The sequence below is a fragment of the Klebsiella sp. X1-16S-Nf21 genome (genome assembly GCF_002837615.1).
Taxonomy (GTDB): Bacteria; Pseudomonadota; Gammaproteobacteria; order Enterobacterales; family Enterobacteriaceae; genus Klebsiella; species Klebsiella variicola.
The window spans coordinates 1-57,671 of sequence record NZ_PJDK01000022.1; the positions used below are offsets into that span (position 1 = coordinate 1).

General features: G+C 56.8%; 51 protein-coding genes and 1 pseudogene (1 of these 52 running past the window's edge). 14 read left to right on the top strand and 38 right to left on the bottom strand.

Going from position 1 to position 57,671, the window contains the following annotated elements:
• The 7 genes and pseudogenes from CW267_RS12265 to CW267_RS12295 all read right to left on the bottom strand — a co-directional run.
• A pseudogene (locus CW267_RS12265) lies at positions 1-211 on the bottom strand (type 1 fimbrial protein); the annotation flags it as partial.
• 19 nt (positions 212-230) lie between these two features.
• Positions 231-782: a fimbrial protein gene (locus tag CW267_RS12270; protein ID WP_044613841.1), complete on the bottom strand. Its 552-nt coding sequence runs from the start codon at positions 780-782 to the stop codon at positions 231-233.
• 36 nt (positions 783-818) lie between these two features.
• Positions 819-3,398 carry a fimbria/pilus outer membrane usher protein gene (locus CW267_RS12275; RefSeq protein WP_100781429.1) on the bottom strand — a complete coding sequence of 860 codons (2,580 nt, stop codon included), beginning with the start codon at positions 3,396-3,398 and terminating at the stop codon, positions 819-821.
• Positions 3,352-4,041 (bottom strand): fimbrial assembly chaperone, encoded by a 690-nt coding sequence (locus CW267_RS12280; RefSeq protein ID WP_032691118.1) that lies wholly within the window; start codon positions 4,039-4,041, stop codon positions 3,352-3,354. The genes CW267_RS12275 and CW267_RS12280 overlap by 47 nt, the downstream gene beginning before the upstream one ends.
• Before the next feature lie 60 nt (positions 4,042-4,101).
• Positions 4,102-4,659 carry a fimbrial protein gene (locus tag CW267_RS12285; RefSeq protein WP_074442684.1) on the bottom strand — a complete coding sequence of 186 codons (558 nt, stop codon included), beginning with the start codon at positions 4,657-4,659 and terminating at the stop codon, positions 4,102-4,104.
• Between the two features lie 510 nt (positions 4,660-5,169).
• Entirely contained in the window at positions 5,170-5,859 is a 690-nt protein-coding gene (locus tag CW267_RS12290; protein ID WP_008807269.1) for an LrgB family protein, read from the bottom strand.
• A complete protein-coding gene (locus tag CW267_RS12295; protein ID WP_008807270.1) occupies positions 5,852-6,262 on the bottom strand; it encodes a CidA/LrgA family protein in 411 nt (136 codons plus the stop codon). Before CW267_RS12295 ends, CW267_RS12290 begins: the two co-directional genes overlap by 8 nt.
• 105 nt (positions 6,263-6,367) lie before the next feature.
• Between CW267_RS12295 and CW267_RS12300 the strand changes: the two genes are divergently transcribed.
• Positions 6,368-7,249 carry a LysR family transcriptional regulator gene (locus CW267_RS12300; RefSeq protein ID WP_012543171.1) on the top strand — a complete coding sequence of 294 codons (882 nt, stop codon included), beginning with the start codon at positions 6,368-6,370 and terminating at the stop codon, positions 7,247-7,249.
• A gap of 162 nt (positions 7,250-7,411) precedes the next feature.
• Here the strand turns inward: CW267_RS12300 and CW267_RS12305 are convergent, their stop codons facing one another.
• The 4 genes from CW267_RS12305 to soxR form a co-directional block, all read right to left on the bottom strand.
• A complete protein-coding gene (locus tag CW267_RS12305; RefSeq protein WP_012543172.1) occupies positions 7,412-9,058 on the bottom strand; it encodes a Na+/H+ antiporter in 1,647 nt (548 codons plus the stop codon).
• A gap of 147 nt (positions 9,059-9,205) precedes the next feature.
• Positions 9,206-10,555: an NCS2 family permease gene (locus CW267_RS12310; RefSeq protein ID WP_008807272.1), complete on the bottom strand. Its 1,350-nt coding sequence runs from the start codon at positions 10,553-10,555 to the stop codon at positions 9,206-9,208.
• A gap of 390 nt (positions 10,556-10,945) precedes the next feature.
• Entirely contained in the window at positions 10,946-11,614 is a 669-nt protein-coding gene (locus CW267_RS12315) for a glutathione S-transferase family protein (RefSeq protein ID WP_012543173.1), read from the bottom strand.
• 259 nt (positions 11,615-11,873) lie between these two features.
• The gene (gene soxR / locus CW267_RS12325) at positions 11,874-12,332 is read right to left on the bottom strand and encodes a redox-sensitive transcriptional activator SoxR (protein WP_004206331.1); all 459 of its coding nucleotides are present in this window, start codon (positions 12,330-12,332) and stop codon (positions 11,874-11,876) included.
• An 84-nt stretch (positions 12,333-12,416) separates the two neighbouring features.
• On the opposite strand from soxR, the gene soxS reads away from it, so the two are divergent.
• Positions 12,417-12,746 (top strand): superoxide response transcriptional regulator SoxS, encoded by a 330-nt coding sequence (soxS, locus tag CW267_RS12330; protein WP_004151738.1) that lies wholly within the window; start codon positions 12,417-12,419, stop codon positions 12,744-12,746.
• Here soxS and CW267_RS12335 read toward each other — a convergent pair.
• Positions 12,731-14,335 carry an EAL domain-containing protein gene (locus CW267_RS12335; protein WP_032731712.1) on the bottom strand — a complete coding sequence of 535 codons (1,605 nt, stop codon included), beginning with the start codon at positions 14,333-14,335 and terminating at the stop codon, positions 12,731-12,733. The genes soxS and CW267_RS12335 overlap by 16 nt on opposite strands.
• Before the next feature lie 508 nt (positions 14,336-14,843).
• Here CW267_RS12335 and CW267_RS12340 point away from each other — a divergent pair.
• Positions 14,844-15,125, top strand: coding sequence for a YjcB family protein (locus CW267_RS12340; RefSeq protein ID WP_008807275.1), 282 nt, complete (start codon positions 14,844-14,846; stop codon positions 15,123-15,125).
• Between the two features lie 46 nt (positions 15,126-15,171).
• Here the strand turns inward: CW267_RS12340 and CW267_RS12345 are convergent, their stop codons facing one another.
• From CW267_RS12345 to CW267_RS12360, 4 genes are read right to left on the bottom strand one after another with little or no spacing between them, the layout of a single operon-like run.
• Entirely contained in the window at positions 15,172-16,029 is an 858-nt protein-coding gene (locus tag CW267_RS12345) for an ABC transporter permease (RefSeq protein WP_032736694.1), read from the bottom strand.
• Entirely contained in the window at positions 16,026-16,859 is an 834-nt protein-coding gene (locus CW267_RS12350; protein ID WP_012969154.1) for an ABC transporter permease, read from the bottom strand. The genes CW267_RS12345 and CW267_RS12350 overlap by 4 nt, the downstream gene beginning before the upstream one ends.
• Before the next feature lie 60 nt (positions 16,860-16,919).
• The gene (locus CW267_RS12355) at positions 16,920-18,059 is read right to left on the bottom strand and encodes an extracellular solute-binding protein (protein WP_100781428.1); all 1,140 of its coding nucleotides are present in this window, start codon (positions 18,057-18,059) and stop codon (positions 16,920-16,922) included.
• A 29-nt stretch (positions 18,060-18,088) separates the two neighbouring features.
• Entirely contained in the window at positions 18,089-19,120 is a 1,032-nt protein-coding gene (locus CW267_RS12360; protein WP_032736755.1) for an ABC transporter ATP-binding protein, read from the bottom strand.
• A 162-nt stretch (positions 19,121-19,282) separates the two neighbouring features.
• Between CW267_RS12360 and CW267_RS12365 the strand changes: the two genes are divergently transcribed.
• Genes CW267_RS12365 through CW267_RS12375 form a run of 3 tightly spaced genes read left to right on the top strand, consistent with a single transcriptional unit; the run spans position 19,283 to position 21,835 of the window.
• On the top strand, positions 19,283-20,053 hold the full coding sequence (locus CW267_RS12365; RefSeq protein WP_032736693.1) for an MBL fold metallo-hydrolase: 771 nt from the start codon (positions 19,283-19,285) through the stop codon (positions 20,051-20,053).
• Entirely contained in the window at positions 20,050-21,063 is a 1,014-nt protein-coding gene (locus CW267_RS12370) for a LacI family DNA-binding transcriptional regulator (protein WP_100781427.1), read from the top strand. Before CW267_RS12365 ends, CW267_RS12370 begins: the two co-directional genes overlap by 4 nt.
• Positions 21,064-21,073: 10 nt before the next feature.
• A complete protein-coding gene (locus CW267_RS12375; RefSeq protein WP_012969157.1) occupies positions 21,074-21,835 on the top strand; it encodes an inositol monophosphatase family protein in 762 nt (253 codons plus the stop codon).
• A 38-nt stretch (positions 21,836-21,873) separates the two neighbouring features.
• Here CW267_RS12375 and CW267_RS12380 read toward each other — a convergent pair whose 3' ends face one another.
• Together CW267_RS12380 and CW267_RS12385 are read right to left on the bottom strand one after the other, a co-directional pair.
• Complete coding sequence (locus CW267_RS12380) at positions 21,874-22,227, bottom strand: anti-adapter protein IraM (RefSeq protein ID WP_008807283.1); 354 nt, start codon at positions 22,225-22,227, stop codon at positions 21,874-21,876.
• A gap of 270 nt (positions 22,228-22,497) precedes the next feature.
• On the bottom strand, positions 22,498-23,445 hold the full coding sequence (locus tag CW267_RS12385; RefSeq protein ID WP_012543179.1) for a LysR family transcriptional regulator: 948 nt from the start codon (positions 23,443-23,445) through the stop codon (positions 22,498-22,500).
• Between the two features lie 129 nt (positions 23,446-23,574).
• Between CW267_RS12385 and CW267_RS12390 the strand changes: the two genes are divergently transcribed.
• Entirely contained in the window at positions 23,575-24,741 is a 1,167-nt protein-coding gene (locus CW267_RS12390) for an SMP-30/gluconolactonase/LRE family protein (protein ID WP_012969158.1), read from the top strand.
• 39 nt (positions 24,742-24,780) lie between these two features.
• Here CW267_RS12390 and bamA read toward each other — a convergent pair whose 3' ends face one another.
• A complete protein-coding gene (gene bamA, locus CW267_RS12395) occupies positions 24,781-27,204 on the bottom strand; it encodes an outer membrane protein assembly factor BamA (RefSeq protein ID WP_032731696.1) in 2,424 nt (807 codons plus the stop codon).
• Positions 27,205-27,829: 625 nt separating this feature from the next.
• Between bamA and CW267_RS12405 the strand changes: the two genes are divergently transcribed.
• The gene (locus tag CW267_RS12405) at positions 27,830-29,590 is read left to right on the top strand and encodes a tannase/feruloyl esterase family alpha/beta hydrolase (RefSeq protein ID WP_043875938.1); all 1,761 of its coding nucleotides are present in this window, start codon (positions 27,830-27,832) and stop codon (positions 29,588-29,590) included.
• Between the two features lie 33 nt (positions 29,591-29,623).
• Complete coding sequence (locus CW267_RS12410) at positions 29,624-29,992, top strand: helix-turn-helix transcriptional regulator (RefSeq protein ID WP_008807288.1); 369 nt, start codon at positions 29,624-29,626, stop codon at positions 29,990-29,992.
• Between the two features lie 263 nt (positions 29,993-30,255).
• Here the strand turns inward: CW267_RS12410 and CW267_RS12415 are convergent, their stop codons facing one another.
• Complete coding sequence (locus CW267_RS12415; RefSeq protein ID WP_008807289.1) at positions 30,256-32,514, bottom strand: TonB-dependent siderophore receptor; 2,259 nt, start codon at positions 32,512-32,514, stop codon at positions 30,256-30,258.
• 588 nt (positions 32,515-33,102) lie between these two features.
• Between CW267_RS12415 and CW267_RS12420 the strand changes: the two genes are divergently transcribed.
• Complete coding sequence (locus tag CW267_RS12420) at positions 33,103-34,683, top strand: lytic transglycosylase F (RefSeq protein ID WP_100781426.1); 1,581 nt, start codon at positions 33,103-33,105, stop codon at positions 34,681-34,683.
• A gap of 136 nt (positions 34,684-34,819) precedes the next feature.
• Here CW267_RS12420 and ssb1 read toward each other — a convergent pair whose 3' ends face one another.
• Positions 34,820-35,347 carry a single-stranded DNA-binding protein SSB1 gene (gene ssb1, locus CW267_RS12425; RefSeq protein ID WP_008807292.1) on the bottom strand — a complete coding sequence of 176 codons (528 nt, stop codon included), beginning with the start codon at positions 35,345-35,347 and terminating at the stop codon, positions 34,820-34,822.
• Positions 35,348-35,598: 251 nt separating this feature from the next.
• Here ssb1 and uvrA point away from each other — a divergent pair, with 251 nt between their 5' ends.
• Positions 35,599-38,424, top strand: a complete 2,826-nt coding sequence (gene uvrA, locus CW267_RS12435) for an excinuclease ABC subunit UvrA (protein ID WP_008807293.1) — start codon at positions 35,599-35,601, stop codon at positions 38,422-38,424.
• Here uvrA and CW267_RS12440 read toward each other — a convergent pair whose 3' ends face one another.
• From CW267_RS12440 to dnaB, 6 genes are all read right to left on the bottom strand, one after another.
• The gene (locus CW267_RS12440) at positions 38,425-38,781 is read right to left on the bottom strand and encodes an MmcQ/YjbR family DNA-binding protein (protein ID WP_008807294.1); all 357 of its coding nucleotides are present in this window, start codon (positions 38,779-38,781) and stop codon (positions 38,425-38,427) included.
• A 3-nt stretch (positions 38,782-38,784) separates the two neighbouring features.
• Positions 38,785-39,201, bottom strand: coding sequence for a secondary thiamine-phosphate synthase enzyme YjbQ (locus tag CW267_RS12445; RefSeq protein ID WP_008807295.1), 417 nt, complete (start codon positions 39,199-39,201; stop codon positions 38,785-38,787).
• Positions 39,202-39,331: 130 nt separating this feature from the next.
• The gene (aphA, locus tag CW267_RS12450) at positions 39,332-40,045 is read right to left on the bottom strand and encodes an acid phosphatase AphA (RefSeq protein WP_008807296.1); all 714 of its coding nucleotides are present in this window, start codon (positions 40,043-40,045) and stop codon (positions 39,332-39,334) included.
• Between the two features lie 193 nt (positions 40,046-40,238).
• Entirely contained in the window at positions 40,239-41,432 is a 1,194-nt protein-coding gene (gene tyrB, locus CW267_RS12455; RefSeq protein ID WP_008807297.1) for an aromatic amino acid transaminase, read from the bottom strand.
• Positions 41,433-41,608: 176 nt separating this feature from the next.
• Positions 41,609-42,688 carry an alanine racemase gene (gene alr, locus CW267_RS12460; protein ID WP_008807298.1) on the bottom strand — a complete coding sequence of 360 codons (1,080 nt, stop codon included), beginning with the start codon at positions 42,686-42,688 and terminating at the stop codon, positions 41,609-41,611.
• 31 nt (positions 42,689-42,719) lie between these two features.
• Entirely contained in the window at positions 42,720-44,135 is a 1,416-nt protein-coding gene (gene dnaB, locus CW267_RS12465) for a replicative DNA helicase (RefSeq protein ID WP_008807299.1), read from the bottom strand.
• Positions 44,136-44,304: 169 nt separating this feature from the next.
• Between dnaB and CW267_RS12470 the strand changes: the two genes are divergently transcribed.
• Positions 44,305-45,288, top strand: coding sequence for a quinone oxidoreductase (locus CW267_RS12470; protein WP_046621913.1), 984 nt, complete (start codon positions 44,305-44,307; stop codon positions 45,286-45,288).
• A 181-nt stretch (positions 45,289-45,469) separates the two neighbouring features.
• Here CW267_RS12470 and pspG read toward each other — a convergent pair whose 3' ends face one another.
• From pspG to CW267_RS12485, 3 genes are all read right to left on the bottom strand, one after another.
• Positions 45,470-45,712, bottom strand: a complete 243-nt coding sequence (pspG, locus tag CW267_RS12475) for an envelope stress response protein PspG (RefSeq protein ID WP_012543188.1) — start codon at positions 45,710-45,712, stop codon at positions 45,470-45,472.
• A 139-nt stretch (positions 45,713-45,851) separates the two neighbouring features.
• The gene (dusA, locus tag CW267_RS12480; RefSeq protein WP_049138258.1) at positions 45,852-46,850 is read right to left on the bottom strand and encodes a tRNA dihydrouridine(20/20a) synthase DusA; all 999 of its coding nucleotides are present in this window, start codon (positions 46,848-46,850) and stop codon (positions 45,852-45,854) included.
• 100 nt (positions 46,851-46,950) lie between these two features.
• Positions 46,951-47,439 (bottom strand): cupin domain-containing protein, encoded by a 489-nt coding sequence (locus tag CW267_RS12485; protein WP_002884935.1) that lies wholly within the window; start codon positions 47,437-47,439, stop codon positions 46,951-46,953.
• Positions 47,440-47,688: 249 nt separating this feature from the next.
• Here CW267_RS12485 and zur point away from each other — a divergent pair, with 249 nt between their 5' ends.
• Positions 47,689-48,204, top strand: a complete 516-nt coding sequence (gene zur / locus CW267_RS12490; protein WP_012543190.1) for a zinc uptake transcriptional repressor Zur — start codon at positions 47,689-47,691, stop codon at positions 48,202-48,204.
• A gap of 95 nt (positions 48,205-48,299) precedes the next feature.
• Here zur and CW267_RS12495 read toward each other — a convergent pair whose 3' ends face one another.
• From CW267_RS12495 to CW267_RS12510, 4 genes are all read right to left on the bottom strand, one after another.
• Positions 48,300-48,509: a CsbD family protein gene (locus CW267_RS12495; RefSeq protein WP_004206293.1), complete on the bottom strand. Its 210-nt coding sequence runs from the start codon at positions 48,507-48,509 to the stop codon at positions 48,300-48,302.
• Between the two features lie 235 nt (positions 48,510-48,744).
• On the bottom strand, positions 48,745-50,061 hold the full coding sequence (gene dinF, locus CW267_RS12500) for an MATE family efflux transporter DinF (RefSeq protein WP_008807305.1): 1,317 nt from the start codon (positions 50,059-50,061) through the stop codon (positions 48,745-48,747).
• Positions 50,062-50,130: 69 nt separating this feature from the next.
• On the bottom strand, positions 50,131-50,739 hold the full coding sequence (gene lexA / locus CW267_RS12505) for a transcriptional repressor LexA (RefSeq protein ID WP_004206291.1): 609 nt from the start codon (positions 50,737-50,739) through the stop codon (positions 50,131-50,133).
• Between the two features lie 122 nt (positions 50,740-50,861).
• Positions 50,862-51,230, bottom strand: coding sequence for a diacylglycerol kinase (locus tag CW267_RS12510; RefSeq protein ID WP_008807306.1), 369 nt, complete (start codon positions 51,228-51,230; stop codon positions 50,862-50,864).
• 128 nt (positions 51,231-51,358) lie between these two features.
• Between CW267_RS12510 and plsB the strand changes: the two genes are divergently transcribed.
• Complete coding sequence (plsB, locus tag CW267_RS12515) at positions 51,359-53,782, top strand: glycerol-3-phosphate 1-O-acyltransferase PlsB (RefSeq protein WP_008807307.1); 2,424 nt, start codon at positions 51,359-51,361, stop codon at positions 53,780-53,782.
• Between the two features lie 57 nt (positions 53,783-53,839).
• Here the strand turns inward: plsB and ubiA are convergent, their stop codons facing one another.
• The 4 genes from ubiA to CW267_RS12535 form a co-directional block, all read right to left on the bottom strand.
• Positions 53,840-54,706 carry a 4-hydroxybenzoate octaprenyltransferase gene (ubiA, locus tag CW267_RS12520; RefSeq protein ID WP_008807308.1) on the bottom strand — a complete coding sequence of 289 codons (867 nt, stop codon included), beginning with the start codon at positions 54,704-54,706 and terminating at the stop codon, positions 53,840-53,842.
• A gap of 12 nt (positions 54,707-54,718) precedes the next feature.
• A complete protein-coding gene (gene ubiC / locus CW267_RS12525) occupies positions 54,719-55,216 on the bottom strand; it encodes a chorismate lyase (protein WP_008807309.1) in 498 nt (165 codons plus the stop codon).
• Positions 55,217-55,403: 187 nt separating this feature from the next.
• Complete coding sequence (malM, locus tag CW267_RS12530; protein WP_008807310.1) at positions 55,404-56,333, bottom strand: maltose operon protein MalM; 930 nt, start codon at positions 56,331-56,333, stop codon at positions 55,404-55,406.
• A gap of 114 nt (positions 56,334-56,447) precedes the next feature.
• Positions 56,448-57,671, bottom strand: partial view of a maltoporin gene (locus CW267_RS12535; protein ID WP_008807311.1) — the 3' portion only. The gene runs 66 nt beyond the window's last position; the window shows 1,224 of its 1,290 coding nt (coding positions 67-1,290); the start codon falls outside the window, past its right edge; it ends in the stop codon at positions 56,448-56,450.

Here is a 57,671-nt window from a genome sequence, read left to right on the forward strand (position 1 = left end):
TGCTTCCCTCGCAGTTAATCAGCTCCGTTTGCGCGCGGGTAATTTTCCCCGAGTCATACAGCACGGTGCCCGCGGTGTAGCTCCCGGCGTTGACCAGAATCTTTTCCGGCAAGTTAGTCATCGAGACATCGCCATAGTTGGTTCCCGTGCAGGCCGCCCAGCTATAGAGGGGACACAGTACCAGCATGAACAAGAAGATCAGTTTTTTCATACCCATCCCTGTCGAAACGTTATTTGTAAGCCACATCGAACGTGGCGGTAAAGCCGACAATCCCCGGCCTTACCTGGCCATAGGGCGAAAACATGCGTGCTACCATATTGAAGATATGGACGTCGGCACGGTCACCAAAGGTATAAAGATACTGGTCGCCAGGCCCGAGGGGCTGCTGATCGGCAAGAGTGAGAAGTTGCATACCGACGCCGCTGGCCCCGTCGCTGCCTGTGCGGAAGTTTTTATAAACCGAGGTGTAAGTGTTATCGAATTTTGCTCCGCTAAATGCGATGGTTACCGCCGACGCATCGGCGGAACAACTGGAAAAGACCAGCTTAACCGGCACGCTGGCGCCGCTCGACCCGGCATTTCCGGAGAACGTCTGCGAGGAGACGGTGCCTAAATCGATACTGTTCGACGGTTCCACGGCCACCTCGCAGGAAGGCGCTTCGATGGTGCCCGTGACGTTAAAATTGACCGTGCTGCTGCCTTCATAAGCCAGCGCCGGAAGGGAGAGCAGCAAAAGGCTGGCCACCAGGATGCCCCTTGTGCTGCCGTCTCGCATATTCATATCAGCCCCTTCTTCCATGTTGAAAACCTGCATCCATTACCGGCATTCGGCCTGATAGAACAGAATATCGTCGCCAAGAGCCATGCTGGAGAAGTCGTAATGAACGGTGCACTGCTCACTGCTTTTCTCCCCCCAGCGCGCTAACAGCTGGCCTTTTTTCTGCAGCCCCGTGAGATACACCTGCCCCTCATCGCCGACAATATTGCTGCGCGCCGCGCTGGCGCGATCATTATCAAGGGTCACCAGCGCGCCGAAAGGCACCACACCGTTGCGAGTACACAGGGTGAGCATCGCCTTATAGCCAATTCGGGTGTCATACTGCACTTTGACGATTGCATTGCGCGTTGGGACCACCGTTCTGGCGACGTTATCCACCTCGGCGCCAGCCATCTGCTGTTCATCCAGCGCCAGGCTGTTGCGATGGTAAGGGCGGACATACGGCACCACGGCATACCCGGCGGCATCCGTCGTCACGTTGGTCTGGCCCTGCACCCGCACATCGCTGACGCCGGGCGTTTCGACCAGCGCAGCACTCTCACCCAGAAAGCGCGACAGCGTGAGCCCGCCCGCGTGGGCAACCATGCCGCCGCGCAGCGAATAATTGTAGTGATTGCTGTAGTGGTCGTAGCCATAGCCGCCGGCGACATCGCCTTTTGAGCCCTGATAATTGACGCTGAGGTTGCCGGAGGTGCTCTTATCCTGGGTGTTGTAACCCTCCTGGAGGCTCCAGTTGAGAGAACGATCCTCGAACGCCGAGCCATTGAGCCCCACGCTGTGCGTGGTGTCGTTATGCCGACCATGGTTCAAGGTGTAATTCGCCGAGAGCTTCTCGCCAAGCGGGATGCTTAGCGTCAGGGAGACGATGGTATCGCTGGCCGGCCGGTTATTGCCGCTGTCATCGGTGCTTTGCACATTGCGGTTATAGGAATAGTTAATAAAGTAGGAGGCCCTGCCAATCGACCCGCTATAGCCCACGCCTACCGACTCCATGCGCGAGCTGTCCCAATAGGTTTCATTGACCAGCGAAAGCGAGAGCGAACCATAGCCGAACAGCGTCTGCGACAGCGAAGCGTCAAACCGGCCTTTCGTTCTGCCGCTCTGCGTACAGCAGTCGCGCTGCGTGGAGGCGTTATCGACAAAATCCTGAAACGAATAGTATCCCGCGGTGGAGTAGCGATAGCCGGCCACGGAAAAGCTGGTGCCCGTCTGCAGAAAGCTTTTGCTGAAGCGGACGCGATACGATTGCCCCTGTTCTTTGCGGGTTGACGAGGCCGTATCGCTGGTTTTCACGTCGGCCCACGACTGAGAGCCGTCAAACGACAGCGCGCCGATGGTGCCAAGGTTAAAGCCAGCGCCTAACAGCAGGTTGGTGTATTTATCTTCCGCCTGCTGAAAGCCGGTATAGAGAGTAAAGTTACTGGTGGCGCCATAGGCCAGGGAAGACTGAATAAAGTTGTATTCTTTATCGTCGGAGCTGCCTGAGCGCGTCCTGCCGCTGCTCAGCGCATAGTCCAGCTGGCCCTCACGCTGCAGGACCGCCAGCGAGGCAAAAGGCACCACAAAGTTTTGCTCGCTGCCGTCAGACTCTTTAACGGTGACGTACAGATCGCCGGCGCTGCCGGTGGCATACAGATCGTTAATCTCAAAGGCGCCGGGAGCGACGGTGGTTTTATAAATGCTGTAACCATTCTGATAAACCGAGACCTCCGCGGTGGTGCGCGCGATCCCTCGAATCGTCGGCGCAAAGCCATGCAGGCTATCCGGCAGCATCTCTTTGTCCGAACTGAGCTGCAGGCCGGTAAAGCTCACACTGTCGAAGATGCCGGAAGAGGTATAGGTATTACCGACCACCAGTTGACTGCGCAGGGTGTGAATATCGCGGGCAAGGTACGAGTAAACCGACTCCCAGCGGCTGCTGTTGTCGCTGTGGCTATAGGTGCTGTAGTTGCGCAGACGCCATGGCCCCAGATTCACCCCAGGCTGCAAGCTAACAAACTGGCTGTCTACGGTCGCGCCATTATGCCGCGGCGCATTGCGCTGCCCGGTGACACTATAGTTGAGAAGACCGGCGTTGATCCCCTGCTGCCACTGGCTCTCCGGTATATAGTCTCTTGGGCGATTCAGCATCGCGGCCTGCGGCACGGTAAAATCGATTCGCTGTTGGGCAAGAGACACCGAAAATGTCATCCCGGGGATCGCCGACAGCCGGGCGCAGGTTTCCCCTGCCGCGAACAGCTGGGGATAGGCGGTGGTATTAATCAACCACGAATTCAGATACTCCGCGGAAAGACAGGGAGAAGCGGTCGCGCCTGCGTCATGGCCAATTTCCTGAAAGGTCAGCGATTCTGAACTGACATACTTATCATTGATGTAAACATCCAGATGATAGGTGCCCGGCGGTACGCCATCTTGCGAAAAATAGGACAGATCCACCGAAGCCGCAGGATCCTCGGCGACTTCGAGTAAATTCGGGTTGAAATATTCACCGGCCTCAGCGCGAGAAGACAAGGTACTCAGGCACAAAACAATAGCGACGCAGATACTTTTGGTTGAAAACAGTAGCTCAACGCTACTGAATGATAGCGGTATATTTCTTCCCTGACATACCATAATCATTAATCACGCTCCATGTGATCTCTTTTTTCCCTGTCGCGGACAGGGTACTCTGCACGGGTATTTTTAAAGTAGAAAATGGGGCAGCAAACCATGCGCCAGAAATATTTTTTCCGTTAAGGCTAACCTGGGAAAAATTCATATACAGCGGTGAGTTATTTTTTACCGTCACCGAGTCCCCCGCTTTTCCCCACTGTAATTTTTCGGCATACGATTCCGGTGTATTGCCTTTTAACGCGGCAGGTCGATAAATCAATTTTATTTTCGAGTTGATGGCAAACTGCACCACATTTTTATCCGGGACATATTCCGTTGCCGGGATCCCTTTGATATTGAGCCAAAACATCGACTCGCGATCGTCGGGTAATTTTTTTCCTGAGCGGACAACGCGCACGAATCCTTTCTCTCCGGCTTTGAGACGGAACAGCGGCGGCGTAATAATAAACGCGTCTTTGGCTGGCGACGCGGCATCCACCACCGAGAGCCAGGACTGGACGATATTGCTGCTCTGATCTTTATTCTCAACCGTGATGACGGCGTTGTTTTTCGCACCATCAAACACCAGACGCGTGCCGCCCACGACCACGCTGGCTTGCGCAATAGAGGAAGACAGCAAAAAACCGACCACAAAAAAAGGATATCTCATACGTTTAATTAAAGGGGAATAGCAGACGATTCCCCTTTCTCCATTCAACAAAACGCCGAATTAATAATAAGTCACGTTATAAGTCACAGTTGTCTGAACGGTACCTTTCGTCGGATCGGTATCACCCGACTTCACCATTTTAACGGTGAATGGAATGGTTGCGGCACCGGAAGAAATATCGACATCCGAACCCTCTTCATTATTCTTCATTACCTTACCCGCTTCGTCGAAAAGCGCCACAGCAACACCGGTTGCCGGCTCATCAGTCGCCTGGTTTTTAAAATAATCGCTGTTCGCGGTATCGGAAACACCGCCAAAAGTGACGCGAGCGATGCTGTTGCCACCGTCTTCCGCGGTCGGGCAATCGGCTAAGCTAAAGGAGAAGTTCTTGGCAGCGCCGAAGGTATACGCTTTCAGATCTGCCACTGAGGTGGTGCCCATATCAATAGCCGTTACGCCGCCGTCAATGGTCGCCGTACAGGTCGTATCGGAAACAACACCATTAAAAGTAATGGTGTTATCGGCCTGAGCAACGGTAGACAGCACGCTGCAGGCAGAGAAAATCAGGGCACCAGCCAGAATTTTTTTACTCATCTTCATATTTATTCCCATATCCATTATAAACGACAATCAGTCCGTCAATTGTTTTATGCAGATATATTAGAGAATGAATTTGCATCCGCGCGGCGTCACATACACATTTACGTGACATATGATTTATGATAATTAATATTATACATAAATAAACGACCAGCATTTGAATCCATTCAATAATACAAGCCCGCGTAAAAAGAATAACGAACAGAGGGTAAAAGCTCAATTATTAATGTAAAAATTGATTTTTAAACAAATCGCCTTAAAAAATGAGAAAAATAAGATGAAGTTCCTTTGAAATCATAGCGATACAAACTTATAAAATTCTTAGAGATAATAAAAAGCCTATACATCATTCGCAATATAATTAGATCAGTATTGATTATGAAATATTTAGTTACAAAGAGAGGATGGTAATAAGAATTGCCTTAATCTTTTCTGATGACCAATAACCGGCATAAACAAAAAGGGGCGAAAATAGTTCACAACTATTCCGCCCCTCAATATTTCATAACAACCGGTTACACGAGAACGCTAAAACAGCAGCCAGCGCACTAACGGCGCCGCCAGCACCACCACTACGCCAGACAGCATCATCACCAGGCTGGCCACCACGCCCTCCTGCTGGCCCAGCTCATAGGAGCGCGCCGTCCCGGCACCATGGGAAGCCGCGCCGAACCCGGCTCCTTTCGCCATCCCTTCCCGGATAGCCAGGCGTAAAAACAGCATATCCCCCACCGCCATGCCAAAGACGCCGGTGATCACCACAAACAGCGCCACCAGATCGGGCTGACCACCGAGCGGTTTCGCCGCCGCCAGCGCAAAGGGCGTGGTCACCGAGCGCACCGCCAGGCTGCGCTGGATTTCATCAGACAACATCAATCCGCGCGCCAGCCATACGGAGCTGGTCACCGCCACCACCACCGCCGTTACCACCCCGGCGCTGAGCGACATCCAGTGGCGTTTGATCACCGCGACATTTTCATAGACCGGGACGGCAAAGGCGATGGTGGCGGGGCCCAGCAGCCACAGCAGCCAGTGGGTCTCTCCCATATAGCTCTGATAAGAGATATGGCCCAGCACCAGGATCAGCACCAGCAGGATCGGCGTGAACACCAGCGGCATCAGCGGCAGTTTATGAAAACGGCGATACAGTCTTTTATTGGCGTAATAGAGACCCAGCGTCGCCACCAGACACAGGACGCTCAGCATGACATCACTCATTTTTTAGCCGGCTCACTTCGTAACGGTAGACCCTGTCGACGACCCAGGCCGTCGCGCCGAGCACCATCAGCGTGCTTAAGGCAATCACCAGGAAAATCCGCCAGCCATCAACCATCAGCAGCTGGGTATAATTGACCACCGCGACCACCGCCGGGACGAAAAACAGCAGCATCTCCGCCAGCAACCAGCGGGCGCCGGCGCGAACCCAGCTCAGGGGGATCACCCGGCAGACGATCAGCAGCAGGAGCATCACCATGCCGACCAGGTTAGCCGGCAGGGGTACCTGCCACCTGTTCACCAGATATTGCGCAAAAATAAATAACCCGACATAAAGGAGCACCTGCAGCGGGATTTGAAGACGCTGCGCCACGGCGGGGGCAACGCGAGCTGGCGCGAAGGCCATGAGCGATATTCCTGAAAAAAAGAAGTCAGGGGTGCAGTATAGAGAGCCGCCGAAGCGGACAGAAATGAATTAAAATCATCGCAGGTATAGTCTCAGGGAATAATTATGGATATCCGAACGCTGCGCTATTTCGTTGAAGTGGTTCGTCAGCAGAGTTTTACTCGCGCGGCGGAAAAGCTGTTCGTCACACAGCCCACCATCAGCAAGATGCTCAAAAATCTCGAAGATGAACTGAACTGCACGCTGTTGATCCGCGATGGCCGTAAACTGCTGCTCACCGATACCGGGCGCGTTGTTTTTGAACGCGGCCAGGCGATCCTTGGCGAGTTCAGCCAGCTGGAGTCAGAACTGAGCGATATCAACCACCTGCATAAAGGGGTGTTGCGGCTTGGCATTCCACCGATGGTCGGGATGCTGATGGCGGAGCCGATCAGCCGCTTCCGCGAGCGCTACCCGGGCGTCGAGCTGAAAATCGCCGAGTTTGGCGGCCTGACGGTCCAGCAGGCGGTCAGCAACGGCGAGCTCGATATGGCGATGACCGCCCTGCCCATCGAAGAGGGTAGCCACCTCACCACCCTGCCGTTGTTCAACCACCCGCTGTGCGTCCTGACGCCAAGAACCGCGCCGTGGGAGGGCGTGACCTCGCTCTCGCCGGCCGAGCTGGCGGCGTATCCGCTGGTCATCTACAACGAAGAATTTGCCCTCAGCCAGCAGCTGATGCGCCTGTTTGCCGAGCATGACGTAAAGCCGCGTATCGCGGTGCGCAGCGGCCAGTGGGATTTTCTCGCCGCGATGGTGCAGGCCGGCATTGGCGTGGCGATCCTGCCCGAGCCGATTTGCCAGCGTCTCGACCCGCAGAACTTTTGCTGGATCCCATTGCAAAGCGAGCTGCGCTGGGAGCTGGGGATGATTTGGCGGGAGGGCGTGTATATGTCGCGCAGCGCTGAGGCCTGGCTGGCGTGCAGTAAAGCGTTCTGGCTGGAATAATTCCCTGGTGACAACGCATTTCACAGAGGAATGGGTAACCCGGGTCAGGCGCTTGCGCCGCTGCCCGGGTTTCCCCCGGTCGCGCTAACGCTTACCGGGGCGACACATTTACTGCAGTCTCGCCAGTAGCCCGAATAAGCGTCGCGCTATCCGGACTAAAGGTTATTGATCTTCGATTAACAGCGCTTCCAGCAGGTCGAGATCGTGCAGCAGCTTCTGCAGCGTCTCGTTACTGATCTGCCGGGTGGCGCGCAGGTGATACAGCTCTCCACGCTCGGAGCGCAGCGCCGCCAGGCGGAAGCGACGCTCCAGACTCTCCTCCAGCATAGAGGTTTCCACGTCGTTACGACCATCGACGCGGCGGCGCAGGTTACCGATCACCCGCGAACTGACTTCGGTCAGCAGCTGATTATCGATATTCTCTTTGGTATCCGCCGCCAGGCGCTCTTCCATCTTCTGGATCGCCACAATCGCCACGTCTGCCGTCGCTGCGCGCGCCAGTCGTTCCTCTTTCCGCTGCTGCACGTTGTCACTCGATTCAATGTGGCGCAGCAGGATCGGCAGCGCAATCACCCCGACGAACAGCGAGAACAGGATCACCCCGGCGGCGAGGAAAATCAGCTCATAGCGCGCAGGGAAAACATTCCCGTCCGGCAGCAACAGCGGAATCGAGAGCACACCGGCGAGGGTAATCGCCCCGCGCACCCCGGCCACAGAGGAGATCAGCAGCTCGCGGGTGGTCCAGGAGCCAAACTCCATCGGTTTCTTCTTCAGGAAGCGCTGACTAAGCTTACGCATCGACCACAGCCAGCCAAAACGCACCAGCATCAGCGCGGCATAGATCAGGATGATGTCGGTAAACAGCATCCAGGTCTCGACGTTGGGGTCAGCTTCCGCCGCCACCAGCGAGCTGGAGAGGATATCCGGCAGCTGCAGGCCCAACAGCAGGAAGACCATGCCGTTGAAGACAAATTCCAGCATCGCCCAGGTGCTGTTAGCGCGCAGACGCATGGCCAGCGGCGCGGTACGCATCACGCCGGAACGGGTGATGGTCATCCCCGCCGCCACCGCCGCCAGGATACCGGAGACACCGATATGTTCGGCAATCAGATAGGAGGCAAACGGCAGCAGGAACAGCAGGACAATCTGCGTGGCGGGTTCATCCCCACCCCAGCGGCTGAGGAAACGCATCGAGCGGCCATACGACCAGCTCACCACAAACCCGGCCAGCACGCCGCCGATCGCCACCTTCAGAAACTCTACGGTCGCGCCGCCAACGGTGAAGACCATGGTGCCCATCGCCACCGCGACGGCAAACTTGAGTGAGACCAGGCCAGAGGCATCGTTCATTAACGCCTCGCCCTGCAGAATACCCATGATTTTTTTCGGTATCCGCCCTTCCCCGACGATGCCGGAGAGCGCCACGGCATCGGTCGGCGAGAGTACGGCCGCCAGCGCGAACGCCGGGATCAGCGGAATGCCAGGCACAATCCAGTAGATCAGAAAGCCGATGCCGACCACCGTCACGACCACCAGCGCCAGCGCCAGACCAAGGATCTCCCGCCCGTGTTCAATAAACTCACGGGTCGGCGTTTTCCAGCCGTCGGCGAACAGCAGCGGCGGGATAAACAGGACCAGAAACAGCTCTGGATCAAATTCAACGTGCAAACCGAAGGTCGGCCACGCCAGAAGCGCGCCAATGGCGATTTGCATCAGTGGGAGTGGAACCTGAAAGGGCAGTACACGCGTCACTACCCCGGACAGTGAGACCACAAGGGTCATGATGAGGATGGTAAAGAATATTTCCATGTGTTCCCTGTTTGCTGCGTTTTCTTTTATACCTGTGAGGCGTCGTGCCTGTGAATCATACGCTACCCAGATTAACGCAAATGGAAACAGGATGTGGCTTAAAAATAAAACGGGCGGCCTGAGCCGCCCGTGAGGAGCACGAAGGGTTTAAATCGCCCAACCGCCGGCGTAAAACGCCACCAGCGCCACGGCGATAATTACCGTACCGAGGTTCAGCTTACGCCACTCGCCGGAGACCAGACGGCCAATCACCAGGGTAGCGAAACCGATCATGATGCCGGTCACGATGTTACAGGTCAGCACGATAAACACCGCGGTGATCAGGCCAGCCATCGCGTCAACGAAGTCGTTGAAATCGATTTTTGCCACGTTGCTCAGCATCAGCAGGCCGACGTACATCAGCGCCGGCGCGGTCGCGTAGGCCGGTACCAGATAAGAGAGCGGGGAGAGGAACAGGATCAGCAGGAACAGGACACCGACCGTCACCGCGGTCAGACCGGTTTTACCGCCAGCCGCGGTACCCGCCGCCGATTCGATATACACCGCCGCTGGCGCCGCGCCAACTAAACCGGAGAAGACGCTGCTCAGGGAGTCGGTGGTCAACGCTTTACCGCCGTTGATGATCTGTCCGTCTTTGTCCAGCAGGTTTGCCTGGCCGGCCACCGCGCGGATAGTACCGGTGGCGTCAAAGACCGCCGTCATCACCAGCGCCAGCACGCTGGGCAGCACGACCGGGTTCAGCGCGCCGATGATGTCGAGGCTGCCGATCAGCGAGTTGCCTTTATCATCGCTCAGGGATGGCATGGCGAAAATACCGGAGAAATGGACGTTCGGATCGAAAATCAGGCCCACAATCGACACACCAATAATGGTCAGCAGAATACCGCCCGGCACCTTCATTTTTTCCAGACCAATGATCACCGCGAGGCCAATCAGCGACATCACCACCGGGAAGCTGGCAAATTTGCCCAGCGCCACCGGCAGACCGTCCAGCGGATTTTTGATCACCAGACCAACGCCGTTGGCGGCGATCAGCAGCAGGAACAGGCCAATCCCGATCCCGGTACCATGCGCCACGCCCTGCGGCAGGTTGCGCAAGATCCAGCTGCGGATGCCGGTCGCGGAAATCACCGTAAACAGGACACCCATCAGGAATACCGCGCCGAGGGCCACCGGAATACTGATCTGCTGCCCCAGCACCAGGCTGAAGGCGGTGAAGGCGGTCAACGAAATGGCGCAGCCGATAGCCATCGGCAGATTTGCCCATAACCCCATCACCAGCGAGCCAACGCCCGCCACCAGACAGGTCGAGACAAACACCGCGGCCGGCGGGAAGCCCGCTTTACCGAGCATGCCCGGCACCACGATGACGGAGTAAACCATCGCCAGAAAGGTAGTAAGACCTGCAACAATCTCCTGACGCACGGTGCTACCGCGCGCCGAAATTTTAAACCAGGCGTCTAATGAACCGCCGGTACGCGCTGAAGGCGTAGACATAGAAAACTTCCCCTGAAAATTTTTATTGTTCGTTGATATGCGTGGTGGACCCTCCACTGCCAGTTAAACGCGATCTCCTTGTACCGAATCGCAGCGCCAGGGGGGCTGCAAAAAAGCAAACGTTTAACTCCGCGCATACACTACGGTGTGTCAACCTTATCTCCTCCCTCTGGATAGCAGAAAAAAGAGGGAGCAAAACAGAAAGGCAAACGATTATCCGGCCTTTAGATAACCCTTTTCAACCGATGTTTATCGTATTTCGCTAAATTTCGCTTATGACGAGCAGAAAATAACCAGACGATGCGCAAACGTTATCGTCTATGCGCAATCCGCTAACAAATTTTTAGTGAGTTGCTTTCATTTGTCGGCGTCATCGGATCCGCTGATACCTCAGGCGCCGGGTAAGGAAAAGGGGCCGCCGCGCTCGATGGCCCGCTGCCAGGCCGGACGCTGCTCCACCCGCTGTCGCCAGGCCTCGATATGGACAAGGTCATGCACGCCACCGCGCGCCAACAGCGCCATCACCGGGAAGCTCATCTGGATATCGGCCATACTCAGTCGCTCGCCGGCAAACCATGGCCGCGTGGCAAGATGGTCGTCAATAAACCGCGCATGGGTGGCCAGCTGGGGATCCAGCCACGCTTTCTGAATGCCCTTGCCCAGCAGGGCGCCCAGCGAGCGGACGCCAAAGGGCACAGGGGGTTTACCCAGGCTGGCGAACACCAGCTTCATTAACAGCAGCGGCATCAGCGAGCCTTCGGCATAGTGCAGCCAGAAGCGGTACTGCAGTTTGTCCTCTATCGCCTGCGGCTTCAGCAGCCCGCCGCTGTCCCAGGTCTCCTGCAAATACTCGAGAATGGCCCCGGACTCCGCCAGCACATAGCCGTTGTCTTCCAGCACCGGCGATTTCCCCAACGGATGGACTTTCTTCAGCGCCGCCGGCGCCAGCATCGACTTTTCCCGCTGATAGCGGACTATCTGATAAGGCAGCTGCAGCTCTTCCAGTGCCCACAGTACGCGTTGCGATCGTGATTGATTAAGATGGTGTACCGTCAGCATGGGCCTCTCCCGTGGTTTGTTCAAATTAACTATAGGAACAGGCGCTCATTGCCGGGAAAATTTCGGCAAAATAGTAAGGAAAAAATGGCAGCAGCTGCCATAGTTAAAGTGTCGACGCAAACCGGAACCTCCATCAACAGATTGCGCAATACTGAGGGACGTCGATGTCGGGGGAAACCCTCTCGTGAACCAGCGAGATAATGCGAAAGACAAAGACCGGAAAACAACTAAAGCGCCCAGTTGTGGCGCTTTAGTTTTATTATTCCTCTTCCAGCAGCCGGGCGCCGGTCCCCTCTTCCCCCAGCTTATCGCCCGGGTTGCGCAGCGGGCAGTCGCGCCGTGATAAACAGCCGCAGCCGATACAGCCGTCGAGCTGGTCGCGCAACGCCGTCAGGGTATGAATACGCCGGTCCAGCTCCTCACGCCACTGCGATGACAGCATCTTCCACTCTTTTGCGCTGAGGTTGTGCCCTTCCGGCAGTACGCCAAACGCGTCGCCGATGGTCGCCAGCGGGATGCCGATGCGTTGCGCAATTTTGATAATCGCCACCGCGCGCAGGACATCGCGCCGGTAGCGCCGCTGGTTGCCGGCATTCCGCTGGCTATGGATCAGGCCTTTACTCTCATAAAAATGGAGAGCCGAGACCGCCACGCCGGTTCGTTTTGCCACTTCCCCGGGCGTCAGCAGCATTTTGATGCGGGGTGATTTCTTTTCCATAAAGCGCTTTACCTCAAGTTAACTTGAGGAATTATACTCGCCCGCAGACAAAACGACGAATCGAGAATTGAGAGAGGCCGCTTTATGTCCCATCAGGATATTATTCAAACACTGATTGAATGGATTGATGAACATATCGATCAACCACTTAACATTGATATAGTCGCCAGAAAGTCAGGATACTCGAAATGGTATCTGCAGCGGATGTTCCGTACCGTAATGCATCAGACGCTGGGTGATTATATTCGTCAGCGCCGCCTGCTGCTGGCGGCGGAAGCGTTGCGAACCACTCAGCGACCTATCTTTGATATCGCGATGGATCTGGGCTACGTCTCGCAGCAAACCTTCTCCCGGGTGTTCCGCCGCGAGTTCGACCGCACTCCCAGCGACTACCGCCATCAGATCTCCGCGTGACGCGGCGGCTGAGGCCTGCTTATGGGCGTGGGAGCATTCGCTAACCACTGCATAAACTCCCGCGCCGGCATGGCTTTCGCAAACAGCCAGCCCTGACAAAATTGCACGCCGCGCTTGTAGAGCCAGCTTACCTGCTCCGGGGTCTCCACCCCTTCCGCGATAGTTTTTAAACGCAGCCCGCGCGCCATCTCGATGATGTGCTCAGCGATCAGATGGCTGGTGTTGTTGGTGGTCAGCGTATCAACGAAGGTTTTATCGATTTTGAGGATATCGACATTCAGCGCGTGCAGATTATGCAGATTCGAGTAGCCGGTACCAAAATCATCGATCGCAATCTCATAGCCTGCTTCGCGGAACGCCTGGATCACCGGCGTCGTTTTCGCCACGTCGATAAACCCGCGCTCGGTCACTTCGATTTTGATCTGTCCGATGCAGACCGCATAGCTGTGCGCTTTCTCACTGATCTGGGAAATCAGCCGCGCCGAGTGGAAATCGGACGCAGAGAGATTGATCGCCACATACAGCTGCGGATGGCTGGCAAGAAACTCACCCATTTCATAAAACAGCTCGTCCACCACGTAGTCCGTGATCTGGGCAATCATGCCTTCATTTTCCGCCAGCGGGATAAACTCCGCCGGGTTCATCACCGGGCCATCAAACCCCGGCCATCGCAGTAGCGCCTCCGCCCCGACGCAGCGGTTATTTTTAATATCGATAATCGGCTGGTAGTGCAGCCGCAGCTGGCGGCAGCTCAGAGCCCGCTGTAGCATATTGCGCGGCGAGTGATACTGGCGGCGGGTTCGTGTCCACACCAGCACCAGTAAAATACTGCAAATGATCCCCAGCGGCAGCGTCAGGCTCGCCTGGTCACAGAAGTTGTGGTAGTAGCTGGCCCGGGAGGTGGACATGATGACCGCGATCGGCCGGATAGCGGAGCGGGCTATCGTATACACCCGACCATTCTGATTAAAAAAAGCATCGCCTTCGCGAATTAACGCCTGGAGTTCGGCGGGCTCAACATTATTACTCAGCGAGAAAAAGAGGTTGGTTTTAGTATCGAAAACGCCATAGGCTAAATCGCGGTCGCTGGCAATCACCGAGCTGAACGAGTAGGGGTTGACCACCACCACATAGGGCCCCTTCTGCATATAATTCATGGCAAAGCCCGGGTAAAACGGCGTATCCCGATAGTAGTAAATCGCCACATCCGGCTTTTTGGTGTAATTCGCCGCGGGCATCCGCCAGCCGGTCTCGGGATGAGCGGACGTTGAACAGATAAAGCGCTGACCGTTGGCGTAGATCAGATCTTCTACATACAGCAGACCGCGAACAATATGCAGTAAATAACGCTGGTGCTCCGCTGAGCATAGCTCACCACGATACCGGCTGGCTTTAAACCGCGCCTGATCCGCTTCCCGGATGACCATTTCTGTTTTTTGCAGCGCCAGCTGCGAAAATGAGTGCAATTGATCAATGGTTTCGGCTTTGGCCCGCAGCTGGGCAAACCACAATGCCAACATCACCGGCAATAAAATAACCAGCCCCATTCCGACAAGTCTGAGCGCCTTATGCGGCGCACTGTCAGCCATTTACGCTTTCATCCATGCGATATGCCTTAATTAAGGTAGCCCGAACACGTTAGCAATCGCGACTGCGATAGACATCAGCAGATATCTGCCAGCCCTTCAGGGCGTCAGCTTTTCAGCTGGTGGTGTTGAATAATACTTATTTATCAGGTATTCGAAAGATATTCTCGTCAGATTAAGAATAGACGCGCATCTGACTCGGTTTCTCCGTGTAATAAACAGGAACTGGTAATAAAACCCGCAGAGTAATAATCATTAGCAAGAGAATGAAAATAAGATAATCGGGTTTTGCTTACCTATATCCACACAAAATCAAAGCTTATTAAGCGCAGCGAAAGCTCATTTTTTGGCTGGCGAATAAAGCACCAAGTGTGATATAGTTCACACAAGTTGATGAAACAGAAATGACGTTTCATCACTCTCTAGTTTGCCAGTCGAGACCAGAGCGCTATGCCATCGTCAGTCGCGCCAGGTCATCCATGGCTCCCCGACTTTCTTTGAGGATAGGTTAATGGCTTCCATTACTACCAGTGTCGTTTTGTTGCGCTGGCCCCTGGTGAGCGCGGTACTGATGTTTCTCGCCAGCTCGTTGAATATCCAGTTACGGAAAAGCGATTATGCCGGTCTGGCAGTGATCTGCAGCTGCCTCGGCCTTGCCGCCGCCTGCTGGTTCGCCACCGGTTTGCTGGGCATCACCCTGATCGATATCGCAAAAATCTGGGGTAATATCAAAGATGTGATGATTGAGGTCATGAGTCAGACGCCGCCAGAATGGCCAATGATGATGACCTGAGGTTAAAAAGCTTCCCACCGGGAAGCTTTTTCGTTTTCTACGGTCCTTACTTCCCCAGTTTCGCCATCATCTCCGGGCGCATAAATTTATGGATCACCACCATAAAGAGCAGCGATGGCACCAGCAAAATCAGCGCCGTAATCGACGAGACCTGATAGTTACCCGACATGCTGGCGTTATAGAGCAGTAGCGGCAGCGTGGTGATATCCGGCGCGCCGACAAAGAAGGTGCCGGTAAACTCATCCAGCGACTCCAGAAAAACGAAGATGCTGGCGGCAACGATCCCCGGCGCCGCCTGCGGCAGCACAATGTGCCAGAAGGTATATACCGGTCCGGCGCCAAGGTTACGCGACGCCCGCGCCAGCAGCGGGTCGATGGATGAGAAGGCTGCCATACAGATCCACACCGAATACATCAGGCCGTGAACGCTATGCACCAGTACCACCCCTGCGATACTGCCGTTCAATCCCCACTGATAAAACAATCGGGCAACATTCATGTATACCGTCAGGTTGGGAAAGGCCTGCGGGATGAGAAACAGCAGCATAAACAGCACCCGCAGCGGCATTTTCCGCCGGGAAAGCGCATAGCCGGCGGGGACGGAAATCAGCAAACAGACCCCCACCGATAACAGGGCGATCAACACGCTGGTTAACAGCGAACCGGACACATCGCTGTATGGATTGAAAACCTGATACCAGTACTTCAAACCCCACTGACTGGGCAGCGAATGGGGAAAATACCAGCTTTCCGCTACGGTCCAGATCAACAGGTTCAGCAACGGGCCAAACATCGCCAGCAGCATAAACAGCAGCAGCAGGGTCTGCAGCGCCAGGCTGGGGCGCACTTTACGGCGCCCTTTTATCCACCATGACGGGGATGAGGCGAGGGTCAGCGCTTTCATGATTCCCCTCCTTTTTGCTGCAGGCTGTGGCGCAGGTAAAACCACGACAGCGCGCCGCAGATCGCCAGCGACACCATACCCAGCGCATTCGCCACCGCGTAATCGCCATAGGAATTCACGCGAAACGCCATATCCACCGTCAGCATCGTCGGCGTTCCGACGCCGATCATCAACGGTACCGACAGCACCGACATCATGGTCACCGTCGACAGCACCAGCGCCACGCCGATGGTCGGCAGGACCTGCGGCAGCATGATATCGAACAGGATCCGCGGCCGGGAGGCGCCAAGGTTACGCGCAGCAAGGATCTGCGACGACTCCAGCGCCGCCATCGCCCCGCAGATCAGCAGCGTGGCAAAGGCCAGTTGCTTCCAGACAAAGGTGATCACTATCCCTTTCCATCCCAGCCAGGAGAGCGTCTCCAGCGGTGTGACCAGGTCGGCCGCCACCAGCGCATTGTTCATCAGGCCATTTTTGGCGAGAAAAGTGCGCATCATCTGGGCGACGACAATAAACGGAATAAACAGCGGTAAGCGATACAAAAAACCCAGCAGACGAACAACGGGTCGGCACGGTGACAGCGCAATCACTGCCGACAGGGTAATGGCGATCAGCGCTAACAGCGCCACTGAGACCAGTACGATAATCAGCGAAAAGAGCACATCACTGGCGTAAAGCGCATAGACCTTGCGGAAGTGATCGAGCGTGAACGGCTGTCCCGGCGCGGTAAACGCCGAGACCAGCGAAAACCCCAGCGGATACAAAAACAGGATCGCGATCATCAGCGCCGCCGGAGCAACCAGCAGCAGATATTTTAATGAACTGGACATAATGCACCTGGCGTCAGCACAAGAAAGCGCCCGGGCCGACAACCCGGGCGGGAGAAGGCGTTAGTTGGCCACCTGGCTTTCGTAACCCTCTTTGATGTCGTCAAAATAGGGAGCGATCGGGAAGCTTTTGCCATACTTTGCCAGCGCTTCCGGCGAGATTTCGGCAAACAGCTTTTGCCAGGTCGCCGTATCCAGCTTCGGCTTCACCTGCCCGGCGTCGATGCCCGGATACCAGTTAAACTGCTTAACGATCCCCTGCGCCTGCACTTCCGGGCTGGTGGCCAGCGCGATAAAGTCGCGCGCCAGCTGCGGATTCGCCGCCTTCGCCGGGATGACGTAATACATCGGCTGACCCGGCATACCCGGCGCCAGTAAAGCAAGCTTGATCGAGGGCGGCAGCTTGCCCTGATCTTTCCAGCTATAGAACATATCGACCCACACCGGGCCCATGGCGATTTCCTCCCGGCTCAGCATGTCGAGCGTCCCGGCGTTGCCCGGGGTGAAAGTCACGTTTTTATTGAACGCCTTCAGCTTCTCATAGGCCTGCTGCCAGCCTTTTTCGACGCTTTTATCATAGGGCCCAGCGGAGAGACGCTGGGCGTCGGTCCCGTAGGCGTAGATCCAGCCCACCACAAAGCTGACGCCAGACATGCCGTTCTTGATGCCGTTATAGCCAAAAGCCTGCGGATGTTTCTGCGTCCAGGCCACCAGCTCGTCATACGACGCCGGTGGGGTACTGAGCAGATCGCTGTTCCAGGCGATAGCGGTCTGGCTTAAGAACATCGGCATGACGTATCCATCGACGTTAACGCCCAGCGCCTGAGTGGCGCTCGGCGAACTCACCATGCCGCCGGTCTGAATATCCTGACGGTATTTTTGCAGTAATCCCTTTTCCACCTGCTCACCGCCCGCCTTCTGGTGCACTACCGCGACGTCGATATCCCACTGCTGCGCGCCGCTCTCCTGCTGGGCCGTTAGCTTCTCGCTAATTTTATTCGACCCGGCGTCGCCGGGGCCGGTACCGATCACCCGCACCTTGACGCCGGGATGAGCGGCTTCAAATTTTGGCCCCAGCCAGGTTTTTACATAATCCACCATATTCTGATCGCCCGCGGTGGCGACATTCAGAATGGTGTCGGCCTGTGCGCCAAGGCTCAGGAAGAGGGTCGTTACGATCGCTGCTTTCGTCTTAGTCAACATGGATTGTCCCCAGAATGAACACGCTGATATCACTGTGATAGTGGTAAAGGAAAAATATGCAGGGCCGGCGTTGGCACATGGAGCCGAACGCGGCTTTTTGTCGGCCAGCACTGCGCGGCATCGGCCAGTAGCAGGCGGTCATGACAGCGCACGCTGTGGCGATACAGATTGCCCAGAAACGCGCTTTGCTCCACCACGCCCTCCAGAGCAAGTCCCTCCAGCGGCGCAGGCTGCGTTAGTTCAGCGAGCGCGGCATCAGCGCTGCGAAAATAAATAACTTTTTCCCCCTGCTGAGCGGCGGATAAACCGGATATTGCGGCAGCGGATAATTCACCGGAGGTTATTTTATTATCGGCGCCCATAAAATCAGCGACGAAGGGCGTCGCGGGACGTTGATATATTTGTTCCGGGGTGCCAGTTTGTTCAATACGCCCCTGATTTAGTACCGCAATGCGGTCCGCCATCACTAAGGCTTCCTGCTGATCGTGGGTGACAATTAATGACGTGAAACCCAGTCTCTTTTGCAGAGATTTAATTTCATGGCGCACATTCAGGCGCACTTTGGCATCCAGATTAGATAACGGCTCATCCAGCACCAGCACCTGGGGCTCTATGGCCAGGGCTCTTGCCAGCGCCACCCGCTGCCGCTGACCGCCCGACAGTTCGGTCACTTTCACCTCGCCAAGTCCCTCAAGATTCACTATTCGCAGCAGCTCCGCCACCCGCCGCGCGATATCCGCCCCGCGCCATTTGCGCAGTTTCAGGCCATAGCCGATATTGCGCGCTACCGTCAGGTGCGGCCACAGGGCGTAGCTTTGAAACACCATGGTGATATTGCGCTGCTCCGGCGCAAGATGGGTGATCGTTCGACTGGCAATCGCCATCTCGCCGCTTTGCACCGGAATAAAGCCGCAGAGCGCGTTCAGCAGCGTGGTTTTTCCGCATCCCGACGGACCCAGCAGGGCAATCATTTCCCCTTGCTCGACCGCCAGATCGATATTATGTAAAACCACGTTATCGCCATAACTAATTTTAAGGCCGGTGATCTGTAAATAACTCATATTCGCTACCTGAAAGCGCTGCTGCGGCATTTTTTTAGCAAGGTGAACACGTGTTCATTTGGCTGTAAAAAAAATGAAACGTTAACTCGACATGATGTGAGCCTACTTTGTCGGGTATTTATGACAATTTAATTAAGCGGCAAAAAATTTTGGCGAGGGTCAATGAAAATAGATGTGCTTGGCTGCGGGAGCGCCTTTTCCTGCACGCAAAATACCTCCGCGCTGCGGGTGATCGACGCGGACAACAAACAGTGGTTAATCGACTGCGGCCCCACCGTTCCCCGCGCACTCTGGCAGCGCGGCGGTGGGGTCAATGATATTGACGCAATCTACTTCACCCACGTCCATCCGGATCACTGTACCGGTCTGACGGCGCTGCTGAATTACTGGAAAAGTGGCTCCCGTCAGAAGCCGCTGATTATCTACTGCCAGCCAGCGCAGCAGCCGGTGCTCATGCAGCTGACCGCGCTGGCGAACTGGCCTCAGGCGGATCCTGGTTTCACCATCGACTGGCAGGAATGCCGCGAAGCCTGGACGTGGCAGGACTGGCAGATCCGCACCGCCGCCACCCAGCATGAGCTGAGTAATCGCGCCATCCGCATCACCATTGCCGGGCAGACGCTGTTTTACAGCGGCGATGGCCGGCCAACCGCCGACTCGATAGCCCTGATGGCCGGCGCCGGGCTGGCGTTTCAGGAGTGTGCCTCAGTGGCGGCCCTTGACGACGATGCTTCTCATGGCGATTTCCCCTCCTGCCTGATGCTGTTCAGAACGCTGCAGCTCCCGGCGCTGGGGCTCTATCACTGCGAGGACGCCGCCCTGTCGGCGCTGAAGCAAGCCTGTCAGCCGTGGCAGGGATTATTCGTGTCGCAGGATGGGGACCACTTTACGCTGCCGCGTCCCGCATTCGCCGATGAGGCGCATGCCCTATGAGCCCACGTAAACCCAGCGTCACCGCCCAGGATGTGGCCAGACTGGCCGGCGTCTCGCGGGCGGTGGTGTCACGCGCGCTGAGCAGCAACGGCAGCATCTCTCCCGACGCCCGGGCGCGGGTGCTGCGCGCCGCCGAAGAGCTGGGGTACCAGGTTAACTTTCTTGCCCAGGGGCTCAATCGCCAGCGCAGCCACTTAATCGGCGTGATCGTCTCGCGCATCAGCGATCCTTTTCGCAGCGCCCTGCTTGATGCCCTGCTCAACGAGATCCAGCGCCAGGGCTTTCAGGCGCTGGTGAGCGAGATCCACAGCGAGCAGGACCTGGCGCACACCCTGCGCCGTTTCACGCAGTTTCGCGTCTCCGGCGTTATCGTCACCTCCGGCCAGCCGCCGGAGGCGTTGGTGAATGAGTGCGTCCAGCAGCATATCCCGGTAGTGGGCATTAACCGCCAGCCGACGATACCCGGGGTGGATTATGTCTGCTCTGACAACATCGCCGGCGCCGAACTGGCGGCCGACCAGCTGCTGCGCAGCGGCTGCCGGCGGTTTGGCTGGCTCAACCACTCACCTTCCACCTGGGCCGGGCGCATGCGTGGGGAAGCATTCAGCCGGGCACTGCAGGCGCGCGGAGTGGACGTCGAACGCAATCTGGCGATCCTCGCCTGCCCGGAAGAGGGCTATACGGGCGGGTTTCAGGCCGCTGCGCTCGCCGACGAGGCGCTGGAGGGGATCTTCTGCGCTAACGCCCAGATTGCCTGCGGCTTTCTCGATGGAATGCGCCAGCGCGGCAAACAGGCGCCTGAGGATTATCAGTTGATTGGTTTTGATAACACGCCGCCGACCGCGCAATATAGCTACCAGCTCACCACGCTACATCAGTATGTGGCGGCGATCTCCCGCCAGGCACTCGCCCGGCTGCAGGAGCGCACCGTCGACCCTTTACAACCTTCACGCACCACCTGGGTGGAGGTGACATTAATTCACCGGCGCACGTCGCCCTTTATTATCTGAGAGCAAGACCATGACGGAAGCACAACGAGAGTCATTATGCGCCTTGATTCGCCAGGCAGGCGCCCACGCCCAGGCGCTGCGCGATGCGGGATTGCAGGTCGATAAAAAATCGCGCCAGGACTTTGTTTCGCAAGCAGATCTCGCGGTAGAACAGGAGATTAAAGGGTGGCTGAAGGCGCACTTTCCGCAGGAGGGTTTCCTCGGTGAAGAGAGCGGTTTCGAAGGCGATGAGCACACCGTCTGGGTGCTTGACCCCGTGGATGGCACCACCAACTTTATCCTTGGCATGGATTACTGGTGCATCTCACTGGCGAGAGTGTGCCAGGGCGAACTCTCGCTCGGCATCATCTACGCCCCCGATCGCAATGAGTTTTTCTTCGCCGGCCGCGGCGAAGGGGCGTTTCTCAACGGTCGTCGCCTGACGCTGCGTGAACCGGATCCCGACGCGGTGGTGATCGGCATGGGGCGCTCCAGCCGCGCCCCGGCCAGCGACTATGCCCGGGCCATCGACACGCTGCTCGACGCCGGCCTGGAGTATCGCCGTTTTGGCGCGGGCGCTCTGATGCTGGCGCATGTCGCTGCCGGTCAGATCCATGGCTATTTTGAAGCGCATATGAACAGCTGGGACGCGCTGGCGGGTATGCTGTTGATTGAGGAGGCGGGCGGAACGTGCAATGCATTTCTCGCCAATGAAGGGCTGCGGCAAGGCAACCTCGTCCTCGCCGGCTGCGCAAGCGTCCAGCCACGAATGGCCGCCCTGCTGGTCAAATAACATCGCGCCGCCGGTAGCCGACCGGCGGCTTTCTCGGGCTAACGCCAGGGTTCACCGCGCGGAATATTATTCGGGCAGCGCTTAATCGCGCAAAAGGACTGGAAAAAACAGGAGTCAGACTGCTTGCCGCCAGCCTGATACGGGCAAGATGGCCGTTCGCGTAATTTCTCCCATTGCGCCTCATCGTACACCGTAATATTGTAGATTTTTAATGAATGATACTGGTCATTAATTAAAACTCTCGAGGAATAGAGCTTCATCGACTCACCGGGCAGCAGTATCACATCGGCCTCGTACCACATAATAAATTTTAAGAAACGCAGGCTGGATATTGCTGAAAAGGCGATGCCGGATTGCGGGCAGATGAGAGTATTAAGAATTGTCCATTTCATATTCCTTCCTTATAAAAGATGCTACAAATTATTACCTTATATAGTGATAGCATCCATCATTATAAACTGCAAGCGCACCTGACAATTATGTGACTTAAGACAATTCCTAACAACATAACCCATTATCGGTAACCTTGATTTTTCATCAAGAGATTAATGGTTAACCTCTATAAAAAAAGAAATAAATTAACCACAGAAAAGAAAATATAATAAAAAATAAGATAATATAAACATAATTGACAAAACGTCTTAGTCCTTGTGGATGAGCCCTCAGCCATAGGCATCAGGTAATGTCGCGCACAGCGTCGCCAGCGCCTCGGCTGGCATGGTCAGCAGGGTAATTAATGCCCGGGCAGCGGCTGACTGGCTTCTATGCGGCGGGTAAAGCACCGAGAAAGGCCGTGAACGTCCGGCGAACGCCGGAAGAACAGGAACCAGCTCCCCGCGCGCGATCGCCTCCTGCACAATAAACGCATAGCTCTGACAGATCCCCGCCCCCTGCAGGGCCAGCGAGACCACCCCGAGCACATCATCGGAGACATGCAGAGATGACGTCGGCAGCCAGCTGATATCCCGGCCATCCTCACGAAATACCCATTCGGCGACTTTTCCCGTTGCCGGCATAATAAATGTCAGGCATGAATGATGGCGCAAATCGGCTATTTTACTCAGCGGTCTCGCTGTCGAGCGTAAATAGGCCGGCGAGGCCACCAGACATAGCGCCGCATCTTCCAGCTTTTTTGCCACCAGGCCGCTGTCGGGTAAATGTCCCTGGCGCACCACCAGATCGAAGCCCTCAGCGATAATATCGACATTACGGTTGGTAATATTCAGCTCAATCTGTACGTCGGGGTGCAACTGACGGTACAACGCCAGCCGGGCGGGCAAACGATAGTGTCCCCAGGTGGTGGGGGCGCTCAATTTAACGCGCCCGGATAACGCCCCTTTTTGCCCCTGCGTCTCCCGTTCGGCATTATCCAGCACCTCAAACGCCTGGCGGACCTGACTCAGATAGGCGCTTCCGGCCTCGGTCAGGCTGATCCGCCGGGTGGAGCGGCGCAGCAGCTGGCACCCCAGACGCGTTTCAAGACGGGTGACGGCCCGGCTTAACACCGACGGCGTCGACGACAGCGCCACCGCGCCGGCGGTAAACGACCCGCGCTCGGCCACCGCCAGAAAGACTTCTACATCCGCAAGATAATCAAACCGCCGGGCCATTTGGTTCTCCAGAGAACAAATGATTGTCATTCCAGGCATCTTATCTTCCCGAAGGGATTTAATAAAATCGTTTACCGAGGCTTAACCGGGCCATCTGCCCCTCTTTTTTACTGCTTTCTGGAGACCATGATGCATCGTTTTTCACTCTTCGTTCTCGGCCTGCTGTCCCTGGGGCAGACCGCACTGGCGGCCGGGCCTGACGCCCCTGCCCATCTGGCGCTATGGCGCAGTTATACCGGGGTCACCTGGCAGCAGCGCGTCGATGCGCATTCCGTCAATGCGCCCATCGCAGGATTGCACTTTGACGCCGCCGGTCGGGCATTTGTTAGCACCCCACGTCTGATTTCGACCCAGGCGCCCGCCACGCTCAGCCTGCTCGATACCAAGTCCCTGAGCGGCCCGGCACGACTCACCGCCTTTCCGTCCACCGCGGCCAACAGCATCAGCGCCGATCCCCGCACGCACCTGCGCAATGTGCTGGGCTTTTACGTCGATAACCGCAACGGCTGGCTATGGGCGTTAGATCAGGGCTTTGTCGCAGGGGAAAAGACGGCGCCGCCGGGGGCGCAAAAAATCATGATCTATGCGCTCAGCGACGGTCATCTGGTGCAGCGTATTCCGCTCGACAGCGTCGCCGACCGGGAAGGAAGCTTCCTCAACGATATTGTGGTCGATGAGGCGCGCCGGGTGGCGTATATCGCCGACAGCGGCCTGCGCAGCGCGCCGGACAATCAGGCCGGACTGATCGTCGCGGATGCTAACCGTGGGGCGGTCCGCCGGGTACTGAACCAGCACCCGGCGTTGATGCCGGTTGCCGGTCTGCAGGTGGTTTCACATGGGGAAACGGTCTGGCCGGGCAACCCCATTATGCTTGGTATCAATGGTATTGCGCTGTCACCGGACCAGGAAACCCTCTACTGGACGGTCACCACCGGTACCACGGCGCGGACCATCGCCACCGCCGCGCTGCGCGATCCCGCGATGAACGAACGCCAGCTCGCCGCGGCCATCCGTACCGCGGGTGAGGTCGGCGGGAATAGCGATGGGATCGTGGTCGATAAGCATGGCGCACTCTATATCACCGATGTGACCCATAACGGTATTGTCCGTTATCGCCCGCAGAGCGGGCGGTTCACCCTGCTGGCCGCTGACGACCGCGTGTACTGGCCCGATACGCCGACTATCGGCCCGGATGGCGCGGTAATGTTCACCGCCAGCCATTTAAACCAACACTTCGCTCAGGCGGTTAAACCGGGAGAAGAGAAATATACCATCTGGAAAGTGGTGCAACCCTGATCCACACGGCAGGCAGGCCCGTTGGACCTGCCTGCGTTTTTACCAGGTTTTGCCAATATTAAACTGAAACTGTTCTGCTTTATCGCCATCATACTTTTTAAACGGCTCTGCCCAGGAGAAGACCAGTGGACCGAGGGGAGACATCCACTGCACGGCAATCCCCGCGGAGAGACGAATATGACCCGGATCGCCGTAATCAGGGATCCCTGCCGCCAGCGTCTGCGCGGTGTTCTGCCAGGATGTGCTCCAGACCGTCCCGGCATCAACAAACAGCGAGGTTCGCAGGCTATCGGCGTACTTATCATTCACAAAGGGGGTTGGAATGATAAATTCGCTGTTCAGCACCGCCATGGCATTCCCGCCGACCGCATCAGATGAGGCGTCCAGCGGGCAGGCGCTATAGCTGCTTTCGCTACCATTGCAGCGGTAATAGGCCGCTTTAGGCCCAATGGTGTTAGAAGAGAAGCCGCGCACTGACGACGAGCCGCCGGCGTAAAAGTTATCGTAGAACGGTACACTTTTGCCGTCTAACCCACCGGCATAGCCTGCACGCAAACGTTCCATCCAGACCCAGCGCTTATTCTCGCTCAGCGGCAGATACTGGGCGGTGTCAAATGAGAGCTTGTAGTAGCTATTATCCGAACCGGGGAGGGTCACTTTACCGCTAAGACTGCTCTTGTTTCCCGCACGCGGGAAGAAGCCGCGATCGAGATCGTTATATCCCCATCCAAGACTCACAAAATAGTCGTTGGCGCTATATTTCGCGCCGCTGTCGCCATCTTTCGTCACCACGCTGGGCTCGATTCCCCGGGAGCTGAGGTAGCGCCAGGTCGTCAGCTCCGGATCCATATTGGTCAGGCGATTATGAACATAATCCAGTCCCAGGTTCAGGGAGTTATTTTCGCTAATGGGAAACCCCAGCGTACTGCCTAAGCCATAGCTCTGCTGGTTATAGCTCCCGGCATCCGCATCGGAAGCATCATAGCTGTTATAAAAAATCTTTCCGCCCAGGCTGATGCCATCGACGGTAAACCACGGGTTCGTCGCCCCCAGTTCAAGATAAGACTGGTAGCTGTTGCGCGTCCCGTTGAAGCTAACGCTATTACCCGTTCCCAGCCAGTTATCCTGAGTCACGCCAAGCTGATAGCTCACGCCGCTGTCCGTACCAAATCCCAGGCCCACGTTAAATGAGCCGGTGTTGCGCTCCTTCACCTTGTAGACCACATCGACCTGATCTGCCGTCCCACTGACCGGAACGATCTGCTGTTCAACGTTCTCAAAAAAACCCGTTCGGTCAAGACGTACTTTCCCTTGTTCGACTTTTTCGTTGTTGAGCCACGCCCCTTCCATTTGGCGCATTTCACGACGCAGCACCGCGTCCCGGGAGGTGTCGTTACCGGAAAATCGGATCTGGCGTACCGAGTAGCGGCGGCCCGCGTTGACCTGAATATGCAGCGCCACGCGGTGATGCGCATCATCGATTTCCGGCGTGGTCGTCACCTGCGGCCAGGCATAACCATACTTACCGAAACGCTTTTTGATCTCATTTTCAACTGTGGTGACTTGCGCCCCGCTGTACCATGCCCCCGCCAGCGGCTGGGCAAGGGCCTCGATCTCTGGGCCATGCTGCGCCAGGTCGCCTGTCACCTGAGTTCGGTCGACCCGATAACGTTCGCCTTCATTGAGGGCGATAGTGATATACAGGGATTTTTTATCTGGCGTCATACTGACCAGCGTGGACTCGATAGCAAAGCGCGCATAGCCGCGATCGAGATAAAAACTGCGCAGCGTTTCCAGATCGGCTTCCAGCTTCTGCTTCTGGTATTTTTTATCGGCTACCACGTTCCACCACGGCACATTATCGCGTAGCTGAAGCTGGTCCAGGAGCGTCTCTTCCCGAAACGCCTGATTACCGATAATGTTTATTTGTGCGATTTTCGCCGAGATGCCTTCCTGAAAGACGAACGTTAAGTCAACGCGATTACGCGGTAACGGGGTCACCACCGCGTGAACCTGCGCACTGTATTTCCCCGCACTGTAATAGAAATCCTGTAACCCTTTTTCTATTTCGCTAAGCGAATTTCTGTCCAGTGCGCTACCTGCAGAAATACCGGACGCGGTGAGATTTTCCTTTAGCGCATCATCCTTCACTGACTTATTCCCGGAAAAACTGACGCTGGCAATAGTGGGCCGTTCCTTAACCTGCACCACCAGCGTTTTCCCATCGCGCAGGATCTGCACATTCTCGAAATTGCCGCTCGCATACAGCGCGCGCACAGCCTCGCTGACATCTTCTGGCGTCACCGCATCTCCCGCGTGCAATGGCATACTTAATAGCGCTGCCCCGACGGTCACGCGCTGTAGCCCTTCAAAACGGATATCATCAACTTGATATGATGTTGCGGCATATAACGTTAAAGGGGCGATCAATAATCCGCTGATGATATGAGTCTTTTTTAACATGAATGTGTCGTCTACGAGATAATGAGCAATAGCAGTATTCTGCTGGTGTTGAGCTTATTTGTTCAGGATGCATCTCTAAAATGTGCGACAGAAAATAACCTGAGCGAGGCGCAGAATTACATGCAATTATGGCGATAAAATGGAGAAAAAAAGGATGTTAAATCATCTTTAAAAATATATTTAATGATGGAACTTTTGCTGAACGCCGTGGTTCTAATGGCCAACACCAGAGCTATATTTAGATTTACCTGAACGTTTTTTATTAAAAAAGCCCCCTTTCTTGTTAATGGAAAGGGGGAAAATTCTCGTTAGGAATGATGCTCTCTGGGATCACCAGGAACAGGGAGAAAAATATCCTGAAACCCAGCAGATATAATGAAGAGAAATTGAATAAATTATGCAACTGATATCACAACATTCTACCCCGTATACACTGCCAAAGGCCGTTAACGAACATCTCCATATTTTCCTCAAAATAGCAGAATACAGTAGGGTCGCCTTATCAAGGCATCAAGGAAAGTCTATCGTTATCTACAATAGCCAAGCAGTGGCGCCTCGCCAGGGAAGGTGAGGCATAGGCTTCGCCATCCTGCCGCCTCCCATCATTAGCAACAGGGAACTGCGTATGACACGCTTACTCAAGACGATCTTACCCGTCATCCTCTGCACCCTCTTTGGGTTATCGTTCGCTTCACCCACGCAGGCTGCCGCCAGTCTGCCGATGGTTCTCCCCGCGCTAACATGCGATGCGCTGAGCGCGACCGACTTCAGCGCCGCCGTTGGCGCAAAGGTCACTATCAACCACACTGAAATGCAAACCTCCGCGCAGGGAAGCTGGTGCAAGGTGAGCGCCACTATCGCCCCCCAGATTGGCGTGCAGATTGCCCTGCCGACCCAACGCTGGAGTCAACGTTTCTTGCAGGTCGGCTGCGGCGGACTGTGCGGGAGTATTAACCTGAGTCTGTCGAATGCCAGCGGCTGCCTGCCGGCAATGAACGGCGAGTTTGTGGTGGCAGCAACCGATATGGGGCACCATGGCAGTATGATGGATGCTTCATGGGCCGAGGATCCGCAAAAGCGCATCGATTTTGCCTGGCGCGCCAACCACCTGACCGCCGTGCTGACCAAAGCGGTGATTCAGACGCTTTACCGCCAGCAACCAAAGTACGCGTACTTTATGGGCTGCTCAGACGGCGGTCGCGAAGCATTGATGGAAGCACAGCGCTTTCCGCAAGATTTTGACGGTATCAGCGCTGGCGCGCCTGCGGCCTTTTTCCAGTTTCAGAATTCCTTCTTCCACGGCTGGAATGTGGCCGCCAATCAGCGTCCGGACGGTACCGCTATCCTGCTGAAAGATCGCCTTCCTCTGATTCACCAGGCCGTGCTGGCTCACTGCCCGACGCTTTCCGGCGTGCAGGATGGTATCCTGCAAAATCCGTATGCCTGTCAGTTCTCTGAGTCATGGCTCCCCCGCTGTCCTGCCGATGCTCAGGACCGTTCTACCTGCCTGACGCAGGAAGAGATCGAGGTGGTGAAAAAACTCTACCGCGGCGCTTACGACAGCCACGGCGCCCAGTTTGTCGCTGGCGGTCTGCCGCTGGGCTCCGAGCTACGCTGGCCGGTGCCCGAGACCCCGACCGGCCACTCGATGTCGGAAATGATGGTACTGCCGGCTCTGCAATCCGTGCTCCTGCCGGGAGGAAAACAGAAGATCCAATCGATGCGGGATTTCCCACTGAACCAGCAGAATTTTGACGCCGTCGCTCAACTGGCACCGCTCTATAACGCGGCAAATACCAATCTTCATGCCTATCAACAGCGCGGCGGCAAGCTTATCCTGTGGCACGGTCTGGCCGATGACTCCGTCAGCCCAGCCTTTTCTATCGCCTATTACCGCGGCGTAGAAGCAGAGATGGGCCATGCCGCAACGGATACCTTCCTGCGGTTATTCCTGCTGCCTGGGGTAGCCCATTGCGGTAATGGCGAAGGTTACGATCAAATTGATCTCCTTACCCCGCTGATGCGCTGGACCGAGGAAGGCATCGCGCCGCAAGAGATCATGGCCGGAAAACGGGCGCCAGCCGCCACCAGCCTGCCGCCGATGACAGAAAAACCAGATGCCCAAACGCAGTTTCACGGCGTGCAGAAAGTCAGTCAGCCTTTCGCTGACGCCGCCCCAGCCGTTATCGCGACTCGCCTGGCGTACCCCTTTCCGGCCATTGCCCGTTATAACGGGCACGGCGACGTGAATGACGGCGAAAATTATCATGCAGAGCAATCAACCGCGTTTGGTCATCTGCAGCTGGCAAAACCCGCCAGCGACTATATTGGCCCTGATAATCAAAAAAATTATCAGGTTCGCCACGGCGAACTCACTGTTCAATAAACCCCAAGGCTCCTCGCTGAGGAGCCATTCGTTATGGGATTAGCCGCAATCATGCGTAGCAAAACGCTCCAGCAATCGGTATTAAACGACCTGCTCTTGTGGATCGATAATAATCTGGATAAGAAACTGACCGTCGACGATCTGAGCGATATCTCTGGTTATTCCCCCTGGCATTTATTTCGACTCTTCCGCCATTATTTTGATCGTTCGCCCATGGAATATATCCGCCAGCAGCGCATGTCGCTGTGTTGCCGTTTATTGCTGACGACGCCTGGTTACCGAATCGTCGATATTTGTATGATGGTCGGTTATGACGATCTCAGTGCGTTTAATCGTACCTTCAAAAAATATTATGCGCTCACACCCACTCAGTATCGCTATCAGATCACGCGGCAAAAATAAGGAGGTCCCCCTCCTCCGCATCGCTGCGGTTGGGAATGGAAGGGGGACAGGGGATATTACAGAAGGGAAATAGCAGGATGCTATTATCGAACCCGGTCGGGATCAACGACCTTGCGCGACGGAAATCAGTATAAAAGGATATGTTGAGCTAATAATGTAGAGGGCGTGAAGATTTTGTCACGATTTATAACCGCCTCCTCCGCTCTCATCTGAAATAAAAAAACCGGGTCGCGCTGCACCCGGTTTACTCCTCATCAGGATCATCAGAAATGAGTATTAACGCTCATAAAGAAGGTCCGCCCCGACTCGTTATAGGTCTCCGCACCCGCGCCATACAGATAAGCCCCCGTCGTCGCGTTGCCGGTCGTTTGCGCATTCCCTGCCCGGTAGTGGCGAATATCAAACAGGTTATCTATCCCGCTGGTGAAGCTCAGATTTTTGTTCACATCCCAGGTCGCACTGAGGCCGACAATGCTGTATGGGCTGACTTCGTTTAGTTCGCTGCCGCTGACCGCCTCGCCCTTATAATTAAAGCGTTTTGGTTTCTGTCGACCATACCAGGTAAAGGTGCTCTGCAGGGAGAGATCTTCACGAACCTGCCAGCTCAAAGTCGAGTTCAGGGTAAACTGCGGGATCACTGACAGCCGGTCGCCGGTCGTCTTATTCTTGCTCTGCAGCATCCATGTCAGGTTATTGCTCCAGTTAACCGTCTCCCCCACCGGAAGATTCAGCGTTCCTTCCAGGCCTTCCACTAACGCCTTTGGTACGTTTTCCCACTGATAGATATTGGTGGTGCCGTTGCTGGCGGTGCCCACCGCCGCGTACCCTGACTCAATCTTGTTGTGATAGTCGTTACGGAACCAGGTGATTCCCGCCTGATAGCCATCATGCTTGTACTCAAGACCAATCTCTTTATTAACGCTGGTCTCCGCTTTCAGGTCGCTATTCCCCATCAGATAGCAGGCGGAACTACTGGCATAACAGCCTTGACCGTTGCTGTAGAGAATATAGTTCGGGTTCAACTGGTAGAGGTTAGGTGCCTTGTAAGCGCGGGCAATGCCCAGCTTCAGCGTCCAGTCATCCGTCAACTCCTGGGAGAGGTTCAGTGAGGGGCTCCAGTTATTGCCGACGATGCTGTGGTGATCGAAGCGCAGGGCGGGTGTCAGCATGGTACTGTCCGTTAGCGCCATATTATCTTCGGTAAACAGCGAGAAGATCTCGGCGCTGGAGTACGGGCTACGACCGGTAGCCGACACACCGTCGATAGTCCCGTAAGAGAGCGCCTGGGTTGTCGATACGCCATCTTTCATCCGCTGCTGATTCCATTCGGTGCCCAGCGTCAGATTCTGATCGACCCCCAGCGTAAACGGAATATTCACTTCGCTATGTAGCAGGACATCGGCCAGATCGATATCTGAAAACTCGCTACTGGAGAAGATCCCTTCCGTACCGCCCGCCAGCCCTTCATTCATTCGCGAGTTACGGGTGTGTTCGTACTGGGCATAGCTGTTGCTGGTCACGCCATTATCCCAGCCGCCGGTCCATGTGACGCCGTAAGTTTGCCGGTAGAGACGGTTGGTCTCTTTCCCGTACATACTCTTCACCAACGTACTGGTATTGGTGTTTTGCGTGTCGCCGGCATAGAGGTTGCCCTGGCGGCTGTAGCCGGCCTCAAACTCCAGGGCCTGCATCGGGGCGAACTCCCAGCGTAGCTTACTGTGAATATCTTTGTTCACCACCCCTTCACGTCCGGCGGGATAAGAACCGGCGTAGGAACCGGTACGCTCCGCTTCATGCCCGGCGTTAATGTCCTGAGCATCAGCCTGGGTTTTACTCAGATTACCCCAGAGATTGAAGCTGACACTGTCCGACAGTGGACCATTGAGGCTAAAGTTGGTACGTTTCGTCGCCCCTTCTTTACGGTGCTGCGGAGCATTCATATAGGTATTCCACGACCCGTGCCATTCTGGCGTGGTCGGTTTGGTCACGATGTTGACGACCCCGCCCATCGCGCCATTACCATAGCGCGCCGCCGCCGGGCCGCGGATCACATCGATATGATCGATCATCTCCGCTGGCACCCAACTGGTATCGCCGCGGGAGTCACGATCGCCGCGCCAGCCATACCGCACCGAGTTACGGCTGGTCACCGGTTTACCATCGACCAGCACCAGCGTATTCTCGGGCCCCATGCCACGGATATCAATTTGCCGGTTGTTGCCGCGCTGACCACTGGTGGAGTTGCCGGTCAGGTTTACCCCAGGTTGCGTACGAATTAACTCCGATACATCGCGGGCGGGGGGATGTTTGCGAATCTCCTCTGCGGTAATGGTCGACACGCCCGGTGCCTGCAGGTTCTGCCTGGCAGCGGTCACCACCATCGTTTCCTCCTGGTTTTCGGCCGTTGGGGTGCTCTTATCGCGCGTCGATTGTTCTGTCATATTCTCTGCCGCCTGCAGCGGCACGCTACAGGCGAGCAAAGGAATGACGATCCCCAGCGGGAAGTGAGACGTGTATTTCATAGAATATGCCCTGTTTTCTGTTGCTGTCGGGCATAACGCCTTCCCCAATTGAAAAAACAATGGGATAAAATACTCGCCTCTGCGCCTCGCCAGATTTTGGCGTAGGTCAGCCCCTTCCCGATAGTCATGGGAATAAGAAAACAGCATGAGGCATAATAAAATTAAGTGCCCTGTTTCATCATTAGAGAAAAAGCGCTGCGCGCTATTCTTTGATAGCGTAATCCAGACAGCGAATAATAAGAGTAATGTGCTGTGCTACGGTAATAAAAATGAGATTCATTATCAAGATGATAATAATCAATATCGGAGAAAAATAAAATAAACACAAATAATCAAACGGTTACAACAAAACAAATGGAGAAGAATAAAATAAAAATATCATCATCATTTTCTATTTATCATTAAAAAAACACATTTCCGCCATATTATCTCCATAGTTAAAGTAAAGATAAAAGCACATTAATAGCAAGCGATAGAATGGGAGAAGACTATTTGTCGGCATCGTTATGTTTTTTACGCCCTTGTCGTGCCCGGCTAACGGCAGCCGTTCTGCTAAAATAATCACATCCCCCTGCGGAGTGTTCCTCCATGAACGCCAACTTGCTATCACGCCTGTTTATCGCCTGGCTCACCTGCCTCGCGGCGCTGTTATTCGCCCCTATCCTGCTTGCGGCGGAGGCGGAAAAAGCGCCGCCAGTCGCAACCGAAGACAATACGCTGTCGATCCACATCGACGATATGCTGCAGCCATGGAAAGGCGATCTGCCCGGCATGACCGAGCGGCGCACCATTCGGGTATTAACCACCTACAGCAAGACCTTCTTTTTTATTGATAAAGGCACTCAGCGCGGAGCAACCCACGATATCTTTATGGCGCTGGAAAACGATCTGAATAAGCAGTTGGCGAAGGATAAAAAGCTCAAACAGCGCCACCTGAAGCTGCATATCGTTTTTGTGCCGGTCAGCCGGGATAATCTCTTTATCGCGCTTAATGAAGGTAAAGGCGATATTGCGGCTGCCAATCTGACCATCACGCCCTTGCGGGAAGCCCAGGTCGATTTCGCCCAGCCGCTCTACAGCAACGTGAAAGAATTACTGATCTCCGGGCCGGCATCGCCGAAGATCGACAGCCTGGAGCAGCTCTCCGGCCAAACCGTCTTTGTTCGCCGCTCCTCCAGCTATTACGAGAGTCTGCAGGCGCTGAATGCCCGATTTGCCAGTGAGTCGCGGCCGCCGGTTATCCTGGAGGCAGCGCCGGAAGCGCTGGAGGATGAAGATCTGCTGGAAATGCTCAACGCCGGGCTGATTCCGCTGATCGTCGTCGATCAACACAAAGCCGTTTTCTGGAAACAGGTGTTTCCGAAAATTCAGGTCCATGACAACGTGGTGCTGCGCGACGGCGGCAACATTGCCTGGGCGGTACGCAAAGACAGCCCGCAGCTGCTGGCGGTGCTAAACAACTTCGTCAAAAAGAATCGTCAGGGCACCACGCTGGGTAATACCCTCCTGCTGCGTTACCTGAAAAATGCCAAATATGTCAAAAATGCCGCCGCGAGTAAGGAAAGGCGCAAGTTCCTCGCCATGGTGGAAGTCTTCCGCAAATATGGCGATCGCTACGATGTCGACTGGCTGCTGATGGCGGCCCAGGGGTACCAGGAATCGCGACTGAACCAGTCGGTGCGAAGCCACGTCGGCGCCGTCGGGGTAATGCAGGTGATGCCCAGCACCGGAAAAGAGCTGAAAGTGGGCGATATTAAACAGCTGGATCCCAACATCCATGCTGGCGTGAAATACATGCGCTGGATGATAGATCGCTACTATGCTGATGAGCCCATGACCCGGCTCGATAAGGCGCTGTTTGCCTTTGCCTCCTATAACGCGGGTCCGGCGCGTATCGCCCGCCTGCGCACCATGACTAAACAGCGAGGATTTGACCCGAACGTCTGGTTCGGTAATGTCGAAAATCTGGCGGCAGAAAAAATTGGCGCCGAGACGGTCACCTACGTCAGTAATATCTATAAGTATTACATCGCCTATCGGCTGATCGTCGATGATATGGCCCGCAAACAGAAAGCGACGGCCGCGCCGCGACAGGAGCCAGCAGCAGAGCCAGTGAAACCGCAGCCCAGCGTGGCGACGCCGGAGACCGCTCAGGCGCCCTCTGCCTGAAACGCTCGTCGCCGCAGGTTAAAAACCGGTTCTGACACGGTGGCGCAGAAAAAATGCTGAAAGGATAAAGAAAAAGCCCCGGCGAAACCGGGGCTTTTTGTATTTTACGGCGCAGGCAACGCGTTTAAGGCAAGCCTTAAAACGGGATGTCGTCGTCGAAGTCCATCGGCGGTTCGTTAGAAGAAGGCGCTGCCGGGGCCTGCTGCTGCGGACGGGACTGTGCGCCGCCGCTGAACTGGTTGCCGCCCTGCGGCTGCTGAGGCTGACCCCAACCGCCCTGCTGCTGGCCGCCGCCTGCCGGCGCGCCGCCACCCTGACGGCCGCCCAGCATCTGCATGGTGCCGCCAACGTTAACCACGACTTCGGTGGTGTATTTCTCCTGACCGGATTGATCGGTCCACTTGCGGGTACGCAGCTGGCCTTCGATATATACCTGAGAGCCTTTGCGCAGATACTCGCCAGCGACTTCCGCCAGTTTGCCGAACAGCACAACGCGGTGCCACTCGGTCTGCTCTTTCATTTCGCCGGTCTGCTTGTCACGCCAGGATTCGGAAGTTGCCAGCGTGAAGTTGGCGACAGCGCCGCCACTTGGCATGTAGCGTACTTCCGGGTCCTGCCCCAGATTACCGACGAGAATCACCTTGTTTACGCCTCTGCTGGCCATGTTCGTGTCTCCTGAATACGTTTCTTAATAGTTTAAACGCGCGAGTGTACCATTTCCACGTAGCATTTTGATAGCTGCGAGGCTGATTCCAGAGATAGCACTCGTACAAGACATTGTTGCACACTCCCCCTGAATTTGCATTCCGATACTGTATATTCATTCAGGTTAAATTGTGTCATAATTAGCCGTTTCTGCCGTTTGTCCTTCAAGCAAACCAGGCAATCCGTGTATCTACCTACCGGGAAAGGTGAATGGATAAGATCGAAGTTCGGGGCGCCCGCACCCATAATCTCAAAAACATCAACCTCGTTATCCCGCGCGACAAACTCATTGTCGTCACCGGGCTTTCCGGGTCTGGCAAATCTTCACTCGCTTTCGACACCCTGTATGCCGAAGGCCAGCGTCGCTACGTCGAATCGCTCTCCGCCTATGCGCGACAGTTCCTGTCGCTGATGGAGAAGCCGGACGTCGACCATATCGAAGGGCTGTCGCCGGCGATTTCCATCGAACAGAAATCAACCTCTCACAACCCCCGTTCGACGGTGGGTACCATTACCGAAATTCACGACTACCTGCGTCTGCTGTACGCCCGCGTCGGTGAACCGCGCTGTCCGGATCACGACGTGCCGCTGGCGGCGCAAACCGTCAGCCAGATGGTCGATAACGTCCTCGCGCAGCCGGAAGGCCTGCGCCTGATGCTGCTGGCGCCCATTATTAAAGAGCGTAAAGGCGAGCACACCAAAACCCTGGAAAACCTCGCCAGCCAGGGCTACATCCGCGCGCGGATCGACGGCGAAGTCTGCGATCTTTCGGATCCGCCGAAGCTGGAGCTGCAGAAGAAGCACACCATCGAGGTGGTCATCGACCGCTTTAAGGTGCGCGACGATCTGGCGCAGCGCCTGGCCGAGTCGTTCGAAACCGCGCTGGAGCTCTCCGGCGGTACCGCCATTGTGGCCAATATGGATGATGAAAAAGCGGAAGAACTGCTGTTTTCCGCTAACTTCGCCTGCCCGATCTGCGGCTATAGCATGCGCGAGCTGGAGCCGCGCCTGTTCTCCTTCAACAACCCGGCGGGCGCCTGCCCGACCTGCGACGGCCTCGGCGTTCAGCAATATTTCGATCCCGACCGCGTGGTGCAGAATCCGGAGCTGTCGCTGGCGGGCGGCGCCATCCGCGGCTGGGATCGCCGCAACTTCTACTACTTCCAGATGCTGAAGTCGCTGGCGGAGCACTATAAATTCGACGTCGAAGCGCCGTGGGGCACCCTCAGCGCCAGCGTGCAGAAAGTGGTCCTGTACGGTTCCGGTAAAGAGAATATTGAATTCAAATACATGAACGATCGCGGCGACACCTCGGTACGTCGTCACCCGTTCGAAGGCGTTCTGCACAATATGGAGCGCCGTTACAAAGAGACGGAATCCAGCGCCGTGCGCGAAGAGCTGGCGAAATTCATCAGCAACCGCCCATGCGCCAGCTGTGACGGCACGCGGCTGCGTCGTGAAGCGCGCCACGTGTTTGTAGAGAACACCCCGCTGCCGACCATTTCCGATATGAGCATCGGCCACGCGATGGACTTCTTCAACAACCTGAAGCTCTCCGGCCAGCGGGCGCAAATCGCTGAGAAAGTGCTGAAAGAGATCGGCGATCGCCTGAAGTTCCTTGTCAACGTCGGTCTGAACTATCTGACGCTTTCCCGTTCGGCGGAAACGCTCTCCGGCGGCGAAGCCCAGCGTATCCGTCTGGCGAGCCAGATTGGCGCCGGGCTGGTTGGTGTGATGTACGTGCTGGATGAGCCTTCTATCGGCCTGCACCAGCGCGATAACGAACGCCTGCTGGGTACCCTGATCCATCTGCGTAATTTAGGCAACACGGTGATCGTCGTTGAGCATGACGAAGACGCGATTCGCGCCGCCGACCATGTGATCGATATCGGCCCTGGCGCTGGGGTCCACGGCGGCCAGGTGGTGGCCGAAGGGCCACTGGACGCCATTATGGCGGTACCAGAATCCCTCACCGGGCAGTTCATGAGCGGTAAGCGCAAAATCGAAGTGCCGAAACAGCGCGTACCCGCCAATCCGGAAAAAGTGCTGAAACTGACCGGCGCGCGCGGCAACAACCTGAAGGATGTGACGCTGACCCTGCCGGTCGGTCTGTTTACCTGCATTACCGGCGTTTCCGGCTCGGGTAAATCGACGCTGATTAACGACACCCTGTTCCCGATTGCTCAGCGCCAGCTTAACGGCGCGACCATCGCCGAACCGGCGCCGTATCGCGATATCCAGGGGCTGGAGCACTTCGATAAAGTGATCGATATCGACCAGAGCCCGATCGGCCGTACGCCGCGCTCCAACCCGGCGACCTATACCGGGGTGTTTACGCCGGTGCGCGAACTGTTCGCCGGGGTGCCGGAATCACGTTCACGCGGCTATACGCCAGGGCGCTTTAGTTTTAACGTTCGCGGCGGGCGCTGTGAAGCCTGCCAGGGTGATGGCGTCATTAAGGTTGAGATGCACTTCCTGCCGGATATCTATGTGCCGTGCGACCAGTGCAAAGGCAAACGCTATAACCGCGAAACGCTGGAGATTAAGTACAAGGGTAAGACCATCCACGAAGTGCTGGATATGACCATTGAAGAGGCGCGTGAATTCTTTGATGCCGTACCGGCGCTGGCGCGTAAGCTGCAAACCCTGATGGACGTCGGCCTGACCTATATCCGTCTCGGCCAGTCGGCGACGACGCTGTCCGGCGGCGAGGCGCAGCGCGTGAAGCTGGCGCGCGAACTCTCCAAACGCGGTACCGGCCAGACGCTGTATATCCTCGATGAGCCGACCACGGGTCTGCACTTCGCCGATATTCAGCAGTTGCTGGAAGTGCTGCATCAGCTGCGCGATCAGGGCAATACCATCGTGGTGATTGAGCATAACCTCGATGTGATTAAAACTGCCGACTGGATTGTCGATCTGGGTCCGGAAGGCGGTAGCGGCGGCGGCGAAATACTGGTCTCCGGTACACCTGAGACCGTCGCCGAGTGCGAAGCCTCGCACACCGCGCGCTTCCTGAAGCCGATGCTGAAATAATTAGCGGGATAGCTGCTGCCGGACCGACTCCGGCAGCATTTTCACCGCCTGCTGGTAAGATGCATCGACCAGGTAGTAGATTTGCGAATCCGGCAGCGAGCCATCCAGAAAGACGGTGCTCCAGTGCGCTTTATTGAGATGCTTGCTGGGCCGGACATCGCGATGCTGCTCTCGCAGCAGCTCCGCCAGTTCCGGGCTCGCTTTCAGCGCGACCGCCGGCCGCTGGTCCTCCACTTCCTTCACCATGGCAAACAGCACGTCCGAGACTTTGATCTGCGTGGCTTTCCAGTCGCTATGGACGCTCTGCTCCGCTCCCGGTTTCGCCATGCAGTACTGCAATAACTCCGAAATTGTCATCTTTTATTCCCCCATGAGCGTCGCAACGATGTGCCGCGAACCGCCGTGTATCCGATGCTCCCCCAGCCAGATGCCCTGCCAGGTTCCCAGCCTGACGCGCCCGTCCTCGACCGGCAGCATCAGCGACACGCCAAGCATCGATGATTTGATGTGCGAAGGCATATCGTCAGGACCTTCATAATCATGTTCGTACGGCGCATTGTCCGGCACGGCGTTGAGAAAATACTGCTCCATGTCATAGCGGACGGTGGGATCGCAGTTTTCGTTGAGCGTCAGGGAAGCGGAAGTATGCTGGAGCAGGAGGTGCAGCAGGCCAACCTTCACCCCGGACAGCCCGCGAATCTGACCGAGGACCTCATCGGTGACCAGATGAAAACCGCGGGATTTTGGCCCAAGCGTCAGGGTTTGCTGATACCACATCATCGACTCCTTTTGCGAATGAATCCTTCTAAGTGTGCAGCAATACGTGAAAAGGTAAAACCTTCCACCCCTGATTTTGCATAAAAAAACGGCAGCGCTACCGCTGCCGTTTATCGCGTTCAGGCGATCGTCAGTATTCGGAATTGACGATCACTTCTTCGCCCAGCGCCCCGGCCATCGGCAGCGGCTTATAGGAGGAGTTGGCGGCCCGCAGCACGCGGATCCCACGGGCGCCGGCCTCACGGGCAGCGGTGATGTCGTTATCCGAATCGCCGTAGAAAACCTTTATCTGCTTCGCCTGCAGCCACTGGGTCTTGGTGTTCTGGCCAGGCTTATCACCGGCGAAAATCACCGGATTCATATTGGCGGCCGGAATGAGAAAATCATCCTGCAGGGTTTTAGAAACGGTTTCTGTTTTGGTCTGGCTGCGGCCGGTGACGAACCAAATGCTGTCCCCACGCTTCACATGCATCGCAATCAGCTGGCGCGCCACCTCTTTCGGCATGCTGAATTCATCCCAGCCGTTGTTCATTTTTTCCCAGAACTGCGGGTTTTTCAGGTAATCCTCACTGCCGGGGGAGAAAGTTTTTTGCCCGCGCCAGAAGCCCGGACTGGAGAAGAGGACGGTGTCATCGATATCAAAACCGACGGCCATCGGCGGCCGCCCCAGCAGGCTGTTCTCGATTTGCGCCACCGAAACCCAGTGGATCGGCGCCTGCTCGGCCAGCTGGGCCACATTGGTGCCCACCCACAGCGGCTGTGGCGTGGAGGCGCGCGCCACAACGGCGCTGTTCAGCGTGAACAAAAGAGAAGCCGCCGCAAAGGCGAGAGTAAGTTTGCGCATATTTATCCCTAAATCTATCAATCATTATTATTTTTAATAATGTGCATGCTTAGCAACGCCCCGACCTTACCCGCCGATCGCGTGGATGAAAAGCCTTTTTCGCGTAGATGTCATAGAAAAAGAGGATGATCACAATCAGAGAGGAGGTTGCCGCTGCCCGTTGACCGGCAGCGGCAACCCACTGGAGAGCGGCTTACATCACCGCAGCAAAGGCTTTCGCCACCTGCTGAACATTACGTGAGTTTAACCCTGCCACGCACATACGACCGCTGGCAATCAGGTAGACGCCAAACTCGTCGCGCAGACGATCGACCTGCGCTGCGCTGAAGCCGGTGTAGCTGAACATCCCGCGCTGCTTAAGCAGGTAATCCACCTTGCTGCCCGGAGCAACCTGCTGCAGCGCGTCGACCAGCGCCTGGCGCATGGTCAGGATGTGCGCGCGCATGGCGTCCACTTCCGCCTGCCAGGTGGCTTTCAGAGCTGCATCGTTCAGCACCGTCGCCACCACCTGCGCGCCAAAGCTTGGCGGGCTGGAGTAGTTGCGGCGCACGGTGGCCTTCAGCTGACCCAGCACGCGGCCTGCAGTTTCGCTGTCTTCACAGACCACTGACAGGCCGCCGACACGCTCCCCGTACAGGGAGAAAATCTTGGAGAACGAGTTGCTGACCAGCATCGGCATCCCGGCGCTGGCGATGGCGCGAATGGCGTAAGCATCCTCTTCCAGCCCCCCGCCAAAGCCCTGGTAGGCGATGTCGAGGAAGGGGATCAGCTGACGCGCTTGTAATACCTCAACCACGCGGTCCCACTGGGCTGGCGTCAGGTCGGCGCCGGTCGGGTTGTGGCAGCAAGGGTGCAGCAGCACAATATCGCGCGCCGGCAGCGTTTGCAGCGTCGCCAGCAGGTCCTCAAAGCGCACGCCGTTGGTGGCTTTGTCAAACCAGGGGTAAGTACTTACTTCGAAGCCAGCCCCTTCAAAAATGGCGATGTGGTTTTCCCAGGTCGGATCGCTGACCCAGACATGAGACTCCGGAAAGTAGCGTTTGAGGAAGTCGGCCCCGACCTTCAGCGCGCCCGAACCGCCGACCGTCTGAATGGAGGCAATGCGGTTTTGCTTAAGCGCGGTATGCTCTGCGCCAAACAGCAGCGGCGCAATCGCCTGACGGTAGCCGCTCAACCCTTCCATCGGCAGATACAGCGAGGCGCCATGCGGCCCGGCGTTCAGGCGTGCTTCCGCTTCCGCCACCGCCTGCAGCTGCGGGATAATGCCGTCATCGTTGTAGTACAGCCCGATACTCAGGTTGACTTTGTCGCTTCGCGGATCTTCTTTGAAGCGTTCCATCAGAGAAAGAATAGGGTCGCCGGCGTAGGCGTCAACTTTTTGAAACACGCGATGTATCTCCAGGTTTACATAGGGCAGGTTCTTACACAATAAACCGGATATGACGACAGGTCGAGAGGATGTTGAGGGGAAAATGACCGCGAGGTGGCATAAACCGCTTTTTCGCTCGCGGCTGTGCCGATGGCGTACCGGATAACATCAGGGTTATCCGGTACGGCTGGTGCTTAGTCGAGGTATTTCATGGCGACGCGGGAGGTCAGTCGCGTAATAAGTTCGTAAGCACTCACTTTCGTTATCTCGGCGATGCGCTCTACCGGGAGTCCCTCTCCCCACAGCACTACCGCGTCGCCGGCTTTATCCTGGGCCTGCGGTCCGAGGTCAACGCAGATCATATCCATCGCTACCCGGCCGACAATCGGCACTTCCCGGCCATTGACCAGCACCGGCGTGCCCGACGGCGCGGCGCGCGGATAACCGTCGCCATAGCCCATCGCCACCACGCCGAGACGGGTATCGCGTTCGCTGATCCAGGTGCCGCCGTAGCCGACGGGCTCCCCTGCTTTATGCTCGCGCACCGCAATCAGGCTGGACGTCAGGGTCATCACCGGCTGGCAGCCAAAATCTTTCCCGGTGGAGCGATCGTCCAGCGGCGACACGCCATACAGGATAATCCCGGGGCGCACCCAGTCGTAATGCGATTGCGGCCACAGCAGAATGCCGCCCGAGGCGGCGATAGAGCGCAGCCCCGGTTTGCCTTCGGTAAAGGTGGTGAAGATATCCAGCTGGCGTTCGGTGGCGCCGCAGGTCGGCTCATCGGCGCGGGCGAAATGGCTCACCACGTTCACCGGCTGGCGGACGTTTTTACACTGGCTCAGACGCTGATAAAACGCCTCGGCTTCCTCCGGGCGCACCCCTAAGCGATGCATGCCGGTATCCAGCTTCATCCACACGGTTACCGGCTCGGGGAGATCGGCTTGCTCCAGCGCCGCCAGCTGTTCGGGGCTATGCACCGCCGTATGCAGGCGCTGGGCGGCGATCACCGCCAGGTCTTCCGCAGCAAAAAAGCCTTCCAGCAGGAGGATCGGCTGGGCGATGCCTCCTGCTCGCAGGCGCAGCGCCTCTTCCAGGCGGGCGACGCCAAAGGCGTCGGCGTCGGTCAGCGTTCGCGCGGTCTCAAGGAGGCCGTGTCCGTAGGCGTTCGCTTTCACCACCGCAACCAGTTTGCTGGCAGGCGCCAGGTCACGCAGACGTTGCAGGTTGTGTCGCAGAGCGCGGCGGTTGATGACTACAGTTGCCGCTTGCATTTGAATTCCTTAAAAAAAGACAGACAGAGGTTTACTCATCGTCATACTGAGGACCGGCATAATTATCGAACCGCGACCACTGGCCGTTAAAGGTCAGTCGCACGGTGCCGATCGGGCCGTTACGTTGTTTACCAATGATAATTTCCGCGATGCCTTTAAGATCGCTGTTCTCGTGATAAACCTCATCACGGTAAATGAACATGATCAAGTCGGCATCCTGTTCGATGGATCCGGACTCACGCAGGTCGGAGTTGACCGGGCGTTTATCGGCGCGCTGTTCCAGCGAGCGGTTCAGCTGCGACAGCGCCACCACCGGCACCTGCAGCTCTTTCGCCAGCGCCTTCAGCGAGCGGGAGATTTCGGCGATCTCAAGGGTACGGTTGTCGGAGAGCGACGGCACGCGCATCAGCTGCAGGTAGTCGATCATGATAAGCCCGATGCCGCCGTGCTCGCGGGCGATACGCCGCGCGCGGGAGCGCACTTCCGTCGGCGTCAGGCCGGAGGAGTCATCGATATAGATATTGCGTTTTTCCAGCAGGATGCCCATGGTGCCGGAGATCCGCGCCCAGTCTTCATCGTCCAGTTGACCGGTACGAATGCGGGTCTGATCGACGCGCGACAGCGAGGCCAGAGAACGCATCATGATCTGTTCCGAGGGCATCTCGAGACTGAAGATGAGTACCGGCTTATCCTGCAGCATTGCCGCGTTTTCCACGAGGTTCATCGCGAAGGTCGTTTTACCCATCGACGGACGGGCGGCGACAATAATCAGATCCGACGGCTGCAGGCCGGCGGTCTTTTTGTTGAGGTCGTCGTAGCCGGTATTCACCCCGGTGACACCGTCATGCGGCTGCTGGAACAGCTGTTCGATACGGGCGACGGTGGCATCAAGCACATCGGCGATGTTTTTCGGCCCTTCGTCTTTATTGGCACGGCTTTCGGCGATTTTGAAAACCCGGGATTCGGCGAGATCGAGCAGATCTTCGCTGGTTCGCCCCTGCGGGTCGAAGCCGGCTTCGGCGATCTCGTTGGCCACCGAAATCATCTCGCGCACCACCGCGCGTTCGCGCACGATGTCAGCATAGGCGCTGATGTTAGCCGCGCTGGGCGTGTTTTTGGACAGTTCGGCCAGGTAGGCGAAGCCGCCGACGCTGTCCAGCTGCCCCTGACGCTCCAGCGACTCCGCAAGGGTGATCAGGTCAATCGGGCTACCTGACTCCTGCAGACGCGCCATCTCGGTAAAGATATGACGATGCGGACGAGTATAGAAATCTTCCGACACCACGCGTTCGGCGACGTCGTCCCAGCGCTCGTTATCCAGCATTAAACCGCCCAACACCGACTGCTCCGCTTCAATCGAGTGCGGCGGGACTTTCAGCCCGGCGAGCTGCGGATCGCGTTCGCGGGTTTCTGTCTGTGGTTTGTTGAAGGGTTTATTTCCTGCCATAGCCTAACATTTCACCGATACGGAAAAGAGCGTGACAGTATAGCGAGAAAGCCATTGCCGCTAAAGAACCCATTAAGCGTGGCAGGCCTGAGGCGGATAAGAAAATCCGTCGCTGCCGCCGCAGGCTGTTAAGCTTACTGGATAATCTCAGAACAACACAGGAGCGAACATGGCAACACGCATCGAATTTTCAAAACACGGCGGGCCGGAGGTGCTTCAGGCGGTTGAGTTCACGCCCCGCGATCCTGCGGAACATGAAATTCAGGTCGAAAACAAAGCCATCGGTATCAACTATATCGACACCTATGTTCGTAGCGGCCTCTATCCGCCACCATCGCTGCCGAGCGGTCTGGGCACCGAGGCAGCCGGCGTCGTCAGTAAAGTTGGCCATGGGGTAACGCACATTAAGGTAGGCGATCGGGTGGTGTACGCGCAGTCGGCGCTCGGCGCCTACAGCACGGTACACAATGTGCTGGCCGACAAAGCCGCGGTCCTGCCGGACGCCATCTCTTTCGAACAGGCCGCGGCATCGTTCCTGAAAGGATTGACGGTCTGGTATCTGCTGCGCAAAACCTATGAAATTAAGCCTAATGAAGTGTTCCTGTTTCACGCGGCCGCCGGCGGCGTGGGGCTGATTGCCTGTCAGTGGGCGAAAGCGCTGGGCGCGAAACTTATCGGCACCGTCGGCAGCGCGCAGAAAGCGCAGCGTGCCAAAGAGGCTGGCGCCTGGCAGGTGATTAACTATCGCGAAGAGCAAATCGTGGAGCGGCTCAAGGCACTTACCGACGGTAAGAAAGTGGCCGTGGTCTACGACTCGGTGGGAAAAGATACTTGGGAAGCCTCTCTGGACTGCCTGCAGCGACGCGGCCTGATGGTCAGCTTTGGCAACTCCTCCGGCCCGGTGACCGGCGTCAATCTGGGGATCCTGAATCAGAAAGGTTCTCTGTACGTCACCCGCCCATCGCTGCAGGGCTATATCACCAACCGGGAAGAGCTGGCGGAAGCCTGCAGTGAACTGTTTTCACTGATCGCCAGTGGGGTAATCAAAGTGAACGTACCCGAGAGTCAGACCTATCCGCTGACCGAGGCCCGTCGGGCGCATGAAGTTCTGGAAAGCCGGGTAACTCAGGGGTCTAGTCTGCTGCTGCCGTAAGCGGACAAAGGGACAAAAGTTTAGGGCTTCCACCTGGGAAGCCCTTACTTTTTTTTAGTTCGGCTGTATGTAGGGTACAGCGCGATGAATTCGTTAACGCGCTAATAGTGACAGATTTGCTCAGTAATGCCTACGCGGTTGTCTGCAAAATTGTTCAGGTTGTGACAGACCCCTCAATACCTTAGTAACGCCAACGGTTATTGTCGCGAAAAGCGTTTCCGTTCGGGGATTTCAGCGCCCGAATAATCCACACCACCACCACGGCCAGCAGCAGCCACGGCAGTAATTTGATCATCAAGGCAAACAACCCGCCGACGAACATCAGCGCGGTAGCGACCACGATAGCCGCGATAATCCCCAGCAGCGATACGCCGGTCACCAACAGCATGACAAAAAATCCAATGACAAATAGCAGTTCCAGCATGGTTCTCTCCCCAACGAATGAATACTTCACTCTGCAGGTATTACAAAAAGCATGCCAAACATAAACATTTGACTTTAAAAGAAAACGCCCCGCGTCAGTGCGCGAGGCGTGGTCAATTTCACCAGGTTTTCGTCAGAAATTAACGTTTATCGGCCACCAGCTTCAGAGCATGCTCCAGCACCGCAATATCGGCGCCGGCTTTATGCGCGTTCTCGCTCAGGTAGCGACGCCACTGGCGAGCGCCGGGGATGCCCTGAAACAGCCCCAGCATATGGCGGGTAATATGGCCCAGATAGGTGCCATTGCTGAGCTCACGCTCAATATACGGGTACATGGCTCGCACCACCGCCACCGGATCGGCATCCGCGCCGGCGATGCCGAAAATTTCGCGGTCGACCGAGGCCAGAATACCCGGGTTCTGATAGGCCTCACGCCCGACCATCACCCCATCCATATGTTCAAGCTGCAGTCTGGCTTCGTCCAGCGATTTGATCCCGCCGTTAATCGCCATCGTCAGGTGGGGGAAGTCGCGCTTCAGCTGCCAGACGCGGGGGTAATCCAGCGGCGGGATCTCGCGGTTCTCTTTTGGGCTCAGGCCGGAGAGCCAGGCTTTGCGGGCGTGAATAATAAACATCTCACACTCGCCCTTGCCGGAGACCGTCTCAATGAAATCGCACAGAAACTCATAGCTATCCTGATCGTCAATCCCGATACGGGTTTTCACCGTGACCGGAATCGACACCACATCGCGCATCGCCTTGATGCAGTCGGCCACCAGTGGCGCATTGCCCATCAGACAGGCGCCAAACATCCCGTTCTGCACGCGGTCGGAGGGGCAGCCGACGTTGAGATTGATCTCATCGTAGCCACGCGCTTCAGCCAGCTTCGCGCACTGCGCCAGGGCCTGCGGATCGCTGCCGCCGAGCTGCAGAGCAACCGGGTGCTCTTCTTCGCTATAGGCCAGATAGTCACCTTTGCCGTGAATAATCGCCCCCGTGGTCACCATTTCGGTATACAGCAGCGTATGCCGCGACAGCAGCCGCAGGAAGTAGCGGCAGTGTCGGTCAGTCCAGTCGAGCATCGGCGCGATGGAGAAGCGGTGAGCAGGGAAAACAGGTGACGTTGATTCAGGCATCATGGCGAATAAATAAGCATCCGGGTAAAAAGGGGCGCTACTATAGCACAAAGATAAACCACAGGCGCATAGTGCGCCGCGCTTCGCCCCTTCCCCGGGTCGATTACTTTTTCCGCGGCTTGCCGTCGTGTGGACCGAAGAATTGCGGCGGATGGTCAACCCAGCGATCCTGGCGCGTCGCGGCATAGCCTGGATTGAGCGGATAATAGATGCGGTTGTATTTCTTGTTGGCCTCGCCCACCACCAGCAGACGAACCTCCTGCTCGGTGTTATTGAGGAAAGTGTGGCAGATACCGGTACCCGCGGGAAAACCCACGCTGTCCCCCGGCTCCAGCTTCCAGAGATAGCCGTTTATCCACACTTCCGGATAGCCCTCCAGCACGTAGATGAACTCTTCCTCATCGCTCTCCGCGTGCGGGTACGAGGTGCGCCGCCCGGGCGGCAGTCGCTCGTGGTGGATCCCCAGCCGGTTGAGACGTAAACCGCGCCCCAGCGGCGCGCCAATCGAAAAACGCTCCGGGCTGTCGGGATAAGTGGCATCGTCGGGCCCTTCCAGTTCGCGCCAGTGGCGAATGCAATCAGGTCGTTTCATCGTTTTCTCCCGAAAATGAGACACTTCAGATATAGCATACCCAGGGTCATGCGTGTTGCGATTAAATCGGGCAGGACGGTTTTAGCGATCGACTAAGGCGTAGTCTGCACGAAAGTCAGCGGCCAGCACCCGGAACTGGCGCAGGTACCGACAATCTGAAGTATGACCCGTATCACCTGCCGGCGCTCGGTGTTTTCTGAGGAACGTGATAAAGTAACAGATTCAAATTCACGCAACCCGAGGATGCTCATGGATAAGACCCCTTCGCAAGAGATGTTAGCGCATGCTGAAAAGCTATGCGCGCAGCGCGGCGTACGCCTGACCCCACAGCGTCTGGAGGTGTTGCGCCTGATGAGCCTGCAACAAGGGGCGATCAGCGCCTACGATCTGCTGGATCTCCTGCGTGACAAAGAGCCGCAGGCTAAACCGCCGACGGTTTACCGCGCGCTGGAGTTTTTACTCGAGCAGGGTTTTGTTCATAAGGTTGAATCGACCAACAGCTATGTGCTGTGCCATCTCTTTGACCAGCCGACCCATAGCTCAGCCATGTTTATCTGTGACCGCTGTGGCGTGGTGAAGGAAGAGGCGGCGGAAGGGGTGGAAGATATCATGCATACGTTAGCGGCCAGAATGGGCTTTGCCCTGCGCCACAACGTGATTGAAGCTCACGGCCTTTGTGCAGACTGCGTGGAAGTCGAAGCCTGCAGCACGCCGGGACACTGCCAGCACGACCATTCCATTCAGCTGAAAAAGAAAGCCCGCTGAGCGTCAGCCGCAGCGGGAAACAGGGTTAACGGCGCATCCTTACGCCATTCAGACAGGCACTAACACAAATGCTTTATTCTTTGAGCCACGGAACGCTACCAGCGGTAGTCGTTTTTATGCTCCCAGTCTGAGACTTCTTTCTCAGCCTGATCCTTCGCATAGCCGTACCGTTCCTGAATTTTACCGACCAGCTGATCGCGCTTACCTTCGATCACGGTCATATCATCATCGGTAAGTTTGCCCCACTGTTCCTTGGCTTTACCTTTCAACTGTTTCCAGTTACCGCCGATTTCGTCTTTATTCATGATAACGTCCTCATCATTCGGTGGGTTTACAGCCCGTTTTGTACCGGACATGGTATTAACTATAGATGAGAATGCTGGTACCGATTCGTTATTCGGAATTTTTAACCATCATACCGATGGGTAAGGCTGAGGCGATTTTCCCGGCTTGCGCTACGCTGAGCCGGGCTACTGAGTTGCCCCGGTAAGCGGCGCGCAACCGCGGGAATTCATAGATGGCCGTGATGAACGGCAATGACTAGCTAAACCAGGTGCCGTGTCGCCAGTGGCGACGCCAGATCAGCGCCAGAGACAGGCCGCGCAGGGCGAGGAACACCGCCAGCGCCAGCCACAGACCGTGGTTACCGAGCAGCGGGACCGAAAGCAGCGTTACAGCAAACCCCGCCGCGGCGACCGCCATGCTGTTCCGCATCTCCGCGCCGCGTGTGGCGCCGATAAACATGCCGTCCAGCAGATAGCACCAGACGCCCACCACCGGCAGGATGGCCTGCCAGATCAGATAGCGATCGGCCAGCTGCTGCAGAGAAGGCAGCGAGGTTAACAACGCGATGATGTACTCCCCCGCCAGGCTATAAATCAGGGCAAACGCCAGCGCCACCATGCCAGACTGCCGGCAGGCCGCCCGCCAGACTTCCAGCAGCTGGCTGCCGTCGCGCGCGCCGTAGGCCTGGCCGGAGTGGGCCTCCACGGCATAGGCAAAACCATCCAGCGCATAGGCGGTAAAGGTCAGCATGGTCATCAGTACCGCATTGACCGCCACAATGTCGCTGCCCAGACGCGCGCCGTACACGGTCAGCGCGCCAAAGCACAGCTGTAGCAGCAGGGAACGCAGCATGATGTCCCGATTCAACGCCAGCAGACGGCGCAGATCCCCGCGCCAGGCGTTTTTCAGCATTGCCAGCGACACGCCGCGCAGCGTCAGCACCCGCTTCGCCATCATCAGGCCAATAATGAGAGTGGCATACTCCGCGGTGACCGTGGCCAGCGCCGCCCCCTGGACGTTCATCCGCAGGCCCATCACCAGCCACAGGTCGAGCACAATATTGAGCAGATTACCGACCACCAGCAGAATCACCGGCGCCCGGGCGTACTGGACTCCCAGCAGCCAGCCGAGCAGCACCAGATTGGCCAGCGAGGCGGGGGCGCTGAGCCAGCGGATTTCGAGAAACCGTCTCGCCTGCTCAAGCACCGCCTCACTGCCGCCGACAATATGCAGAGCGAGGTTAATCAGCGGCAGGCGAAACAGGATGATGAGAACCCCGGCGCCCAGCGCCAGAGCCAGCGGCTGCACCAGCGCCCGCGCCAGTCGCAGCGGATCTTTGGCACCCCAGGCCTGAGCGGTGAGCCCGGTGGTGCTCATGCGCAAAAACAGCAGCAGCATGAAGAGGAAACTGGTAGCCGTCGCCCCAACCGCGACGCCGCCGAGGTATACCGGGCTGTCAAGGTGGCCGATCACCGCGGTATCCACCAGCCCCAGCAGCGGGACGGTGATATTGGAGAAAATCATCGGGATCGCAAGGCGCCACAGCGCTTTATCGGCAGCGTTGAGCAGCATGTTCGGAGACCTGATTGAGGACAAACGTCGCAGCGTCATGCATCAGATGACGCTGCGCAGGGGCAGGCGTTACAGCCATTCTCCATTACGGATCACGCCAACGGCCAGACCCTCAATGGTAAAACTCTGCTGACGCAGATCGACAACGATAGGGGTAAATTCGCTGTTTTCCGGCAACAGTTCGACGACGTTACCCTGCTTTTTCAGGCGCTTCACCGTCACTTCGTCGTCAATGCGCGCTACCACCACCTGGCCGTTACGCACGTCCTGGGTTTTGTGGACCGCCAGCAGATCGCCATCAAGGATACCGATGTCTTTCATCGACATGCCGCTGACGCGCAGCAGGAAATCCGCGTTGGGTTTAAACATCGACGGGTCGACCTGATAGTGCCCCTCAATGTGCTGCTGCGCCAGCAGCGGCTCGCCGGCGGCGACGCGGCCGATCAGCGGCAGGCCATGTTCTTCTTCCGTCAGCAGGCGGATACCGCGAGAAGCACCGGAGACGATCTCGATCGCGCCTTTACGCGCCAGCGCTTTCAGGTGTTCTTCCGCCGCGTTTGGGGAACGGAACCCCAAGCGCTGAGCAATTTCCGCACGCGTCGGCGGCATGCCCGTCTGGCTGATATGATCCCGAATGAGATCAAACACCTCTTGCTGCCTGGTCGTTAACGCTTTCATTCCGCCCCCTGGGTGTATATACAGTTATGCTGTGAGTATATACAGCTACCGGTGATTTTGGAACCACATGGCACACAAAAATCGGCAGATTGTTTATATTTTGCGAGGCTTAGCGAAGAACGTTAATGATAATGGCTCCACAGCAGCGTTCCCCAGGTGATCAGTGCGATGATAATCGCCAGCAGGACCGCCGCCGATCCCATGTCTTTGGCGCGCCCTGAAAGCTCATGATATTCCGAGCCTATACGGTCCACGACCGCCTCAATCGCGCTGTTGAGAATTTCGACTATCATCACTAGCAGGACCGACCCAATCAGCAATACGCGGGTAATGGCGTCGACGTCCAGCCAGCAGGCTATCGCGACGGCCACGATGGCGGCGATACCTTCCTGACGAAACGCGGCCTCGTTGATCCACGCTGCGCGAAATCCTTTCCAGGAGTAACCTGCCGCCTTAATGATTCGGGTTAACCCGGTGGTATTATTGGCCATCACAAAACCTTTTTACGTAAATGACGTCGATGAGTGTACGCGTTTGCCGCGTGGTAACGGAAATTTTGCCCACTTTCTGTTATTCTTGCCGCGCATTTGCATGATTAACCAGAGGCTTCACATCGTTTATGTCCGGCTGGCAACGAATTTACTATAAATTACTGAATTTACCATTACGGGTGCTGGTAAAAAGCAAGTCTATTCCGGCAGAGCCTGCCCAGGAATTAGGACTCGATACCTCGCGTCCGGTCATGTACGTCCTGCCCTATAATTCCAAGGCGGACCTGCTGACGCTGCGCGCCCAATGCCTGGCGCATGATTTACCCGACCCGCTTGAACCGCTGGAGATCGACGGCGCGCTGCTGCCGCGTTACGTATTCATCCACGGTGGGCCGCGCGTGTTTACCTATTACACGCCAAAAGAAGAGTCCATCAAGCTGTTCCACGACTACCTCGATCTGCACCGCAACCATCCGGACCTCGATGTGCAAATGGTGCCGGTTTCGGTCATGTTCGGCCGCTCGCCGGGTCGTGAGAAAGGAGAAGTCAATCCGCCGCTGCGGATGCTGAACGGCATTCAGAAATTTTTCGCCGTCTCCTGGCTCGGCCGCGACAGTTTCGTGCGTTTCTCGCCTTCCGTGTCGCTGCGCCGCATGGCGGATGAGCACGGTACCGATAAGATCATCGCCCAGAAGCTGGCTCGCGTCGCCCGGATGCACTTTGCCCGCCAGCGCCTGGCCGCCGTCGGCCCGCGTCTGCCGGCCCGCCAGGATCTGTTTAATAAACTGCTGGCCTCGAAAGCGATTGCCCGCGCGGTGGAAGACGAAGCGCGCAGCAAGAAAATTTCGCATGAGAAGGCTCAGCAGAACGCTATCGCGCTGATGGAAGAGATTGCCGCGAACTTCTCGTACGAGATGATCCGCCTGACCGACCGCATTCTCGGCTTCACCTGGAACCGCCTGTACCAGGGGATCAACGTGCATAACGCCGAGCGCGTGCGCCAGCTGGCTCACGACGGCCATGAGATTGTCTATGTCCCCTGCCACCGCAGCCACATGGACTATCTGCTGCTCTCCTACGTCCTGTATCATCAGGGCCTGGTGCCACCGCATATCGCGGCGGGCATCAACCTTAACTTCTGGCCAGCCGGGCCGATCTTCCGCCGCCTGGGCGCGTTCTTCATCCGCCGCACCTTTAAGGGCAACAAGCTCTACTCCACGGTGTTCCGCGAATATCTTGGCGAGCTGTTCAGCCGCGGCTATTCCGTCGAGTATTTCGTCGAAGGCGGCCGCTCCCGTACCGGCCGTCTGCTCGATCCGAAGACCGGTACGCTGTCGATGACCATCCAGGCGATGCTGCGCGGCGGCACCCGGCCGATCACTCTGGTGCCTATCTACATCGGCTATGAACACGTGATGGAAGTAGGCACCTACGCTAAAGAGCTGCGCGGCGCCACCAAAGAGAAAGAGAGCCTGCCGCAGATGGTGCGTGGCTTGAGCAAGCTGCGCAACCTTGGCCAGGGCTATGTCAACTTCGGCGAACCACTGCCGCTGATGACCTACCTTAACCACCATGTGCCGGAGTGGCGGGAAGCCATCGACCCGATCGAAGCCATCCGCCCTTCCTGGCTGACGCCAACGGTGAACAACATCGCCGCTGACCTGATGGTGCGCATCAACAACGCCGGCGCGGCCAACGCCATGAACCTGTGCTGCACGGCGCTGCTGGCCTCGCGTCAGCGTTCACTGACCCGGGAGCAGCTCACCCAACAGCTGGAGTGCTACCTCGCGCTGCTGCGCAATGTGCCCTATTCGCCAGATGCGACGACACCTTCCGCTTCGGCCAGCGAGCTTATCGACCACGCGCTGCAAATGAACAAGTTCGAAGTGGAGAAGGACACCATCGGCGATATCATCATCCTGCCGCGCGAGCAGGCGGTGCTGATGACCTACTATCGCAACAACATTGCCCATATGCTGGTGATACCGTCGCTGTTAGCCGCCCTGGTGACTCAGCATCGTCAGCTCAGCCGCACCGAAGTGCTGCGCCATGTCGAAACGCTGTATCCGTTCCTCAAGGCCGAGCTGTTCCTGCGCTGGGAGAAAGCAGAGCTGGCCGGGGTGGTGGATGCGTTGATTGCCGAGATGCTGCGTCAGGAGCTGATCGTCGTCGATGGCGAGGTGATGAGCCTCAATCCGTCGCACTCTCGCTCCCTGCAACTGCTGGCCGCTGGCGCGCGCGAGACGCTGCAGCGCTATGCCATTACCTTCTGGCTGCTGAGCGCCAACCCGTCGATCAACCGCAGTTCGCTGGAAAAAGAGAGTCGTACCGTGGCCCAGCGCCTGTCGGTGCTGCATGGCATTAACGCGCCGGAGTTCTTCGACAAAGCGGTGTTCAGCACCCTGGTGCTGACCCTGCGCGATGAAGGCTACATTAGCGACACCGGCGATGCCGAGCCGGAAGAGACGCTGAAGGTTTATCGGATGCTGGCGGACTTGATTACGTCGGATGTGCGGCTGACGATTGAAAGCGTCACGCAGGATGACGCGTAACGCGGTGTTTTCTGCCCTCGCTTCCCCCCGATACACCGGGGGGAAGCGGACAGGGGATTACAGGTAGCTCATCGCCAGGCCCAGGAATAGTACCAGCCCGACGTAGTTATTGTTCATAAACGCTTTGAAGCAGTTATCGCGCTCGCGATTGAAGATAAGCTTCTGCTGCCAGCCAAACAGACCTGCCGCGACAAACAACGACCAGTAGTATTCCCAGCCCAGCCCATTCAGCCAGCCCACCGCGCCCATCAGCGCCAGCACGGCCACCTGCAGGATACCGATAATCAGACGATCGTTTTCGCCGAACAGGATCGCCGTGGACTTGATGCCGATCTTCACGTCGTCATCGCGATCCACCATCGCATACTGGGTATCGTAGGCCACCGCCCACAGAATGTTGGCGAGGAACATCAGCCAACAGCTCAGCGGCAGCGATTCGCTAACGGCCGAGAAGGCCATCGGGATCGACCAGCCAAAGGCGGCCCCCAGCACCACCTGCGGCAGATGAGTGTAGCGCTTCATAAACGGGTAGACCCACGCCAGGGCCAGCGCCGCGACCGACAGCAGAATGGTCATGGTGTTGAGGGTGAGCACCAGCAGGAAGGAGAGCAACACCAGAACGATAAACAGCGTTCGCGCCTCTTTCTCGGTAACGTCGCCGCTCGGTAGCGGACGACGGGCGGTACGCTTTACGTGACCATCAAATTTTCGATCGGCATAGTCATTCACCACGCAGCCGGCGGCGCGCATCAGCCAGACGCCGGCGACGAATACCGCCAGGATCCACAGCGGCGGGACGCCCGGCGAGGCCACCCACAGCGCCCACAGCGTCGGCCACAGCAGCAGCAAAGCGCCGATCGGTTTGTCAGTGCGCATCAGGCGATGAAACGCCAACAGCTTATTCTGCGACAGACTCCACTCCATTTTTTCTTCCTCTTAGTACAACGGCGACGCAGGCAAAAACAGCTCGGTCAGCAGCAGGGGTTTGCCGCTCAGCCGCAGGCGGGAACGACGCCCCCACAGCGCTGCATCGCGACCAATTTCAATAAAATCGCGGGTTAATGTCGACGACGTGAACAGGTATCGGCCCAGCGGGATCTGCCCGAGCTGCTGTAGCGCCAGCTCCGGACCACACAGTGTCGACTCCGGCACCACCGTGCGCCCGGCCAGCCAGGGTTCGCCATCGGCATTGAGTATAATCTCCCGCAGCCAGTAGCGCGGCTCGTCAGGTAGCAGCGCCGCTTCGTCAGTCAGCGCCTCACGCTCAATATACCCTTCGTTAATCAGGGTCACGGTGACCTGCTTTCCTTGTTGCTCAAAGCGCTGGGTCATTGAGTCCTCCAGCAGCAGCCAGTCACTCAGGGGCGGCGCCAGGGATGGCATAACGGCAAAATAGCGCAGCGCACGCAGTCGCGTAAGCGCAGGATGGGACATGCCTGATTCTCCGGTACATAACGTGAAAGCATTGTATCGCAGAATAGGCGGTTGGTGGCGGGCAAACGTCAATATACGATCATTCACGCAACAGCCATGCAACAGGCTGCCGCGCGTGCAAAAAAAGGTGCATCCCGAAGGATGCACCTAAAGGCTGTGCCTAAACATCAGCATTGTGGGGAGACGATTACCCCTTGCCTTTTACACTGCTGATAAAGGTGGAACGAGCGGATTTCGAGCCGAGGCGCTCAGCTTCGTTCATCAATTTCAGGGCTTTGTCGATGTCACCTTGTTTCACCGCCTGCTTAATACCGTTGTTGAAGTAGGTTTCGGTATCGCTGAGCATCGGTTCGCTTTTGGCTGCCGGTGCAGCAGCAGCAGCGGCGGCTGGCGCGGCCACCGGCGCGGCGGTATTGCCTACGGTGACCGGACCCGGGCCGGAGGAGCCGAACAGCGGGCCCACCAGCACGCTGGAGGTGCTATTGGTTTTCACTTTCAGCTTCAGCACGCCATCGGTGGTATGTTTAGCGATCGGATCCGGGATATCCGGGGCCGCATTGCCGGCGCCTTTGGCATAGGCTTTCGCCGGATCCAGTAGGGTCGTGGTCTGCTGGAGATCTTTTTCAGTGGTAAACACCAGCACATAGAGTTTTTGCTGGCCCAGCGCCGGGGTCAGGCGCATCACGCCGCCCAGGCGGTCAGCGGTCATGACGCCCGGCTGCTGATAGGTAAAGTAGTTGCTGGGGAAGAACGCCGCTGGCGTCATGTTCTGATCCAGAATCAGCACGTTCGGCGCAAAAATCTGCTTATGTTTGTTCAGTTCGCTGTCGAGCGTCAGGGTCAGCTCACCGATATTGGCCGGTACGCTCCAGGCGGCGACCGGTCCGACGATCCCCGGGACATCCAGGCGTTGACCGCCGGTGGTTAAATCAACGCTCTGCGTCTTTGATTGATCGGCAGGCGTCCAGATCAGCTGCTGCAGCGCGCTGGCTGGAATAGACGGCGCGGCGCTGGTGTTCTGCGGTACAAAGTTAACATCGGCAAGGCTCATCCCCGGCACGCATGCCAACATCCCTGCGGATAAACACAGAGCGACGAGAGTTTTCTTCATTTTCATTCTTCTCACCTTGGATAGCATCGGTTTAGCGGTAGCCAGGCAATAGCGCGCTAACCCTGAATAGTCAGGAGGGGCTGACGCCCCTCCCAGGTTACACCCGTCCTGCGGACGGTATTACCACCACACTTCCATCTGGGCACCGAAGGTAACTTCGCTGTCGTCACCGCGGCTGGAGGTGTACATGCCGCTTCCGCTGCTGTCTTTGGTCTGCAGACCGGAGGCGTTGCTGTAACCCCAGTTTTCATCCCACTTCGCGTAGGTTGCGAAAATACGGATAGCCGGACGAGACCAGACGCTGTTGCCTGCCTGCCACTGTTGAGCCAGAGTAATTTTGTACTGGTTGTTGTTTTCGCTGGTACGCTGGGATTTCACGTTGTCGTAACCGATTTCCAGCTGGGTGCTCATGATCGGCGTCCATTTGTACATCGGACGGACACCCACGGTGTACCAGGTCGAACCGTTTTTGCTGTCCAGGTCCACGTCCTGGTACATCGCCACGTACATCAGGCCCCAGTCATCGTTGAAGTCCATCGCACCGTGATCCAGAACGCGGATCATGCTGCCGTTGTTATCGATGCTGGTCCCTTGAGAGTGGCCGCTGTTCCAGGAGGTCATTGCGTCGGTCGCGTACTGAACGACAAACTTGTTGAAGCCGCCCCAGATGGACTGAGTATGTTCACCGGTCCACATCCAGCCGTCTTTCGACGCGCCGTCTTCCAGGCGGTAGTCATCCTGCGGGTTCGCACGGCCGTAATCGACGCCTAACTCCAGCACGCCGCCCGGGTTGGTTTCCAGGCCCGCCAGACGGATGTCAAAGACGTCGTTGGCCGTTTTCGCTGCATATTTTTTGGTGTCATCGCTGGAGAAGGTATAAGAACCGCCGCTTTCTGAGTTACGGGTAGCGGCCAGAGAGAGCTTACCGAAGCCAAGGTCAACGTTTTCCAGACCTGCACCCGGGCCGGAGATATCCCAGTAGTAGAAGTCGATCATGTGAACGTCATGACGCTGATAGAAGCGTTTACCCGCCCACAGCGTGGAGCCCGGCAGCCAGTCGATCAGGTTTTTACCCTGGATGTTGGCTTCACGGAACGCCGGAGAGGTGCTTTCCCAGTCATCTTCCTGATTCACGGAATAGGCAACGTTAGTATCGAAATAAAAACTCTTATCCCCTTCTTTCCACAGTTCCTGGCCCAGCTTCAGTTCCGCATAGGTTTCACATTCGTTACCAAGACGGTATTTACTTTGAGCACCGGTCGCTTTGAAGCACTGTTGCTCGCCGCCGCTGCCGGTCCAGCCAATGCCGGAACGCGCGTAGCCATGGAAATCGACAGCCAGCGC

Coding starts and splice junctions, on each gene's coding strand:
- dinF (WP_008807305.1), bottom strand. CDS start 50,061: ATGCTGCTCAACGCTGCCGATAAAGCGCTGTGGCGCCTTGCGATCCCG.
- CW267_RS12345 (WP_032736694.1), bottom strand. CDS start 16,029: ATGAAAGCGCTGACCCTCGCCTCATCCCCGTCATGGTGGATAAAAGGG.
- CW267_RS12360 (WP_032736755.1), bottom strand. CDS start 19,120: ATGAGTTATTTACAGATCACCGGCCTTAAAATTAGTTATGGCGATAAC.
- aphA (WP_008807296.1), bottom strand. CDS start 40,045: ATGCGCAAACTTACTCTCGCCTTTGCGGCGGCTTCTCTTTTGTTCACG.
- zur (WP_012543190.1), top strand. CDS start 47,689: ATGGATAAGACCCCTTCGCAAGAGATGTTAGCGCATGCTGAAAAGCTA.
- CW267_RS12485 (WP_002884935.1), bottom strand. CDS start 47,439: ATGAAACGACCTGATTGCATTCGCCACTGGCGCGAACTGGAAGGGCCC.
- CW267_RS12290 (WP_008807269.1), bottom strand. CDS start 5,859: ATGAGTGATGTCATGCTGAGCGTCCTGTGTCTGGTGGCGACGCTGGGT.
- CW267_RS12280 (WP_032691118.1), bottom strand. CDS start 4,041: ATGAGATATCCTTTTTTTGTGGTCGGTTTTTTGCTGTCTTCCTCTATT.
- CW267_RS12315 (WP_012543173.1), bottom strand. CDS start 11,614: ATGCTGACGGTACACCATCTTAATCAATCACGATCGCAACGCGTACTG.
- CW267_RS12270 (WP_044613841.1), bottom strand. CDS start 782: ATGAATATGCGAGACGGCAGCACAAGGGGCATCCTGGTGGCCAGCCTT.
- pspG (WP_012543188.1), bottom strand. CDS start 45,712: ATGCTGGAACTGCTATTTGTCATTGGATTTTTTGTCATGCTGTTGGTG.
- CW267_RS12440 (WP_008807294.1), bottom strand. CDS start 38,781: ATGACAATTTCGGAGTTATTGCAGTACTGCATGGCGAAACCGGGAGCG.
- soxR (WP_004206331.1), bottom strand. CDS start 12,332: ATGGAAAAGAAATCACCCCGCATCAAAATGCTGCTGACGCCCGGGGAA.
- CW267_RS12510 (WP_008807306.1), bottom strand. CDS start 51,230: ATGGCCAATAATACCACCGGGTTAACCCGAATCATTAAGGCGGCAGGT.
- CW267_RS12295 (WP_008807270.1), bottom strand. CDS start 6,262: ATGGCCTTCGCGCCAGCTCGCGTTGCCCCCGCCGTGGCGCAGCGTCTT.
- CW267_RS12420 (WP_100781426.1), top strand. CDS start 33,103: ATGAACGCCAACTTGCTATCACGCCTGTTTATCGCCTGGCTCACCTGC.
- plsB (WP_008807307.1), top strand. CDS start 51,359: ATGTCCGGCTGGCAACGAATTTACTATAAATTACTGAATTTACCATTA.
- CW267_RS12370 (WP_100781427.1), top strand. CDS start 20,050: ATGAGCCCACGTAAACCCAGCGTCACCGCCCAGGATGTGGCCAGACTG.
- CW267_RS12390 (WP_012969158.1), top strand. CDS start 23,575: ATGCATCGTTTTTCACTCTTCGTTCTCGGCCTGCTGTCCCTGGGGCAG.
- CW267_RS12375 (WP_012969157.1), top strand. CDS start 21,074: ATGACGGAAGCACAACGAGAGTCATTATGCGCCTTGATTCGCCAGGCA.
- CW267_RS12365 (WP_032736693.1), top strand. CDS start 19,283: ATGAAAATAGATGTGCTTGGCTGCGGGAGCGCCTTTTCCTGCACGCAA.
- dnaB (WP_008807299.1), bottom strand. CDS start 44,135: ATGGCAGGAAATAAACCCTTCAACAAACCACAGACAGAAACCCGCGAA.
- CW267_RS12410 (WP_008807288.1), top strand. CDS start 29,624: ATGGGATTAGCCGCAATCATGCGTAGCAAAACGCTCCAGCAATCGGTA.
- CW267_RS12340 (WP_008807275.1), top strand. CDS start 14,844: ATGGCTTCCATTACTACCAGTGTCGTTTTGTTGCGCTGGCCCCTGGTG.
- lexA (WP_004206291.1), bottom strand. CDS start 50,739: ATGAAAGCGTTAACGACCAGGCAGCAAGAGGTGTTTGATCTCATTCGG.
- CW267_RS12355 (WP_100781428.1), bottom strand. CDS start 18,059: ATGTTGACTAAGACGAAAGCAGCGATCGTAACGACCCTCTTCCTGAGC.
- CW267_RS12300 (WP_012543171.1), top strand. CDS start 6,368: ATGGATATCCGAACGCTGCGCTATTTCGTTGAAGTGGTTCGTCAGCAG.
- CW267_RS12305 (WP_012543172.1), bottom strand. CDS start 9,058: ATGGAAATATTCTTTACCATCCTCATCATGACCCTTGTGGTCTCACTG.
- alr (WP_008807298.1), bottom strand. CDS start 42,688: ATGCAAGCGGCAACTGTAGTCATCAACCGCCGCGCTCTGCGACACAAC.
- ubiA (WP_008807308.1), bottom strand. CDS start 54,706: ATGGAGTGGAGTCTGTCGCAGAATAAGCTGTTGGCGTTTCATCGCCTG.
- CW267_RS12335 (WP_032731712.1), bottom strand. CDS start 14,335: ATGGCTGACAGTGCGCCGCATAAGGCGCTCAGACTTGTCGGAATGGGG.
- CW267_RS12445 (WP_008807295.1), bottom strand. CDS start 39,201: ATGTGGTATCAGCAAACCCTGACGCTTGGGCCAAAATCCCGCGGTTTT.
- CW267_RS12385 (WP_012543179.1), bottom strand. CDS start 23,445: ATGGCCCGGCGGTTTGATTATCTTGCGGATGTAGAAGTCTTTCTGGCG.
- ubiC (WP_008807309.1), bottom strand. CDS start 55,216: ATGTCCCATCCTGCGCTTACGCGACTGCGTGCGCTGCGCTATTTTGCC.
- CW267_RS12285 (WP_074442684.1), bottom strand. CDS start 4,659: ATGGATATGGGAATAAATATGAAGATGAGTAAAAAAATTCTGGCTGGT.
- dusA (WP_049138258.1), bottom strand. CDS start 46,850: ATGATGCCTGAATCAACGTCACCTGTTTTCCCTGCTCACCGCTTCTCC.
- CW267_RS12310 (WP_008807272.1), bottom strand. CDS start 10,555: ATGTCTACGCCTTCAGCGCGTACCGGCGGTTCATTAGACGCCTGGTTT.
- CW267_RS12495 (WP_004206293.1), bottom strand. CDS start 48,509: ATGAATAAAGACGAAATCGGCGGTAACTGGAAACAGTTGAAAGGTAAA.
- CW267_RS12350 (WP_012969154.1), bottom strand. CDS start 16,859: ATGTCCAGTTCATTAAAATATCTGCTGCTGGTTGCTCCGGCGGCGCTG.
- soxS (WP_004151738.1), top strand. CDS start 12,417: ATGTCCCATCAGGATATTATTCAAACACTGATTGAATGGATTGATGAA.
- ssb1 (WP_008807292.1), bottom strand. CDS start 35,347: ATGGCCAGCAGAGGCGTAAACAAGGTGATTCTCGTCGGTAATCTGGGG.
- bamA (WP_032731696.1), bottom strand. CDS start 27,204: ATGTTAAAAAAGACTCATATCATCAGCGGATTATTGATCGCCCCTTTA.
- CW267_RS12405 (WP_043875938.1), top strand. CDS start 27,830: ATGACACGCTTACTCAAGACGATCTTACCCGTCATCCTCTGCACCCTC.
- malM (WP_008807310.1), bottom strand. CDS start 56,333: ATGAAAATGAAGAAAACTCTCGTCGCTCTGTGTTTATCCGCAGGGATG.
- CW267_RS12415 (WP_008807289.1), bottom strand. CDS start 32,514: ATGAAATACACGTCTCACTTCCCGCTGGGGATCGTCATTCCTTTGCTC.
- CW267_RS12470 (WP_046621913.1), top strand. CDS start 44,305: ATGGCAACACGCATCGAATTTTCAAAACACGGCGGGCCGGAGGTGCTT.
- CW267_RS12380 (WP_008807283.1), bottom strand. CDS start 22,227: ATGAAATGGACAATTCTTAATACTCTCATCTGCCCGCAATCCGGCATC.
- uvrA (WP_008807293.1), top strand. CDS start 35,599: ATGGATAAGATCGAAGTTCGGGGCGCCCGCACCCATAATCTCAAAAAC.
- CW267_RS12275 (WP_100781429.1), bottom strand. CDS start 3,398: ATGATTATGGTATGTCAGGGAAGAAATATACCGCTATCATTCAGTAGC.